This window comes from Streptomyces sp. NPDC041713, from assembly GCF_055591085.1.
Genome location: NZ_JBVIZY010000014.1, coordinates 57,506 through 113,195 on the forward strand (window position 1 = coordinate 57,506; position 55,690 = coordinate 113,195).

General features: G+C 72.6%; 50 protein-coding genes and 1 pseudogene (1 of these 51 only partly in view). 24 read left to right on the forward strand and 27 right to left on the reverse strand.

Annotated features, from left to right (window positions below):
• The first annotated feature begins 111 nt into the window (after positions 1–111).
• From ACZ6CV_RS31675 to ACZ6CV_RS31690, 4 genes are read left to right on the forward strand one after another with little or no spacing between them, the layout of a single operon-like run.
• Positions 112–1,095: a Bug family tripartite tricarboxylate transporter substrate binding protein gene (locus ACZ6CV_RS31675; protein ID WP_469254770.1), complete on the forward strand. Its 984-nt coding sequence runs from the start codon at positions 112–114 to the stop codon at positions 1,093–1,095.
• Positions 1,092–1,625 carry a tripartite tricarboxylate transporter TctB family protein gene (locus tag ACZ6CV_RS31680; protein ID WP_469254583.1) on the forward strand — a complete coding sequence of 178 codons (534 nt, stop codon included), beginning with the start codon at positions 1,092–1,094 and terminating at the stop codon, positions 1,623–1,625. Before ACZ6CV_RS31675 ends, ACZ6CV_RS31680 begins: the two co-directional genes overlap by 4 nt.
• 1 nt (position 1,626) lies before the next feature.
• Positions 1,627–3,135, forward strand: coding sequence for a tripartite tricarboxylate transporter permease (locus ACZ6CV_RS31685; RefSeq protein WP_469254585.1), 1,509 nt, complete (start codon positions 1,627–1,629; stop codon positions 3,133–3,135).
• Positions 3,132–3,605: a GNAT family N-acetyltransferase gene (locus tag ACZ6CV_RS31690; protein WP_469254586.1), complete on the forward strand. Its 474-nt coding sequence runs from the start codon at positions 3,132–3,134 to the stop codon at positions 3,603–3,605. Before ACZ6CV_RS31685 ends, ACZ6CV_RS31690 begins: the two co-directional genes overlap by 4 nt.
• Before the next feature lie 64 nt (positions 3,606–3,669).
• On the opposite strand, the gene ACZ6CV_RS31695 is transcribed toward ACZ6CV_RS31690, so the two are convergent.
• Positions 3,670–3,810, reverse strand: coding sequence for a hypothetical protein (locus ACZ6CV_RS31695; RefSeq protein ID WP_355810029.1), 141 nt, complete (start codon positions 3,808–3,810; stop codon positions 3,670–3,672).
• 123 nt (positions 3,811–3,933) lie between these two features.
• Between ACZ6CV_RS31695 and ACZ6CV_RS31700 the strand changes: the two genes are divergently transcribed.
• Complete coding sequence (locus ACZ6CV_RS31700) at positions 3,934–5,469, forward strand: methyltransferase domain-containing protein (protein ID WP_469254587.1); 1,536 nt, start codon at positions 3,934–3,936, stop codon at positions 5,467–5,469.
• A gap of 2 nt (positions 5,470–5,471) precedes the next feature.
• On the opposite strand, the gene ACZ6CV_RS31705 is transcribed toward ACZ6CV_RS31700, so the two are convergent.
• Together ACZ6CV_RS31705 and ACZ6CV_RS31710 are read right to left on the reverse strand one after the other, a co-directional pair.
• Positions 5,472–6,023, reverse strand: a complete 552-nt coding sequence (locus tag ACZ6CV_RS31705; RefSeq protein WP_469254589.1) for a ribonuclease FAU-1 family protein — start codon at positions 6,021–6,023, stop codon at positions 5,472–5,474.
• Positions 6,004–6,996 (reverse strand): GNAT family N-acetyltransferase, encoded by a 993-nt coding sequence (locus ACZ6CV_RS31710; protein ID WP_469254591.1) that lies wholly within the window; start codon positions 6,994–6,996, stop codon positions 6,004–6,006. Before ACZ6CV_RS31710 ends, ACZ6CV_RS31705 begins: the two co-directional genes overlap by 20 nt.
• 98 nt (positions 6,997–7,094) lie before the next feature.
• Between ACZ6CV_RS31710 and ACZ6CV_RS31715 the strand changes: the two genes are divergently transcribed.
• Positions 7,095–7,475 (forward strand): GntR family transcriptional regulator, encoded by a 381-nt coding sequence (locus ACZ6CV_RS31715; protein ID WP_362370996.1) that lies wholly within the window; start codon positions 7,095–7,097, stop codon positions 7,473–7,475.
• 427 nt (positions 7,476–7,902) lie between these two features.
• Here the strand turns inward: ACZ6CV_RS31715 and ACZ6CV_RS31720 are convergent, their stop codons facing one another.
• Positions 7,903–8,997 (reverse strand): DUF5925 domain-containing protein, encoded by a 1,095-nt coding sequence (locus tag ACZ6CV_RS31720; RefSeq protein ID WP_469254593.1) that lies wholly within the window; start codon positions 8,995–8,997, stop codon positions 7,903–7,905.
• A 144-nt stretch (positions 8,998–9,141) separates the two neighbouring features.
• Here ACZ6CV_RS31720 and ACZ6CV_RS31725 point away from each other — a divergent pair, with 144 nt between their 5' ends.
• Positions 9,142–10,575, forward strand: coding sequence for a GH39 family glycosyl hydrolase (locus ACZ6CV_RS31725; protein WP_469254595.1), 1,434 nt, complete (start codon positions 9,142–9,144; stop codon positions 10,573–10,575).
• A gap of 78 nt (positions 10,576–10,653) precedes the next feature.
• Here the strand turns inward: ACZ6CV_RS31725 and ACZ6CV_RS31730 are convergent, their stop codons facing one another.
• From ACZ6CV_RS31730 to ACZ6CV_RS31755, 6 genes are all read right to left on the reverse strand, one after another.
• Positions 10,654–14,112 (reverse strand): lipopolysaccharide biosynthesis protein, encoded by a 3,459-nt coding sequence (locus tag ACZ6CV_RS31730; RefSeq protein WP_469254597.1) that lies wholly within the window; start codon positions 14,110–14,112, stop codon positions 10,654–10,656.
• Positions 14,105–14,908, reverse strand: coding sequence for a polysaccharide deacetylase family protein (locus ACZ6CV_RS31735; protein WP_469254598.1), 804 nt, complete (start codon positions 14,906–14,908; stop codon positions 14,105–14,107). The genes ACZ6CV_RS31730 and ACZ6CV_RS31735 overlap by 8 nt, the downstream gene beginning before the upstream one ends.
• Entirely contained in the window at positions 14,905–15,987 is a 1,083-nt protein-coding gene (locus ACZ6CV_RS31740) for a glycosyltransferase family 2 protein (protein ID WP_469254600.1), read from the reverse strand. The genes ACZ6CV_RS31735 and ACZ6CV_RS31740 overlap by 4 nt, the downstream gene beginning before the upstream one ends.
• The gene (locus ACZ6CV_RS31745) at positions 15,984–16,820 is read right to left on the reverse strand and encodes a glycosyltransferase family 2 protein (RefSeq protein ID WP_362371009.1); all 837 of its coding nucleotides are present in this window, start codon (positions 16,818–16,820) and stop codon (positions 15,984–15,986) included. The genes ACZ6CV_RS31740 and ACZ6CV_RS31745 overlap by 4 nt, the downstream gene beginning before the upstream one ends.
• Positions 16,821–17,027: 207 nt before the next feature.
• Positions 17,028–18,152, reverse strand: a complete 1,125-nt coding sequence (locus ACZ6CV_RS31750; RefSeq protein WP_469254602.1) for a GNAT family N-acetyltransferase — start codon at positions 18,150–18,152, stop codon at positions 17,028–17,030.
• Position 18,153: 1 nt separating this feature from the next.
• The gene (locus ACZ6CV_RS31755; RefSeq protein ID WP_469254603.1) at positions 18,154–18,594 is read right to left on the reverse strand and encodes a hypothetical protein; all 441 of its coding nucleotides are present in this window, start codon (positions 18,592–18,594) and stop codon (positions 18,154–18,156) included.
• A gap of 246 nt (positions 18,595–18,840) precedes the next feature.
• Between ACZ6CV_RS31755 and ACZ6CV_RS31760 the strand changes: the two genes are divergently transcribed.
• Positions 18,841–19,662 (forward strand): SGNH/GDSL hydrolase family protein, encoded by an 822-nt coding sequence (locus ACZ6CV_RS31760; protein ID WP_469254605.1) that lies wholly within the window; start codon positions 18,841–18,843, stop codon positions 19,660–19,662.
• A 14-nt stretch (positions 19,663–19,676) separates the two neighbouring features.
• Here ACZ6CV_RS31760 and ACZ6CV_RS31765 read toward each other — a convergent pair whose 3' ends face one another.
• Positions 19,677–21,344, reverse strand: coding sequence for a serine/threonine-protein kinase (locus tag ACZ6CV_RS31765; RefSeq protein ID WP_469254607.1), 1,668 nt, complete (start codon positions 21,342–21,344; stop codon positions 19,677–19,679).
• A 188-nt stretch (positions 21,345–21,532) separates the two neighbouring features.
• Between ACZ6CV_RS31765 and ACZ6CV_RS31770 the strand changes: the two genes are divergently transcribed.
• Together ACZ6CV_RS31770 and ACZ6CV_RS31775 are read left to right on the forward strand one after the other, a co-directional pair.
• A complete protein-coding gene (locus ACZ6CV_RS31770; protein ID WP_469254609.1) occupies positions 21,533–22,657 on the forward strand; it encodes a TolB family protein in 1,125 nt (374 codons plus the stop codon).
• Between the two features lie 234 nt (positions 22,658–22,891).
• Positions 22,892–23,161, forward strand: a complete 270-nt coding sequence (locus ACZ6CV_RS31775; protein WP_355810071.1) for a hypothetical protein — start codon at positions 22,892–22,894, stop codon at positions 23,159–23,161.
• 243 nt (positions 23,162–23,404) lie between these two features.
• Here ACZ6CV_RS31775 and ACZ6CV_RS31780 read toward each other — a convergent pair whose 3' ends face one another.
• Entirely contained in the window at positions 23,405–24,181 is a 777-nt protein-coding gene (locus tag ACZ6CV_RS31780; protein WP_469254611.1) for an ABC transporter permease, read from the reverse strand.
• Between the two features lie 91 nt (positions 24,182–24,272).
• On the reverse strand, positions 24,273–25,205 hold the full coding sequence (locus ACZ6CV_RS31785) for an ATP-binding cassette domain-containing protein (protein ID WP_469254613.1): 933 nt from the start codon (positions 25,203–25,205) through the stop codon (positions 24,273–24,275).
• 63 nt (positions 25,206–25,268) lie between these two features.
• Between ACZ6CV_RS31785 and ACZ6CV_RS31790 the strand changes: the two genes are divergently transcribed.
• Positions 25,269–26,000, forward strand: coding sequence for a TetR/AcrR family transcriptional regulator (locus tag ACZ6CV_RS31790; RefSeq protein ID WP_469254615.1), 732 nt, complete (start codon positions 25,269–25,271; stop codon positions 25,998–26,000).
• Positions 26,001–26,051: 51 nt separating this feature from the next.
• Here the strand turns inward: ACZ6CV_RS31790 and ACZ6CV_RS31795 are convergent, their stop codons facing one another.
• The 4 genes from ACZ6CV_RS31795 to hmgA form a co-directional block, all read right to left on the reverse strand.
• The gene (locus ACZ6CV_RS31795) at positions 26,052–26,963 is read right to left on the reverse strand and encodes a glutaminase (protein ID WP_469254616.1); all 912 of its coding nucleotides are present in this window, start codon (positions 26,961–26,963) and stop codon (positions 26,052–26,054) included.
• A gap of 151 nt (positions 26,964–27,114) precedes the next feature.
• Complete coding sequence (locus ACZ6CV_RS31800; protein ID WP_469254617.1) at positions 27,115–28,323, reverse strand: type ISP restriction/modification enzyme; 1,209 nt, start codon at positions 28,321–28,323, stop codon at positions 27,115–27,117.
• A gap of 25 nt (positions 28,324–28,348) precedes the next feature.
• The gene (locus ACZ6CV_RS31805) at positions 28,349–29,098 is read right to left on the reverse strand and encodes a GntR family transcriptional regulator (protein ID WP_355810080.1); all 750 of its coding nucleotides are present in this window, start codon (positions 29,096–29,098) and stop codon (positions 28,349–28,351) included.
• A gap of 12 nt (positions 29,099–29,110) precedes the next feature.
• Positions 29,111–30,460, reverse strand: a complete 1,350-nt coding sequence (gene hmgA, locus ACZ6CV_RS31810) for a homogentisate 1,2-dioxygenase (protein WP_469254619.1) — start codon at positions 30,458–30,460, stop codon at positions 29,111–29,113.
• Positions 30,461–30,562: 102 nt separating this feature from the next.
• On the opposite strand from hmgA, the gene ACZ6CV_RS31815 reads away from it, so the two are divergent.
• The 3 genes from ACZ6CV_RS31815 to ACZ6CV_RS31825 all read left to right on the forward strand — a co-directional run bounded on the left by ACZ6CV_RS31815 (position 30,563) and on the right by ACZ6CV_RS31825 (position 34,108).
• The gene (locus ACZ6CV_RS31815) at positions 30,563–31,207 is read left to right on the forward strand and encodes a TetR/AcrR family transcriptional regulator (protein ID WP_469254621.1); all 645 of its coding nucleotides are present in this window, start codon (positions 30,563–30,565) and stop codon (positions 31,205–31,207) included.
• A 139-nt stretch (positions 31,208–31,346) separates the two neighbouring features.
• Positions 31,347–32,813 carry a CitMHS family transporter gene (locus ACZ6CV_RS31820; RefSeq protein ID WP_469254622.1) on the forward strand — a complete coding sequence of 489 codons (1,467 nt, stop codon included), beginning with the start codon at positions 31,347–31,349 and terminating at the stop codon, positions 32,811–32,813.
• Positions 32,813–34,108, forward strand: a complete 1,296-nt coding sequence (locus ACZ6CV_RS31825) for an MFS transporter (protein ID WP_469254624.1) — start codon at positions 32,813–32,815, stop codon at positions 34,106–34,108. The genes ACZ6CV_RS31820 and ACZ6CV_RS31825 overlap by 1 nt, the downstream gene beginning before the upstream one ends.
• 213 nt (positions 34,109–34,321) lie before the next feature.
• Here ACZ6CV_RS31825 and ACZ6CV_RS31830 read toward each other — a convergent pair whose 3' ends face one another.
• Positions 34,322–35,449, reverse strand: a complete 1,128-nt coding sequence (locus ACZ6CV_RS31830; RefSeq protein WP_469254626.1) for a sulfotransferase family protein — start codon at positions 35,447–35,449, stop codon at positions 34,322–34,324.
• Positions 35,450–35,677: 228 nt separating this feature from the next.
• Between ACZ6CV_RS31830 and ACZ6CV_RS31835 the strand changes: the two genes are divergently transcribed.
• The gene (locus ACZ6CV_RS31835; protein WP_469254628.1) at positions 35,678–37,066 is read left to right on the forward strand and encodes an aldehyde dehydrogenase family protein; all 1,389 of its coding nucleotides are present in this window, start codon (positions 35,678–35,680) and stop codon (positions 37,064–37,066) included.
• Positions 37,067–37,134: 68 nt separating this feature from the next.
• Complete coding sequence (locus tag ACZ6CV_RS31840) at positions 37,135–38,214, forward strand: Zn-dependent alcohol dehydrogenase (RefSeq protein WP_469254772.1); 1,080 nt, start codon at positions 37,135–37,137, stop codon at positions 38,212–38,214.
• A gap of 21 nt (positions 38,215–38,235) precedes the next feature.
• Here the strand turns inward: ACZ6CV_RS31840 and ACZ6CV_RS31845 are convergent, their stop codons facing one another.
• Together ACZ6CV_RS31845 and ACZ6CV_RS31850 are read right to left on the reverse strand one after the other, a co-directional pair.
• Positions 38,236–39,177: an urea transporter gene (locus ACZ6CV_RS31845; protein WP_469254629.1), complete on the reverse strand. Its 942-nt coding sequence runs from the start codon at positions 39,175–39,177 to the stop codon at positions 38,236–38,238.
• Between the two features lie 170 nt (positions 39,178–39,347).
• Positions 39,348–40,207: pseudogene (locus ACZ6CV_RS31850) on the reverse strand (DMT family transporter).
• Between the two features lie 283 nt (positions 40,208–40,490).
• Between ACZ6CV_RS31850 and ACZ6CV_RS31855 the strand changes: the two are divergent.
• Positions 40,491–41,066: a TetR/AcrR family transcriptional regulator gene (locus ACZ6CV_RS31855; RefSeq protein WP_469254631.1), complete on the forward strand. Its 576-nt coding sequence runs from the start codon at positions 40,491–40,493 to the stop codon at positions 41,064–41,066.
• A 55-nt stretch (positions 41,067–41,121) separates the two neighbouring features.
• On the opposite strand, the gene ACZ6CV_RS31860 is transcribed toward ACZ6CV_RS31855, so the two are convergent.
• Both ACZ6CV_RS31860 and ACZ6CV_RS31865 read right to left on the reverse strand, forming a co-directional pair.
• A complete protein-coding gene (locus tag ACZ6CV_RS31860; RefSeq protein WP_469254633.1) occupies positions 41,122–41,832 on the reverse strand; it encodes an ArsR/SmtB family transcription factor in 711 nt (236 codons plus the stop codon).
• A 160-nt stretch (positions 41,833–41,992) separates the two neighbouring features.
• Entirely contained in the window at positions 41,993–42,640 is a 648-nt protein-coding gene (locus tag ACZ6CV_RS31865) for a TetR/AcrR family transcriptional regulator (RefSeq protein ID WP_469254635.1), read from the reverse strand.
• Positions 42,641–42,752: 112 nt separating this feature from the next.
• On the opposite strand from ACZ6CV_RS31865, the gene ACZ6CV_RS31870 reads away from it, so the two are divergent.
• The 3 genes from ACZ6CV_RS31870 (at position 42,753) to ACZ6CV_RS31880 (ending at position 45,081) form a co-directional block, all read left to right on the forward strand.
• Positions 42,753–43,904, forward strand: coding sequence for an acyl-CoA dehydrogenase family protein (locus tag ACZ6CV_RS31870; protein ID WP_469254636.1), 1,152 nt, complete (start codon positions 42,753–42,755; stop codon positions 43,902–43,904).
• Positions 43,905–44,054: 150 nt separating this feature from the next.
• Positions 44,055–44,345: a YiaA/YiaB family inner membrane protein gene (locus ACZ6CV_RS31875; protein WP_355810114.1), complete on the forward strand. Its 291-nt coding sequence runs from the start codon at positions 44,055–44,057 to the stop codon at positions 44,343–44,345.
• Between the two features lie 97 nt (positions 44,346–44,442).
• Entirely contained in the window at positions 44,443–45,081 is a 639-nt protein-coding gene (locus ACZ6CV_RS31880; protein WP_469254638.1) for a TetR/AcrR family transcriptional regulator, read from the forward strand.
• 62 nt (positions 45,082–45,143) lie between these two features.
• Here the strand turns inward: ACZ6CV_RS31880 and ACZ6CV_RS31885 are convergent, their stop codons facing one another.
• The gene (locus tag ACZ6CV_RS31885) at positions 45,144–45,608 is read right to left on the reverse strand and encodes a MaoC family dehydratase (protein WP_469254640.1); all 465 of its coding nucleotides are present in this window, start codon (positions 45,606–45,608) and stop codon (positions 45,144–45,146) included.
• A 141-nt stretch (positions 45,609–45,749) separates the two neighbouring features.
• On the opposite strand from ACZ6CV_RS31885, the gene soxR reads away from it, so the two are divergent.
• The gene (gene soxR / locus ACZ6CV_RS31890; protein WP_469254642.1) at positions 45,750–46,220 is read left to right on the forward strand and encodes a redox-sensitive transcriptional activator SoxR; all 471 of its coding nucleotides are present in this window, start codon (positions 45,750–45,752) and stop codon (positions 46,218–46,220) included.
• 51 nt (positions 46,221–46,271) lie between these two features.
• Here soxR and ACZ6CV_RS31895 read toward each other — a convergent pair whose 3' ends face one another.
• Positions 46,272–47,342 (reverse strand): RNA ligase (ATP), encoded by a 1,071-nt coding sequence (locus ACZ6CV_RS31895; RefSeq protein WP_469254643.1) that lies wholly within the window; start codon positions 47,340–47,342, stop codon positions 46,272–46,274.
• A 183-nt stretch (positions 47,343–47,525) separates the two neighbouring features.
• Here ACZ6CV_RS31895 and ACZ6CV_RS31900 point away from each other — a divergent pair, with 183 nt between their 5' ends.
• Complete coding sequence (locus ACZ6CV_RS31900) at positions 47,526–48,059, forward strand: hypothetical protein (RefSeq protein WP_469254645.1); 534 nt, start codon at positions 47,526–47,528, stop codon at positions 48,057–48,059.
• Positions 48,060–48,083: 24 nt separating this feature from the next.
• On the opposite strand, the gene ACZ6CV_RS31905 is transcribed toward ACZ6CV_RS31900, so the two are convergent.
• Complete coding sequence (locus tag ACZ6CV_RS31905) at positions 48,084–48,692, reverse strand: hypothetical protein (protein WP_469254647.1); 609 nt, start codon at positions 48,690–48,692, stop codon at positions 48,084–48,086.
• Between the two features lie 293 nt (positions 48,693–48,985).
• Between ACZ6CV_RS31905 and ACZ6CV_RS31910 the strand changes: the two genes are divergently transcribed.
• Positions 48,986–51,817, forward strand: a complete 2,832-nt coding sequence (locus tag ACZ6CV_RS31910; protein ID WP_469254649.1) for a penicillin acylase family protein — start codon at positions 48,986–48,988, stop codon at positions 51,815–51,817.
• A 25-nt stretch (positions 51,818–51,842) separates the two neighbouring features.
• On the opposite strand, the gene ACZ6CV_RS31915 is transcribed toward ACZ6CV_RS31910, so the two are convergent.
• Positions 51,843–53,108 (reverse strand): serine-threonine protein kinase, encoded by a 1,266-nt coding sequence (locus ACZ6CV_RS31915; protein WP_469254651.1) that lies wholly within the window; start codon positions 53,106–53,108, stop codon positions 51,843–51,845.
• Between the two features lie 271 nt (positions 53,109–53,379).
• On the opposite strand from ACZ6CV_RS31915, the gene ACZ6CV_RS31920 reads away from it, so the two are divergent.
• Positions 53,380–54,399 (forward strand): LysR family transcriptional regulator, encoded by a 1,020-nt coding sequence (locus tag ACZ6CV_RS31920; RefSeq protein ID WP_469254774.1) that lies wholly within the window; start codon positions 53,380–53,382, stop codon positions 54,397–54,399.
• A 43-nt stretch (positions 54,400–54,442) separates the two neighbouring features.
• Here ACZ6CV_RS31920 and ACZ6CV_RS31925 read toward each other — a convergent pair whose 3' ends face one another.
• On the reverse strand, positions 54,443–55,690 hold the 3' portion of the coding sequence (locus ACZ6CV_RS31925) for an MFS transporter (RefSeq protein WP_469254653.1). 72 nt of this gene lie beyond the right edge of the window; 1,248 of the gene's 1,320 nt are visible here — the last part of the coding sequence; its start codon lies off the right edge, out of view; its stop codon occupies positions 54,443–54,445.

Genomic DNA, 55,690 nt, shown 5'->3' on the forward strand with positions numbered 1-55,690 from the left:
ACCACAACGACCACAACGTCCGTTGATTCCGGAAGAGAGACAGGTTGTTAACGCGCGGGCAACATGTGGGCCACCTCACACCCGACTACGTACCGACAGGTGGTGGCACACGTGCGCCTGCGCACACCCCTCGCCCTGTGCGGGGCCGCCCTCCTCGTACTCGTGGCGCCGCCGCTGCTCACCACGGGCGGCGGCGGCGACACCGGCACTCAGATCCCCGGGCTGCGCCTCATGGTCCCCAACACCCCCGGCGGCGGCTACGACATCACCGCGCGCACCGCGGCGAAGAACGCCGAGGACGCCGGACTCACCCACAACATCGAGGTGTTCAACCTGCCCGGCGCCGGCGGCACCGTCGGGCTTTCCCGGCTCGTCGGCGAGCACGGCAACGGCAAGCTCGCCATGTCCATGGGCCTCGGCGTCGTGGGCGCCGCCCGCTCCAACCACTCTCCGAAGACCCTCGGCGACACCACCCCCATCGCCCGGCTCACCGAGGAGCAGGACGTCGTCGTGGTCGCCGAGAACTCCCCGTACAAGACCATCGGGCAACTCGTCGACGCCTGGAAGAAGAACCCGGGCAAGGTCACCGTCGGCGGCGGGTCCTCGCCCGGCGGGCCCGACCACCTCGCCCCGATGCTGATGGCGCGCGCCGCCGGCATCGAGCCGAAGAAGGTCAACTACGTGCCCTTCGACGGCGGCGGCGAACTGCTCGCCTCGATCCTCGGCTCCAAGGTCGCCTTCGGGGTCTCCGGCGTCGGCGAATACCTCGACCAGATCAAGTCGGGCGAGCTGCGGCTGCTCGCCGTCACCGGGCCCGAGCGGGTCAAGGGCCTGGACGGGCCCACCCTCAAGGAGTCCGGCTACGACGTGGACTTCACCAACTGGCGCGGCATCGTCGCCCCGCCCGGACTCAGCGACGCCGAACGCAAGAAGCTCACCGGACTCGTCAGGAAGCTGCACGCCTCGCCCGAGTGGCAGAAGTCCCTCAAGACCAACGGCTGGGACGACGCCTTCCTCACCGGCGACGATTTCGGCGACTTCCTGGCCGCCCAGGACCGGCGCGTCGTCTCCGTACTGAAGGAGCTGGGACTGTGACCACCACCGAACCGACCGGGGGCGAGGCGCGGGACCGCCGCTCCTGGCTGCGCGAACACTCCGAACTCGGCGTCTGCGTCCTGCTGCTCGCCCTCGGCGCCCTCGTCCTCACCGACGCGCTCACCATGGACGTCGACCTCACCCAGCGCGGCCCCATCGGCCCCAGGACCGTGCCGATCGCGGTCGGCTCCGGGCTGCTCGTCGTCGCCGTCCTGCTCGCCGTCGACGTGCTGCGCGGCGGCCGCGGCGAGGCCGAGGGCGGCGAGGACATCGACCTCTCCGAACCCGCCGACTGGCGCACCGTGCTGCTCCTGGCCGGCGTCTTCCTCATGACCGCCGTCCTCATCGAACCCGCCGGCTTCCCGGTCGCCGGGGCGCTGCTCTTCTGGGGCGCCGCCTACGCGCTCGGCAGCCGCCACTTCGACCGCGACCCGCTGATCGCCGCCGTGCTCTCCGTCGTCACCTACGAGGTCTTCGACAACCTGCTCGGCGTGCCCCTGCCGGGCGGCCCCCTGATGGGAGTCCTGTGACATGAACGCCTTCAACTCCCTGATGGACGGCTTCGGCACGGCCCTCACCCCGATCAACCTCCTCTGGGCCGCCGTCGGCGTCCTCCTCGGCACCGCCATCGGCGTCCTGCCCGGCATCGGCCCCGCGATGGCGGTGGCTCTGCTGCTCCCGGTGACGTACGGGCTCGAACCGACCGGCGCCTTCATCATGTTCGCCGGCATCTACTACGGCGCGATGTTCGGCGGCTCGACCACCTCGATCCTGCTCAACACACCGGGCGAGAGCGCGGCCGTCGTCGCCGCCATGGAAGGCCACCCGATGGCCAGGTCCGGGCGCGGGGCGCAAGCCCTCGCGGCCGCCGCCGTCGGCCACTTCGCGGGCGGCATGATCGGCACGACGCTCCTGGTGGTCCTCGCGCCGACGGTCGCCGACCTCGCCGTCGACATCGGCGCGCCCGACTACTTCGCCATCATGGTGCTCGCGTTCATCGCGGTGACCTCCGTGCTCGGCGCGTCCCGCGTCCGCGGCCTCGCCTCGCTCCTCATCGGTCTGACCATCGGCCTCGTGGGCCTGGACCAGATGACCGGCCAGCAGCGCCTCACCTTCGGCTCGCTGCAACTCGCCGACGGCATCGACGTGGTGATCGTCGCGGTCGGCCTCTTCGCCATCGGCGAGGCTCTCTGGGTCGCCGCCCACCTGCGCCGCACCAGCGGCCGGGCGATTCCCGTCGGCCGCCCCTGGCTGGGCAAGGAGGACGTCAAGCGCACCTGGAAGTCCTGGCTGCGCGGCCCGCTCATCGGCTTCCCGTTCGGCGCGATCCCCGCCGGTGGCGCCGAGATCCCCACCTTCCTCTCCTACGTCACCGAGAAGCGGCTGTCCAAGCACAAGGAGGAGTGGGGCAAGGGCGCCATCGAGGGCGTCGCGGGCCCCGAGTCGGCCTCGTCCGCGTCGGCCGCCGGAACCCTCGTCTCCATGCTGACGCTGGGCCTGCCCACGACCGCCGTGGCCGCCGTGATGCTCGCCGCCTTCCAGCAGTACGGCATCCAGCCGGGACCGCTCCTCTTCGAACGCGAGGCGGACCTGGTCTGGGGCCTGATCGCCTCACTGTTCGTCGGCATGGTGCTCCTGCTCGCCCTCAACCTGCCCCTCGCGCCGGTCTGGGCGAAGCTCCTGCGCATCCCGCGGCCCTACCTCTACGCGGGCATCCTCTTCTTCGCGGCCGTCGGCGCCTACGCGGTCGGCGGCGAGTCGCTCGACCTGGTCATCCTGCTCGTCATCGGCCTGCTGGGCTTCGGGATGCGGCGGTACGGGCTGCCGATCCTGCCCGCGGTCATCGGCGTCATCCTCGGCCCCAACGCCGAGCAGCAGCTGCGCCGCGCCCTGCAGATCAGCGACGGCAGCGCCTCCGGCCTCGTCGACACGCCGTTCTCCGTGACCGTCTATGGCCTCATCGTCCTGATCGTGGTGTGGCCGTTGTTGCGCAAGGCGGTGGTGCGGGCGCGGCGACGTGGCGTAGACGTAGAGGCATGACCACGCCCGACGCCTTCGCGGACATCCGCCCCGCCACCGCCGCCGACGTGCCCGCCGTGCGGGCGGTCACGGACGCGGCGTACCACCGCTACATCGAACGCATCGGGCAGGTCCCCGTCCCGATGGAGGCCGACCACGCGGCCGATGTGGCGGCGGGGTTCGTGTACGTCACCGGGGACCCCGTGGTGGGTCTCCTCGTCCTCGTCCCGCGCCCGTACGAGGGGCGGCTCCTGCTGGAGTCGATCGCGGTCCACCCCGACGCCGCGGGGCAGGGGGTGGGCCGGCGGCTGCTCGCCTTCGTGGAGGCACACGCGCGGGCGCTGGGGCTCGTCGAGATCTGCCTCTACACCAACGCGCTGATGTGGGAGAACCAGAAGATCTATCCCCGGTACGGCTACGAGGTCGTCGAGCGGCGCATGGACGGCCCCTACGACCGCGTCCACTACCGCAAGCGGCTCGCGTCCGGCTGACGGGGCATCGCCCCTCTGCTCAACAGGGCATCATCCACCGGCTGAACAGGGCATCGCCCCCGGCTCAGCCGTCCGGCCACCACGTCCGCTGGATGTCCTTGCGGACCTCGGGCCTCTCGCGCGGCCGGACCTCCGCCTCCTGACGCTCCCGCACCCGGCGGCTGACGGACTTGCCCACGGGCTTGTGCGTGGTCACTCGACGCATGGCGGCCTCCCGGCTTCCCGACTCCCTGCCTTACCGATGTCCATTCCAGGCGCTCGGTAGACCTGTTGGGGCCCGCTTTCTGATCGAGGGCGGATTGTCAGTGGCGGCTGCGACGATCGGAACATGACGCGGAACAGGACGACGAGCAGGGTCAACGAGCCGGTCGGGCGGGCCGATCCGGTCGACTGGGACGCCATGGCGGCCACCTTCGACGAGGAGCCGGACCACGGCCTGCGGGACGAGGCGGTGCGGCGCGCCTGGGCGGACCGGCTGCGGGACTGGCTGCCGGAGGCCCGCGGCGACGTCCTCGACCTCGGCTGCGGCACGGGAAGCCTCGCCCTGCTCGTCGCGGGGCGCGGCCACCGGGTCACGGGGGTCGACCTGTCCCCGAAGATGCTGGAGCGGGCCCGCGCGAAACTGGCGTCCCACGACGCGGAGTTCCTGGTGGGCGACGTCCGCGAACCCCCGGTCGGCGGCCGGAAGTTCGACGTGGTGCTGGCACGCCACGTCCTGTGGATGATGCCGGACCCGGAGGCGACACTGCGGGACTGGTGCGCCTTGCTGCGCCCCGGCGGACGGCTGATCCTGATCGAAGGGGTATGGGGCACGGAGTCCCCCGCGGGCCTCCCGATGTCCCGCCTGGTAGCGGCCCTGACGCCCCTCGCCTTCCACGTCCACACCGAACGCCTGTCGGGCGACGCGGAGTTGTGGGGCAGACGGGTCGAGGACGAGCGGTACGCGGTGGTGGGCACGCTGCCCCGGAGGCCGGCGCGGCACGCCGAGATCGTCGACGTCCACCTGATGCTGCGCCACGGCGACGCCGTACTCCTGTCCCGCCGCACCGGCACGGGCTACGCCGACGGCCTGCTGCACCTGCCCTCGGGCCACGTGGAGCCCGGCGAGGACGTCCGGACGGCCATGATCCGTGAGGCCCACGAGGAGCTCGGCCTCGACCTCACCCCGGCGGACCTGCGCGCGGAACTCGTCCTCCAACACCGGGGCCCCGGCGAGACCCCACGCATCGGCTGGTTCTTCTCCGTGCGGTACGGGGCGGGCGGCACCCCGCGCAACACCGAGCCGGACAAGTGCGCGGAACTGTCCTGGCACCCCCTGTCCGCGCTGCCGCACGACATGGTGGCCTACTGCCACGCGGCCCTGACCGCCTGCCACTCGGGCGAACACTTCGCGCTCCACTGGCAGTCGGACGAGGAGGGGGTCGCGTACGACGACGGGGGGACGGGGACGGGGGCGGAGCCGCTGGCGGCCGCGCGCACGGGCGGGATCCACCACGTTGAGCTGTGGGTGCCCGACCTGGAGGCGGCGCAGGCCTCCTGGGGCTGGCTCCTGGAGGAGCTGGGTCACATGCCGTACCAGCGCTGGGCGCACGGCCGCAGCTGGCGACGGGACGGCGCGTATGTGGTTCTGGAGCAGTCGCCCGCCCTGCGGTCCGGCGGCCACGACCGGCACCGCCCCGGTCTGAACCACCTGGCGTTCCACGTGCGGGGGCGGGCCGAGCTCGACCGGCTCGTGGCCGCCGCGCCCGGGCACGGGTGGTCTCTGCTCTACCCGGATCGCCACCCGCATGCGGGTGGCGACGACCAGTACGCGGCCTACTTGGAGGACGCGTGGGGTTACGAAGTGGAGTTGGTCGCCGAATAGTCTCAGGGGAGGGGGCGGCCGTTGGTTCGGGTGAGGGATTCCAGGGTGTTCAGGGACTCCCTCGCTGATCTGGCCGCCTCGGGGTCCGTCGTGTGGAGGGCGCTTGCTTCGAACTCGTCCTCGTCCAGGCGCAGTACCGTGGCGCCGTCCGCCGAGCACCACAGGTCCAGGTCCAGGTCCTCGACCGTGAGGACCGTGTCGTCGCGTACCGCGGGGCGGGTCACGTCGCAGTACCAGCCCTTGAGCGTGCCGTCCGCCCCGTACACCTCCTTGACGGCGTACCAGCGGTCGCGCCAGTAGTGCTCGACGAAGACGTCGCCCGGCTCGAAGCGGACGAAGCCGAAGTCGCGGACGCCGGGCGCCGCCCATGGTGCGCGGACGGTCACGTGGGTGCCGTCGTCGGAGAGGAGCCGTGCGGGGTAGCGGATCTTGGTGCGGCCCGCCTTCGTGAGGACGATCTCCAGCGTGGTCGTGCCCGCTGGCCCGCCCTCCGCCGTGCTCTCCGTTCCGTCCTGCGCCGTTCCCTCCGTCGCGTCAGCCGAGTGTGCGGACATGACGGACCTCCGTTCCGCAGATCTCGTAACCGAACCATTCGTTGATCGCCAGCATCGGCTCGTTCCCGGCGTCGTTGCCGGTGAACGCCTCGGTGCAGCCGGCCGCGCGTGCCCGGTGCAGCGAGTCGTTCTTCGCAAGCTTGGCCAGGCCGCGGCCGCGGTGGCCGCGCGCCGTGCCCGTCATGCCGGAGGAGTAACGCCCCGCGCCGTCCGTGAGTGCCAGGCTGAACGCCGCCGGACGCCCGTCCACCAGCGCAACCGTGGTGAGCTCCCGGCTGGTCAGCGGGTGGTCCCAGGTCTCGGCGCGCCAGTGCTCGTAGTCCGTGAACTCGGCCGCCACGTCGCCCGGTTCGTCGGCCGCGGTCTCCGCGTCCAGCGCGAACAAGGGCCGTGCGTCCTGCGCATACACCGATCCGCTGACCAGCTCCACCCCGGCCGGCGGCTCCTGGCGGGGCGGCAGCGTGCCGTGCGCCAGGTCCAGGCGGAGGAAGTGCGCCGTACGGCGCGCGGCATAACCGTGGCGGGCGGCGAAGGCGAGGTTCGCGGGCTCGTCGAGCACCCACGTGTAGATGGATCGTGCGCCCGCGCTCGCCAAGTGCTCCTCGGCGGTGCGCAGGAGGAGCGTTCCGGCGCCCCTGCCGAGCCGCTCCGGGTGGACGTAGATGTTGGCGTAGCCCTGTCCCGGCTCGGGGCTGTCGTGGGCGATGCCCACCTGCGCCGTCCCGATGACCTCCCCGTCCGCCTCGGCGATCAACTGCCGGTAGGCGGCGTCCGGATGGGCGTGTGTCCGGTCGAAGGCGACCGCGGCGGGTGAGGTGAGCATGGACGGTACGCAGGCGCGGCGCACGGCGGCGAAGCCGGCGTCGCCTGCGGTGGCGGTGGTGGCGGTGGGGGCCGCGGGGGCGGCGGTGACGGTGGTGGCGGGGGTCGTGGTCGGGGCGCCGGTACCGAGGGCTCGGACGATCACAGTCATGGAGCCGCACGGTACGCGCGGGCCGGGCCGGAGTGCCTCCCCTTTTTCGCGGGCGCGGGCGGTCCGCTTCCGTCCCGGGTGTGCGGGACAATCACTCCGTGACGTTGAAGATCGACATCGATGAGGGCGCGGGCGACGCGCCGTACGAGCAGGTGCGGGCCCGGATCGCCGAGCAGGCGAGGTCGGGTGCGCTGCCGGTCGGCTACAAACTGCCCACGGTGCGCGGGCTCGCCGAGTCGCTCGGCCTCGCGGCCAATACGGTCGCCAAGGCCTACCGGGCGCTGGAGGCGGACGGGGTCATCGAGACGCGGGGGCGGAACGGGACGTTCGTCGCGGCGGCGGGGGACGCGGCGGCGCGGGTCGTCGCTACGGAGGCGCGGGCCTTTGCCGAGCGGGCTCGGCGGTTGGGTTTGGCCGAGGCGGATGCGTTGGGGGCGGTGCGGGATGCGGTGCGGGCGGTGTACGGGGGCGGGGGGTAGGCCTCGCCGGCCCACGAGTCCTTCTCGGGTCGCCCGGGGCGGGGGTGTCGGCCTTTGCTCGGTCCATCGCCGGGTGTGGGACCGCGCGAGTTGCGGTGCGCCTGCTGTCCGTTTGTGGGTGCGGGGCCGCGGGGGTATGTGCGTACTCGCCATCCACTGTTCGCCACGCCTCGCGGACAACGGGGCTACATTGCGCTCGATGCTCCGTGCGCACATACCCCCACGTCCCCTCCCGAGCGTTTGCGCCTGCGGCCCAGTGGGGCACTCGCGTGCGCCTGCGGCTCCGGCTGCGGCTGCGGCTCTGGATGCGCTGGCCGCTGTGCGGGGTGTGGTGCGGGTGGTGTACGGGGGGCGCGGGGAGGCCCCCGGCCGTGCTCGCCTGCGCTTGTTGCTCGGCCGTGGCCCCCGGCGGTCACGATCGCGTGCCCTAGAGATACAACCCCGCATCCGCTCCCTCCCGCTGGTCCGGTACCGAGGTCGGGGTCGTTCCGCGGCGTAGGGCGAAGAGTTCTGCGAGGGTCGCGCCCTCGCGGCCCACACCCTCGTCCGTGCCCAGCCACTCCATCGACTCGGTGCGGGTCAGGGGGCCGACCTCGATGCGGGCCAGACAGCGGCCGGGGCGGACCACCGCCGGGTGCAGGCGTTCCAGGTCCTCGTTGGTGGTGACGCCCACCAGCACGTTCCGTCCCTGGCCGAGCAGGCCGTCCGTGAGATTGAGCAGGCGCGAGAGCGCCTGACCCGCCGTGTGCTTCGCCTCGCCGCGGATCAGTTCGTCGCAGTCCTCGAGGAGCAGCAGCCGCCACCGCCCCTTCGCCGTCCCGTCGTCCTCGCCGATCGCGATGTCCATCAGATAGCCGACATCACTGAACAGCCGCTCCGGATCGAGGACGCAGTCCACCTGGCACCAGTCCCGCCACGAGCGCGCCAGCGTCCGCAGCGCCGACGTCTTGCCCGTGCCCGGCGGGCCGTGGAGCAGGAGCAGCCGGCCCGCGATGTCCTCGGGCGTGGTCTTCATCAGGGAGTCCATGGCGTCGGCGACCGGCGCCGTGTAGTTGGACCGCACCTCGTCCCACGTACCGGCCGAGATCTGCCGGGTGGTGCGGTGCGGGCCGCGCCGCGGGGAGACGTACCAGAAGCCCATGGTCACGTTCTCCGGGACGGGTTCGGGCTCGTCCTGCGCGCCGTCCGTGGCCTGGTCGAGGACCTTCTCGGCGAGCTCCGCGGTGGTCGCCGTCACCGTGACGTCCGCGCCGCGGTTCCAGCGGGAGACCAGCAGCGTCCACCCCTCGCCCTCGGCGAGCGTCGCGCTGCGGTCGTCGTCGCGGGCCGCGCGCAGCACCTTCGCCCCGGAGGGCAGCAGCGTGCAGCCCGACTTCACGCGGTCGATGTTCGCGCTGTGCGAGAACGGCTGCTCGCCGGTGGCGAAGCGGCCGAGGAAGAGCGCGTCCACGACATCCGCCGGGGAGTCGCTGTCGTCGACGTTGAGCCGGATCGGCAGGGCGTCCTGTGGGTTCGCAGACATGCCGACATGATCCGGCACGCGCACGCCGTCGTGCACCAGGTTTCCCCAGTGCGCCCCCAGAACCTGCCCCACGCCTGCCGCACACCCGTCCCACACCCGCCGCACCTGTCCCGCCCCCGACAGGCGCCGATACGCTTGTCCCTGATGGCACGTCATGGGTGGAATGCGAACGTACGGTGGTGGCGTCTCGTCGCCCTGCTCGGCGTCGGCCTGGTCCTGCTGGCCCTGGTGCTCACCCTCGTGGACACGGGGCCCGGGGACGGGGGCAAGAACGGCATCGGCGGCACCAGCCCCGACGGCGACAAGGTGCACGGCAACCCCGTCGTCCCACCCGGCGCCCCCGCCCCGCAGGTCGGCTGGGGCTTCACCCACACCCAGTACAGCGCCGACGACGGCGAGGACGCGGCCGTCGAACGCGTCCGCGCCGAACTCGCCGGCCAGGGCAGGCCCGTCCCGCAGATCCAGCACCTCATGGGCTGGGGCGCCGGCAACCCGGAACCGGTCAAGGGCCGGTACGCCTTCGCCGCGATGGACGACAGGATCGACTTCGTCCGGGCGAGCAAGGGCACCCCCGTCGTCACGCTGTGCTGCGCCCCCGACTGGATGAAGGGCGGCCGGCCCGGCGCGGACCACACCGACTGGAGCCAGGCCTCCCTGGAGAAGGCCCCGGAGCGCGCCCACTACGCGGACTTCGCGAGGCTCGCCGCGACCGTCGCCAAGCGCTATCCCGACGTACGGCACTTCCTCGTCTGGAACGAGTTCAAGGGCTTCTGGAACGACGCGGAGGCCCGCTGGGACTACGAGGGCTACACGGAGCTGTACAACCTCGTCTACAAGGAGCTCAAGAAGGTCGACGCGGACATCCAGGTCGGCGGCCCCTACCTGCCGATGAGCAGCCTGGACCCGCGCAGGACCGACGGCGCCTCGAAGGAGCTGACGGGCCCCTGGGGCAGCCTGGACCAGCGCGTCCTCGACGCCTTCGCGTACTGGAACCGGCACAAGGCGGGCGCCGACTTCGTGGTCGTCGACGGCGCCAGCTACACCGAGGACGACGCGATGCTCCCCGACGAGTTCCGGGCCACGGACAAGTTCACGGCCGTCGGCCGGTGGCTGCGCGAGCGGACCGGCGACCTGCCGCTGTGGTGGGCCGAGTACTACGTGGAACCGGGCGACAGCGAGGACGACCGCGACGGCTGGACCGAGCCGCACCGCGTCGCCGTCCACGCCGCCGGACTGATGGCGATGGCCGAGGGCGGCGCCACCAGCGGCTTCTACTGGAACCCGCAGAAGAAGGACGGCGACGCGTGCGCGGGCTGCCTGTGGACGTCCACGCGGCGCCCCGACGGCGGCGCCGCGCTGCCGATGCTGCGGCTCGTCGAACGCTTCGGCAAGGAGTTCGGCCCCGGCACGCGGTACGAGTCGGTGCCGGTGGACGCGGGCGCCCGGGACGACGTCCGGGTGCTCGCCGACGACGACGCGGTCCTGGTGGTCAACACCCGCGACCGGCACGTCGACGCGAAGATCGACGGGCGCCGGGTCGGCCTGCCGGCGTACGGCGTGCAGTGGCTGGAGCGCTGAGCCGGCCGACCGCCGACGCCACCGTCACGCGCCGTCCCGCGCACGCCACCCCGGCCAGGCACCTCACCCGCCCCCCCCTCACGCCATCGTCACGAACCGTTGGACCAGCGAGGCGAGGAACAGTGCCAGCAGCGGCAGCGCGAACCAGAAACTGCCCTGCAGCCACCGCTGTTGACGCATGCTCGGCGCCGCACCGACCCGTACCACCTCGCGCGCCCCGAGGATCAGGACGAGCAGGACGGCGGCGAGTCCGCCCGCCACCGACCAGGGCGTCCAGGTCACCTTCGGCCCGACGGGGCCCGGATCGGGCTCGGCGACGGGGCCGTCCGGGCGCTCGCGCAGCGTGTAGAGCGTCGCGTCGTCGTTGCCGAGCACCTTCGTCAGGTCCCCGCGCTCGTCGAGACGGCCGAGGAGCCGTGACGCCCACCCCGGCGGGTAGCCCGCGTCCAGCCGCAGATAGGTCGTCTGGCCCCGGTTGACCATCAGGTACGAGCGGGGGCCCGCGTCCTTGAGCGCCTTCACCAGGCCGGACACCAGCTCGGGGTCGGTTGGCGCGAGCGTGGGGACGTACTCCACCTTCTCCATGTCGCGGGCGCCCCACGGCATCGCGGGCGTCACGTCGTCGACCGGGTCGGCGGTCATCCAGAGCAGCCGCACCGTCGGGTCGTCGTGTGCGTACACGTACTCCATGGCCGCGACCTCGCCGGGACGGATCTGCTCGAAGGGCTCGTTGCCCCAACGGGCCACCAGGAAACCGCCCATCAGGACGAGCCCGGCGAGCAGCGCGGCCCACGGCGTGAGCCCCGCACGGTCCCGGCCGCGCTCGCGCGGCACGACGCGCTCCCGCGGCGTGACGCCCGCGCGCGGGAACAGCGCGAGGCCCGCGAGCAGCGCCGCGCCCGGCAGCGCGAACATGAAGACGCGCAATGCCATCTCGCCGCCGTACGACTGCATGCCGAAGCCGAGGAACGGCACGAACGTCAGGACGATCAGCGCACGTTCGCCGTACCCGTTGCGGCGCCGACGCCACCAGCCCCAGCAGGCCAGCGCCATGACGGCGCCGGCCATCGTGACGCGCGCGGACAGCACGAGCCGGTGGGCCGAACTGCCGCCCGCCATACGGCCGGTGACCGACGACGACACGTTGCCGCCCACCCCGCCGACCCCGCCGAACAGGTCGTCGAAATGACCCGACCAGTACGGCTCGGCGAGGAAGCCCAGCCACCCGACCACCAGCAGACCGCAGAGGAGCGGCAGGCCGCGCAGCTCACACCGGCCGGCCATGACCAGGACCGTGAGGACGCCGAGCATCATGAACGGCGTCAGCTGGTGCGCGGGAACCGTCGCCGCGAAGAGCCCGGTCAGGACGAGCAGGAGCACCACACGCTCCCGGCGGCCGACCGCTTCGACCTCCGCCTCACCGGGGCGCCGCCCGGCCCACAGCACGCGCGGCGCCCGGAACCACACCAGCAGGACCGCGACGAAGGCGAGGTACAGCAGATACGTGAAGCCCTGCGGGGAGAAGTAGTCCTGGCCGACCCAGCCGCTCAGGACGAAGACCCACAGCCCCGCCCACTTGGCGCGCCAGGACGCCCTCAGGGAGCGCACGAGCAGCAACATCGGTGCCAGGTAGAGGACTTGGACGGCCGTCGGCCACCAGCGGATCACCTCGGTCGGATCCGAGACGCCGCACGCCCGCGCGACGAAGGTGGCCACGGCGAAGAACCCCGGCCAGCTCCAGCGCGCGTCCAGGTCGGGCACCGCGGAGCCCGTCCGGTCGATGTACTCCAGGAAGCCCAGGTGCTGCCAGGCCGTCGCGAACCGCGGCTCGGTCTCGACGACCGCGGGCAGGGCGTGCAGCGACACCGCGGTGGCCAGCAGAGTCAGGAGCAGGAGGCCCCGGACCGGCCGGTCCATCCCGAGCAGCGCCGCGAACACGACGACGAGAAGGGCCGCGCCGAGCAGCGTGAGCGGCGGCAGGACGGAGACCAGGCCGAGCCCGCCCATGGCGTCGAGGTCCCGCTCGCCGAGACCGAGGACGGGCAGCCAGTACAGGGCGAGAGCGGTGGCCAAGAGCAGCGCCATGACCAGGATGTGGCGGCGGCGAGCAGACGGGGATGGGCCTGGCTTCTCGCGCACGGGCTCCCCGCCGGACGGTACGCCCAGGTCCGCCAGGTCCCCGTCCCGCGCCACCCTCTCTTCCCGTGTCATCCCGGCCGCCGGCTTCCCGGGCACGCCCCGCACCACCCCGTACAGCTTCGGCGCCGCGATGGCCACGATCACAGCGAGGCTGCAGACCTCCGCGACGCCCGCCCCGGCCAGCCCCATCCGCGGCAGCAGGAGCAGCGTCAGGCCGAGCACCAGGACGCACAACAGGCCCTGCAGCCAGGCGATCCCGGACGTTCTGTTCTGTGCGCGCCGCACCGCGAAGTACGTCTCCATGACGACCCGCAGCAGCGCCCCCACCGCGAACCAGCGCAGCAACGGCGTGGCCGCGTCCGCGTAGCCCCGCCCGAACAGGCGCAGGATCAGCGGCGCCGCGAGGAAGAGCACCCCGCACACCGGTAGCATGAGCAGCGCCATCCGGCGCAGCGCCGAGCGGGTGTTGGCGGCGAGCAGCGCCGGGTCGTGCGCACCCTCGACGGTCAGCGACGCGCCCATGTTGATGGCGAGCAGATTGACGGTGCCGCCGATGGTGGCGGCGATGTAGAAGTACGCGTTGTCGACCGAGCCGACCTGGGAGGCGACCAGCACCGGGACCAGGTAGACCACGGCGAGCGAGAAGAGCGAGCCGGTGTAGTCGCCGGCCAGGAAACGGCCGACCTCGCGCGCCGTCGGCGGCCGTGCCGTGCCGCCGGTGGCCCGCACGTGCCGGGGCACCAGACGCCGGAAGACCAGCCAGCCGAGCGGGACCACCGACACGAGGATGGCGGCGACCCAGGAGACGAAGACGCCGGCGGTGGGGACCGCCGCGGCCATCGCGATGAGCAGCCCGAGCTTGGCGACCGAGAAGACGGTGTTGCCGACGGGCACCCAGAGCGCGTTGCGCAGCCCCGTCAGCACACCGTCCTGGAGGGTCAGCACCGACCAGGCGACGACGGCGAGGACGAACCCGGTGCCGTGCGCCGGCCCGTGCAGGAAGCGGTACGAGGGTCCCCAGAAGCCGAGCGTGAGCAGGAAGGCGCAGGCGGCGAGCGCCACCGCCACCGAACTGGCCGCATACGTACGGAAGATGAGCCGGCCCACGCCGCGCCCGGCGACGGGGATGAACCGGGCGAGCGCACCGGTCAGCGTCAGCGCGGTGAGCCCGGCGAGGAGCTTCATGGCGGCGATCGCCGCGGACCCCTGGCCGACGGCCGGCTCCGAGTAGTAGCGGGCCGCGGCCAGCCAGTAGCCCACGCCGAGGACGCCGGAGATCCCGGTGTTGAGCATGAGCGCGTAGGCGTTGCGGAAGAGCGGGCTGGGGCCGCCGCCCCGGCCGGGCGGCGGTGTTCCGGGCCCGGTGACGCCGGTCTGGGCCGTGGTCGTGTCAGACACGTGAAGGGATGGCCTTCCGACGGACCTGTCGTGCTCTGCGGACCACGGCGTACCCCTTGGTCAGGGCGCGGTCCCCGGCGAAGGTGCGGACGAGCGACCGGCCCGTGACGAGCCGCTCGAACTCCTCGGGCCCGGTGGAGCGGCGCACGGTCACGCGCCGGAGCGCGTACGGGCCCTGGGCGCGCCGGGCCAGGTCGTTGCCGACGGCGAGCGCCTGGTCGAAGCCCGTCTCGCGCACGCGTGTGCGCACCCGGCGGCTGGAGTAGCCGTACGGGTACGCGAACGACACCGGCCGGGTGCCGACCTGGTCGGTGACGATGTCGCGGCAGCGCCGCAGCTCGAACGCGAGCGCGTCGTCGTCCAGCTGGTCGAGTTCGGGGTGGGTGTGGCTGTGCCCCCCGATCTCCGCGCCCGCGGCGGCGAGTTCGCGCACCTGGTCCCAGTCGAGCATGCGGTCCGGGCCGCCCCCGGTGTCGTGCTCGCCGCGCAGCCAGCCGGTGGAGACGAACACGGTGGACGCGAAGCCGAGCCGGGCGAGGACGGGAAGCGCGTACCGGTGCACGCCTTCGTAGCCGTCGTCGAAGGTGATCAGGATCGGCCTTTCGGGGAGGCGGCCGCCGGACGTGCGCCAGACGGCGGCCAGTTGGGCGGTGGTGAGCGGGGTGAACCCGCGCTCGCCGAGCATCTCCATCTGGCGCGTGAAGGCGTCCGGCGCGACGGACAGGTCGTGCGTCGCCACGTTCGGCGCGGGGGCCACGGAGTGATACATCAGTATCGGCACCGCTTGCGTGCTCATGCCGCAGCTCCCTCCCCGCCCGCGGTCTCCCCGGTCTCCCCGGTCTCCCCGGTCTCCCCGATCTCCTCGTTCTCCTCGATCTCCTCGTTCTCCTCGATCTCCGAGATCTCTGCGATCTCCGCGACGGAGAACCCGGCGCCGCCCCTGCGCGCCCGGAGGCTGCCGAGCGCGTACCCGCCGGCCGCACTGAGCACCCCCGCCACGATGGCCCCGGCGCGGCCCGCGCCGCCGGGTCTGCCGAGGGCCGCGTCGCGCAGGCCCCGGCCGATGCCGGCGGGCAGGACCCGGGTGGTGTAGCGCCGCTCCGACGCCAGGCCCTGGCCGGCGCCGACGCTCCGGGACACCAGCGCCTTGGAGAGCCCCTCCGCGTAGGTCCTGGTACGGAAGTAACGGAACCGCTCCCGTGCGGCCGGCACCCGGTGGTGGATCACCGCGCGGTCGTCGATGAGCAGGACGGCGTCGGGTCTCGCGCGGGTGAGGCGGATGCAGAACTCCGTCTCCTCGCAGCCCAGCGGGCGTTTGCCGCCGTCCCGTCCGATGCCCGTGGCGAAGCCGCCCGCGGCGTCGAAGGCGGTGCGCCGGAACGCGGCGTTGCCGCCGAGGACGTTGCGCACCCGCACCCGCCCCGGCGGCAGCCCGCGGTAGGTGCAGCCGACGACCCAGTCGAACTCCTCGGGGAACCAGCCGGGCCGCCGCCCGGAGTCCCAGGCCGGCAGGGTGCGGCCGCCGACGGCGAGCACCCGCGGATCCGCGAACCCCTCGGCGAGGTGCCGCAGCCAGTCCCGCTCGGCGACGGCGTCGTCGTCGAGGAAGGCGACGAACTCACCGCGACAGGCGGCGATCCCGGTGTTGCGGCCGGCCGACAGGCCGCGGGGGCCCGCGTTCGCGAGCACCCGCACCCCCTCCGTCCCCCGGTACTCCCGGGCCAGCCGGCGCAGGAGCGCGGCGTTGTGGTCCACCACGAGAAGGGTCTCCAGGGCCGTGAGCGACTGGGCGCGCACCGAGGCGACGGCGGCGCGGATGTCCGCCCAGCGGTCCTCGGTGTACACGCAGACGACGACGGAGATCCGCGCGGTCACGACACCTCTCCCTGTCTCGGGCCGTAGGGGAGCACCCGAGCGCTCCTGCCGGCCCGCCGGGCCCACCGGGACCGGTGGGATCGCTCGCCGAGGATCACCTTGAGGACGCGGATGCCGTCCCGGACGGCCCTGAGATTGCTGACGCCGTGGATCCGCAGGTACTCGTGGCTCGGGATCTCCTGCACCTTGAGCCCTGCCTTGACGACTCGGATGTTCATCAGGGTCTCGACCTCGAAGCCGGTGCAGTCGAGCTCGATCTTGTCCAGGCAGTGCCGCCAGAAGGCGTTGTAGCCGTAGCAGAGGTCCGTGTAGCGGGCGCCGAACTTGGTGTTCACGACGGAGCACAGGACGTGGTTGCCGAGCTTGCGGATGGGCGTCATGTCGTCCGTGCCGCCGCCGTTGGCGAACCGCGAGCCCTTGGCGAAGTCCGCGCCGGAGACGAGGGCGGAGACGTAGGAGACGATCTCGTGGCCGTCGGCCGAGCCGTCGGCGTCGATCATCACGATGATGTCGCCGGTGCACGCGGCGAAGCCGGCGATCAGCGCGTCGCCCTTGCCCTTGCCGCGCTGGCGGACGACCTTCACGCCGGGCCACAGCTCACGGGCGACGGCCACCGTGTCGTCGGTGGAATTGCCGTCCACGAGAACGACTTCGTGGATCCATGCGGGCAGTGTCTTGAACACGTACGGCAGATTCTCCGCTTCGTTCATGGCGGGTATGACGACGCTGACCGGAGGCGCGATCGCCAGGTGCGTGGAGATCGGGCGGTAATTCCTGGCGCTCTGGTCCAGCGGGTCCTGGCCGGCGTCGGCCGGGCGTACGGAAGAAGACATTGAGTGCGGTGATCCCTCTCGTCCGGGGGCGGCCCAACCCGGGCCATCCGGTAATGGATCCATTGCGAACAATGGATCCGGTGCGAAAGGGGGGTGCTCATGCGGGCATGACGAAGAGAACTCCGTGCATGCCGAGTGAGCCGAAGATCGCGCGGGACGTGACCCGGCCGTCGAGCCGAGGCCGGTCACGACACCCCCCTGCCGCGCCTATTGCATCGACGTGAAATCGCTTTCCGCGCGTTTTCCGGACCGCATCCTGCCTATGGTCTTGAGCAGTCTGTCGGCCGGTTCGAACAATTCCGGTCTGGATTGCACGGTGTTCCGTATCGCCCGGACCGGAGCACGCCGCGCCCGGTGTCCGAGCGCGACCGGGTGGCGCAGCGCCACCCACCCCTCGGACACGGTGAGTTCGCGTGTCTTGAGGGAATCCTTGTAGGCCTTCTGACCGCGCCCCATGTCCAGGTACGCGATTCCGTCGGCGGCGGCCGCCTCGGCCATGCGCAGATGCAGCACGAGTCCGGGCGAGTACTTCGCGTACGCCGGGTCGTACGCGGGGAACCAGCAGGCGAGGATCCGCTCCGAACGCAGCCCGAAGTGCGCGGCGACCGGCACGTCCGCCACGTACAGGACCGACAGGATCCCGGCGAACGAGGCGGAGCGGGTGTGGAAGAGCCGGCGCACCAGGCCGGTGATCCACGGGCGCGCGAACCGGTCGCCGCGCCCCGTCCTGCGGTACTGCGCCGACTTCCACGCCATCAGCCGGGCGAGGACGGCGGGGTCGCGCTCGTCGTGCACGTAGCGCACCGCGCCGTGGTCCCGGCCGAGCCTGCGCTCCTTGGCCAGCGTCGTTCGGGTGAACTTCGGCGACCGCTCCCGGAGGCCGCCGAGATACTCGGCGTAGCCGCCGTCGACGTCGATCACCGGGGACGCGAAGGTGCCGGAAGCGCCCGCCGCGAACGACGGCTGACCGCCCACCAGGTGATCGAACTCCCACACCGCGAGCCCGCAGCCCCGCACCAGTTCCCGGGCGTCCCAGGTGAAGCCCGGCCGGTGCACGAGCCCCTGGCAGTCGGAGACGCCGATGCCGACGGCCCGGCCGACGCCCGCCACGGACCGCTGGAACGGCAGGAACGCCGCAGGGCCGTTCTCCTCGCGTACGACGGCGATCCGCACCCCGCGTCGTTGGTGCCCGGTGGCGACCGCGAACTCGGGGGAGAGGAAGGGGTTGGCGAGCTCGGGCGCTCCGTCGAGATGGGCCTTGGACTGCCAAGCGGTCCACGCCGCCCGGTCGGCGGAGGTGAGTTCGCCGGGGCGGTGCACGGTGATGTTCACGTCAGGAGGTCCACCTTCGTGCGGTGCGTCGGTGCGGTGCCTTCGTACGGTGCGTTCGTGCGGTCCCTTCGCACGGTGCGAGGGCGCGCCGCCGTACCACTGACGGCAGCAGGATGAGCGAGCTGAGCACGGCGACCGCGACGACACCGCCGCGCACCGACCACAGGTGCAGCGCCAACATCCCCTGCGCCACCAGCATGTCGAGCGCGACGGCCCCGGAGACGGAGGCGACGGCGCGCCCCCACGGCGTCAGTCCCCGCAGCGCCGCGCCGAGCGCGGCGGCCGGCGCGGCGAGGAGGAAGAAGAGGGTGAGGGGCCCGCGCAGCGGCGACTCCAGATCGGCGAGCGCCAGCGTCGCGCCCGCCCCGGCGACGGTGACGCCTGCCCCGGTGAGCAGCGGCGACAGGTCCGTCGTCGGAAGTTTGTTCCCTATGGACTGCATTGGCGACTTTGCCCCCCAGCGCGCCGGATGCCGGGCTTCAATGTCGCGCAGCCGAGATCGGCGCGTCAAGGTGCGGAGGGGGCGTGCAGATGTTCCCCGTCATCACCCGTGAGTGTTGGTGAACTCCCCATGTGGGCAAGTCAGTTGATGAGTGACTCATCGAGGAACTTATTGACATGGACACTATCGGCGACCCGTGCCGCGTGCTACCACGGTCGAGGCAGAAACCCTGCTAAGGGAGGTTCCATGAAATTGTCCCGCATCACGGCATACATGTCCTCGCTCCTCCTCGCGATCGCCTTCGCCCTCACCGGGGCGGCGGCGGCCCACGCGGACCAGTCGGCCGGTCAACGGGCCGCGGCCGGCGGCTATGTGGCCCTCGGCGACTCCTACTCCTCGGGCGTCGGCGCCGGCAACTACGACAGCGGAAGCGGCAACTGCAAGCGCAGCACCCGCGCCTACCCCGCCCTGTGGGCGGCGGCCCATTCACCCGCAAGCTTTAACTTCACCGCCTGCTCGGGTGCTCGTACGGGTGATGTTCTGGCGAACCAGCTCGGCCCGCTCGGCTCCGGCACCGGACTCGTCTCGATCTCCATCGGCGGCAACGACGCGGGATTCGCCGACGTCATGACGACCTGTGTGCTGCAGTCCGAGAGCAACTGCCTGGCGCGCATCGACACGGCCCGCAAGTACGTCGACTCCACCCTCCCCGGCAACCTCGACCGGGTCTACGACGCGATCAGCGCCAAGGCCCCCTCCGCCCACGTCGTCGTCCTCGGCTACCCCCGCTTCTACAAGCTGAGCGGCAGCTGTCTCGCGGGCCTCTCCGAGCGGGAGCGGTCCGCCATCAACAGCGCGTCCGACTACCTCAACGCCGCCACCGAGAAGCGCGCGGCCGACCACGGCTTCACCTTCGGCGACGTCACGTCCGCCTTCTCCGGCCACGAGATCTGTTCGAGCAACTCCTGGCTGCACAGCGTCAACTGGCTGAACATCAGCGAGTCCTACCACCCCACCGCCTCCGGCCAGTCCGGTGGCTACCTGCCCGTCTTCACCTCGGCCGCCTGACCCCCGCCCCCGCCTCACGGCGAGTAGGAGGCTCCGCCCGTCGGGGTCTCCTGCTCGCAGGCCACCGCGTACGCGACCGAGTTCGAGGTGGTCTGCACCGGGCGGCGCACCTGGACGCTGATCGCGTTCTCGTACGTGCCGCCGTCCGGGTCGTACGCCGTCTCGACGTGGTTGACCTGCCGCGTCCTGGCGCCCCCCGAGGGGAACGCGAGCGTCTTCCAGCCGGGATCGGCGGGCTCGCCGGACCGGGTGACCCAGCGGTACTCGACGGTGGCGGGGACGCGCCCCACCGTGAACGTCGCGGTGAACGAGGGCGCCTGACCGGGTGCCGGCGGGCACACCCCCGTATAGCGCGTGTGGGCGCCGGAGACGTACACCTTCACCGTCTGTGCGGGCGGCTTGGTGGTGCCGCTGTGCCCGCCGTTGTTGCCGCTGCCGTTGCCGCCGTTGTGCGTGGAGCCGCCGCCGTTCCCGTCCGAGTCGCCGGTCTTACCGCCCCCGTCCGAGCCGCCGCCCGCACTCGGCGACGCGCTGCTGTCCCCGCCCTGACCGCCCGTGGGCCGGTCGCCGCCGACCTGGGCACCGCCGTTGTCACTCCCGTCGTCGCCGTCGTCCCGGTCGACCAGGGCGTACGTGAGACCGCCCAGGGCGAGCGCCAGAGCGACCACCCCCGCGATCAGGGCCGCCCTCGCGCGACGGGACCGCCGGGGTTCTGCGCCCCCGGTGACGGTGGTGGTGGGCGGGTGCGGGGGAGGGGTGACGGGCAGGGGCGCGGGCGGGGTCGGTTCGTACGGGTGCTGCCCGGCGGTGGCCGTCGGCAGATAGGGGCCCGGGGCCTCCGCGCGCAGCGTGCCGCCCGAGGCGACGGTCCGCAGATCGCGCTCGGCGTCGGCGGCGGACATCCGCTCGTCGGGGTCCTTGCGCAGCAGCCCCTCGATGACCGGGGCGAGCGGCCCGGCGGCGCGGGCGGGCGGCAGCGGTTCGTCCACGACCGCGCGCAGTGTGCTCAGCGGGGTGTCCTGACGGAACGGTGAGCTGCCCTCCACCGCCGCGTACAGCAGGACGCCGAGCGACCACAGGTCCGAGGCGGGTCCTGGCCGGTGCCCCAACGCCCGCTCCGGGGCGAGGAATTCGGGCGACCCGACGACCTCGCCGGTCATCGTCAGCGCCGAACTGCCCTCCACCAGGGCGATGCCGAAGTCGCTGAGGACGACGCGGCCGTCGTTGGCGATCAGTACGTTGCCGGGCTTGACGTCGCGGTGCAGGACCCCGGCGCCGTGAGCGGCGCGCAGGGCGGCGAGGACCTCGGCGCCGATGTGGGCGGCCCGCAGCGGGGGCAGCGCGCCCTCGGCGTCCAGCACGTCGGAGAGCGAGAGGCCGCGCACCATCTCCATGACGATCCACGGGCGGCCGCTGTCGGTGGCGACGTCGTAGACCGTGACCACGTTGCGGTGCGGGATGCGGGCGGCGGCCCAGGCCTCGCGCTCCAGCCGGGCGTACAGCCGGTCGACGTCCCCCGCCGGAAGCCCCGCGGGGGCGCGCACCTCCTTGACGGCCACCTCGCGGCCGAGCACCTCGTCACGGGCCCGCCACACGGTGCCCATGCCGCCCTCGCCCAAGGGGGACAGGAGACGGTAGCGCCCGGCGATCACGCGCTCTGACTGGCTCACGGGTGCCCCCATCCGCAGCAGTGCGATTCTCCACAAAAGTAGCTCAACCGAGCGCGGTTGCGGCCCCCTTGGACATCAATCCACGCAGGCCGGATTCCCGCGTTGACCCCACCACGCCTCCGCGATTGCATGCAGGTGGCCGCTCGCGGGGAACGGGGGGCCTCCGCGAGCTCTCGCGCACCACTGGGGGGAACACGACCATGACCAAGCGCATGACCGGGCGCACGACCAGATCCGCGACGGTGGCCGTCGTGGCCTGTGCGGTCGTGGCGGTGTGGCCGGGCGCCACCGCCACCGCCACCGCCACCGCCTCGGCCGGACCCGCAGCTGGCGCCACCGGCCTCGGTGCCGGTGCCGGTGTCGAGCGGATCAGCGTCGCCACCGACGGCACGCAGGCCGACGACGCCTCCGCCGGCGCCTCGATCACGCCCGACGGACGTCACGTCGTCTTCGCGTCGTCGGCGAAGAACCTCACGTCCGACACGTCGACGGGCGGCGACAAGGTGTTCGTCCGCGACCGGCGGACCGGGCAGACGGGCCGGATCGGCTATCTGACCACGCTGCAGCCCCCGGTGATCAGCGGCGACGGGGAACACGTCGCGTACCCGGTGCAGTGGATGAACGACGTACGCATCCGTCAGTACCAGGTGAGCACCGGGCGGACGATTTCCGCCGACTGTTCCGCGCACAGCTGCAGCCAGCCCTCGCTCGGCGCGGACGGCCGCCACATCGCCCTCGCCATCCGCTTCAAGGCGCCGCTGTCCGGCCAGCGCGTCGAGGTGCAGGACTGGAACACCGGCGCCAAGCAGACCGTCGCCGACCTCTCCCACACCCTCCCGGCCCGGCCCTCCCTCAGCGGTGACGCCCGCCGCCTCGCCTACCAGGACGCTCAGGCGAAGGACGTGTTCGTGTGGGACCGGACCGGCGGCACCGCCTCCGGCCCGATCGAGGGCCCGGCCAAGGCGGCGTCGCTCGTGCAGCTCAGCGACGACGGCGGCAAGGTCGTCTACCTCTCCGGCCCCGACACCTACGTCCACGACATGAGTTCGGGCACCGCCCAGCAGGTGCCGGACGCGCGGGGCGTGGCCATCGACCCCACCGGCCGTTATCTGCTGTACGCCCCGCAGGCCGCGGGCGGGCCCTCGCTGGTCCTGCGCGACCTGCGGACCGGCACCGACGAGACGATCTCGGACCGGCCGGCCACCGCCGGGACCGACGCGGTCAGCGCCGACGGGCGCGACGTGGTCTTCCAGTCCGCGGCCGACGACATCGTGCCCGGCGACACCAACGGCACGTCGGACGTCTTCGTCCGCCACCTCTACTGACGGTACGTGAGATACCCCACGTCACAGCGCCGCCCCGGCGCCCGGAGGGGGGCGATACCGCCCCCCTCTCGCGCCGTATGTCCAACTCGCCCTGGAATCACTCGTATTCGGAGAGTAACCGTCAACCTCCTTGTGGGGAAGGTGAATCCTGCGACCGGGATACACGTGTGTCATGAGGGAGCGATAGGGTTAACCTGCCCTGGGCCGGGTGCCCTCGTACGGGTGGGGAGTGACATGGAACAGATAACGGTGCGCAGCAGGGCGCGTGTCCCTGCGATCACTTGTGGCAGCAGCGCGAGCAGTTCGCGTCTCGACCGTCATCTCTCGGTGCTGGGCGGCCCCGCCGTCCCGCAGCGCGAGTCGCACGAGGCGACGCTGCTGATGCGTGAGCTGACCTCACGTGACGCCGCGCACGCCCGCAGCAGCAGGGGTGTCCGAGTGAGCCGAGTCTCGCTCTTCGCGCCACTGCGCAGGCTGCGGCGCTCGCTGTTCGGCGGACGCTGACCGCGGGTGGTCCCCGGGACGGAACCGCCGCTCCGCGGCGGATCTTTCCCACCCACCCCGCTCCACCCCGTCACCTGTCACCACCAAACCCACAACCCCCCTGCCCCAAAGCTCCGTTGAAACCATCGGGTTTCAGCCACGCCGCAACCGACCGCCGGGCCCCTCGGCCCACACTCCCCCGAGAGGCCCGCGGTCGAGCCGACGCGACCGGAGTGACCGGCGGCCCGGCCGCCCCTCTCAGCGCTAGCCCCGGGCGTACCGGCGGACGGCGAGCGGCACACACAGCGCGAGCAGCGCGAGCGACCACATGACCGATCCCGCCACGGGGTGTGCGACCGGCCAGGCCGCGTCTGCCGGCACCGATGCGTTGCCGAACAGATCGCGGAGCGCCGTCGCCACCGCGCTGATCGGATTCCACTCCGCGACGAGGCGCAGCCAGGACGGCAGCCCGTCGGTCGGGAGGTACGCGCTCGACAGCAGCGGCAGCATGAACGTGGCGCTGCCCAGCTGACCCGCCGCCTCCTCGCTCCGCGAGACGAGCCCGAGCAGGATCCCGATCCAGGTCGTCGCGAACCGGAAGAGCGCCAGCAGCCCGAACGCACCGGCCGCGGCGACCGGCCCGCCCTCGATCCGCCATCCCATCGCGAGCCCCACGAGCACCAGCGGCACCAGCCCGGCCGTCGTGATCAGCAGATCGGCCAGCGCCTGCCCGAGCGGCACCGCCGCCCGGCTCATCGGCAGCGTCCGCAACCGGTCCGTCACCCCGCGGTGGGTGTCCTGGGCGGCGGTGAACATGCCGGTCATGACGCCATTGGCGGCGGTCGCGACGAGCATCCCGGGGACGAGGAACGCCCGGTAGTCGGCGCCGGGCATCGCCAGGGCGCCGCCGAGCACGTAGCCGAAGAAGAGCAGGAACACGACGGGCATCGTCTGCGTCATGATGGCGATCGCGGGCGCGTGCCGGGTGCGCCGCAGATGCCGCCCGAGCACGGCGGTGCCGTCGTACAGGATGGCGCTCATGGGTGGGACCTCCGGGAGTGAAGGGGGGATGAGGGAGTGGCCGGGGTGAGGGAGCGGGCGCCGGCGGGCCGGGCGGCCCGGGGCGTGCGGCTCAGGCGGTGAGCCGCAGGAAGACGTCGTCCAGTGAGGGCCGTCGCAGGCTCGCGTCCACGACGGGGACGCCCGCCGCGTCCAGTTCGCGGACGAGCCGGGGGAGCGTGAGGCCCGGATCGCGGGCGAGCACGCCGACGGTGCGGGCCGCCGCGTCGAGCACCGGCTCCGCCCCCGTCAGCCGGTCCAGCACCGCGGCGGCGGCGGACAGCGCAGCGTCCGGGGCGACGACGACCTCCGCGTAGTTCCCGATCTGCGCCTTCAGCTCGGCGGGCGTGCCCCGATGCGCCGCCCGGCCCTCGTCGATCAGCACGATGTCGTCGGCCAGTTGGTCGGCCTCCTCCAGGTACTGGGTGGTCAGGAGGACGGTCGTCCCCTCGGACGCGAGCTCGCGCACGGCTTCCCAGATACCGTTCCTGCTGTGCGGGTCGAGCCCGGTGGTGGGCTCGTCGAGGAAGAGCACGGCGGGCCGGGTGATCAGGCTCGCCGCGAGATCGAGCCGGCGCCGCATCCCGCCCGAGTACGTGCGGGCCGGGCGCCCGGCGGCCCCGGTGAGGCCGAACCGCTCCAGGAGCTCGTCGGCGCGCCCGCGCGGCGCGCGCAGGAGCCGGCCGAAGAGCCGCAGGTTCTCCCGGCCCGTCAGATCGCCGTCGACCGACGCGTACTGCCCGGTGACGCCGATGCTCCGGCGCACCGCCGCCGGCTCCCGCACCACGTCGTGCCCGGCGACCCGTGCGGTCCCCGCGTCCGGTGTCCGCAGGGTGGCGAGCACCCGGACCGCGGTGGTCTTGCCTGCGCCGTTCGGTCCGAGCAGCCCGCACACGGTGCCCTCGGCGACGGCGAGATCCAGGCCCCGCAACGCGTGCACGGGCGTCCGGCCCGAACCGAAGCGGCACTCCAGACCCTCACTAAGTACGGCGTACGTAAAAGTCATGGCCGCACGGTACCTCACTACGTACGCCGTACGTAACTAACATGGTGGGCGAGGTGATGATCCATGGCGGGCCGAGCGGCCACCCCCGAAGTGATCTGGGCGCGCCCCGAGCGTGCGGGCCGCGGCCCCAAGCCCGCGTACAGCAGGGCCGACATCGCGAAGGCGGCGGTCCGTATCGCCGACGCGGACGGCATCGACGCGGTCTCGATGCGGCGCGTGGCGGATGAGCTGGGCTGCGGGACCATGTCGCTGTACAACTACGTGCCGCGCAAGGAAGACCTCTACGAGCTGATGGTCGACGCGGTCAGCGGTGAGTACGACCTGTCGGACGAGGCCGTGGGCGGCGACTGGCACGCGGAGATGTTCGCCCTCGGACGCCAGACCCGGGGGCTCCTGCACCGTCACCCGTGGATGGTGCGCGTCATGTCCACCGTCCACGGCTTCAGCCCGAACGCGCTGCGCTACCTGGAGCATTGCCTCGGGATCCTGGAGGGCCTCGACGTGCCCTACGGCACGAAGATGGAGCTCATCGCGATGGTCAACGGCACGGCGCTGACGTCCGTGGCGAACGAGATCGCCGTCGCCGAGCGCACCCGGGGTCTGCCGTGGACGGCGGAGGAGGAGCGGGAGGTGCGATACGCCTATCTGGCCGGGCAGTTGGCGGACGGGACGTATCCGCGGCTTTCCGCGATGCTGACGGAGGGGCCGCCGCCCGGCGACGCGGCGGACAGCTTCGAGCGGGCGCTCGGCCGGCTGCTGGACTCGTACCGCCCGACCGGTTCACGGCCCGCCTGATCCCAGCAGAAGGGCCTCTGCCGAGAAGGCCCCTGATCCGGACAGCGGGCTCTAGAACACCGACCAGCCCGTCACCGTAGTGAAGTGGTCGAGTGCCGCCACGCCCGCTACGGAGTTGCCGTACGAGTCCAGGCTCGGGCTCCACACGCACAGGGTGCAGCGGCCCGGGATCACCGCGACGATGCCGCCGCCGACGCCGCTCTTGCCGGGGAGGCCGACCCGGTAGGCGAAGCTGCCCGCCGCGTCGTACGTCCCGCAGGTGAGCATCACCGCGTTGACCTGCTTCGCCTCGCGCGGGGGCAGCAGGCGCGTGCCGTTGCCGCGCAGCCCGTGCCGGGCCAGGAAGGCGGCCGCGAGGGCGAGGTCGCGGCAGCTCATCCGGATCGCGCACTGCCGGAAGTAGTGTTCGAGCACCGTGGCCACGGGGTTGTCGAGGTTGCCGTAGCTCGCCATGAAGTGTGCGAGGGCGGCGTTGCGGTCGCCGTGCTCGGCCTCGGACGCGGCCACCACCGGATCGAAGGCGAGGTCCGGGTTGCCGCTCTCGGCGCGCAGGAACTCCAGCATCGTGGTGCCGGCGTCCCCGGTGAGCGTCTGCAGCCGGTCCGTGACGACCAGCGCGCCGGCGTTGATGAAGGGATTGCGCGGGATGCCGTTCTCGTACTCGAGCTGGACGAGCGAGTTGAAGGGGTTGCCGGACGGTTCCGTGCCGACCCGGTCCCAGATCCGGTCGCCGCCCTCCGCGAGGACGAGCGCGAGGCTGAAGGCCTTGGAGATGGACTGCACGGAGAACGGCTCCTGCCAGTCCCCGACGCCGTACACCTCACCGTCGACGTCGGCGACCGCGATGCCGAAGCGCTCCGCGTCCACGTCCGCGAGCGCCGGGATGTACTGGGCCACCTGGCCGCGGCCCACCAGCGGCCGGGCGAAGGCGGCGACTTCTTCGAGTACGGCCTGGTAGTCCACAACCTGAGCTTCCTGTTCGTCCCACGCGGCCGTTGCGTCCCGAAAAGACGCTGGTCAGGGGATATGTCGCCGGCCGCGGCCACAGAATAACGCCCCGGCCACCCGCCGCCGTCGCACGGCCCGAGCGGGCCGCACGGGCCACCCACGCCCCTCAGAGCAGGGCGAACTGCCCCTCCGGCCCCTCTTCGCGGTGGTCCAGGACCGACGCGGGCCGGCGCGCGCCCTCAGGCACGGGCAGGACACCCGCCCGGCGCAGCCCGCCCTCGGTGAGGGGCGCGCCGAGCGCCGAACGCAGCTCCTCCTGGCGCGGGGCGAGCTCCGCCGCCAGCGCCAACACCGTGATGAGTTCGAGCAGTTCGGACGTCCACGGCTGGGGCCAGGTCGCCGGCCGGATCGCCTCCAGGGTGCCCGCGTCGGCCGCCTCGGTGCGCAGGGCGAACCACCGCTCGACGATCCGCACGCCGCTCACCTCGTACTCCCAGGCCTCCCTCGGCACCGGCGAGATGACGCCCTCGTCCCCGACCAGGAGCACCTCCTCGTCGGCGTCGTACGCGAGGGTGCGCGGACGGGCGGGGAGCGGCGAACGGACGTACGGCCTGCGTCCGCCCGGCAGTTTCGGCCGGTCGCCACTGCCGTTGCCGCGCAGCTGCAGCCGGAGCAGTTGCCGCCCGAGCTGCACGCCCCGCGCCCAGACGTCGGTGTCGTAGGTGAGCGGCACGCGGCAGCCGGCCGGTGAGCCGGTCCCGGCCGCCAGCACCCAGGCGAGCAGTGCGGGCGCCGTCACGTCCTGCCCGAGCGTGTCCGAGAGGTGCGCGAGCAGCCCGGGCGTCACATTGGGCTCAAGCCCACCGGGGCGGCGGAACAGCGGCCTGATGCGGCCCGGCCGCCCGGCCGGTGAGCGGCCGTCCGGCAGCACCGCGCAGGCGAGGACGGCGGGCCCCGCGGCGCCCGGGACATGGCCCTGTTCGACGGCGAAGAGCTGGCCCTCGCCCGCGACCCGCCACAGCTCGGGACGGGCGACGTCGAGGAGCCGGTGGTCGGGGATCAGCCACTGTTCGTCGTACGGGCCGTGCAGTACGCGCACGGGTTCGGGGCAGGGGCCGCTCTCGCGGGCCAGCCGGCCGGTGCCGCCGGGGTGGCCGGGGAGCTGGGCGACCGCGGTGTGCAGGGTGCGGGCGCGGGTGGGGCGGAACAGGGTCTCGCGGTCCTGGCCCGCCGCGCGCACGAGTGCGTCCCAACGGGCCTTCAGGGATGCGGAGTCCGGGCCCATCGGCCACCCGCGGCCCGGCCGGAGCGGTGCGACGGACCACGGCATGAGGTCCGCCAACAGCGGCGCTTCGTCGTGCGTCACGTCCGGCATCGTACGACGGGAGCGGCCGGCCCCGTCACGTCGCGTCGAGCGTGACCGAGAAGGAGAAGCGGTCGCCGCGGTAGTGGATGCGGGCCACGTCCAGGGTCCTGCCGTGCTCGTCGTAGGTGACGCCCGTGTAGTGCAGGATCGGGCTGAGCAGCGGCACTTCGAGCAGCCGTGCGGTCTCCGGGTCGGCGAGGGTGGCCTCGACGGTGTCGGTGATCCGGCTGATGCGGACGCCCACCACGTCGCGCAGCACCTTCGTCATCGGCCAGCGCACCAGGTCCTCGCCCTCGATGCGGGCGGCCAGTTCGGGACGGATGTAGTTGCGCGCGTGGTTGGTCGGCTCGCCCGTCTTCTCGTCGCGGCGCAGCCGGTGGTACGTCGCCACCTCCGCCGAGTCCGGGAAGTGCTCGGCGAGTTCGGCGGGGAGCGGGACCGTGCCGTGGTCGAGGAGCCGGGTGGTCATGCCCGACTGCTGGGCCACGATCGCGTCGACCGAGCCCAGCAGCCGGACCGGGGTGCCGCGCCGGGCGCTCGGCTCGATGAAGGTGCCGCGCCGCCGGTGCCGGGTGATCAGCCCCTCGTCCTCCAGCTCCTTGAGCGCCTGCCGCATGGTCAGCACGCTCACCCCGTAGTGCCCCGCCAACTGCTCCTCGGTGGGCAGCCGGAGCGGGGCGTCGGGGGAGCGCCCCAGTATCGAGGCGCGCAACGACTGCGACACCTGATACCAGAGCGGCAGCTTCCGATTCAGGACGATCGAGTCCGGGGCGAATGCGGTCACGGTCTCTCCGAGTCAGTCACGGAAGTGGCGCTCCAGACCCTGCCACACGTCGTCGTAGTCGCGCTGCAGGTGGGACGCGGTCGCCGCCTGCTCGGTCGCCGTCACCGGCCAGCGCGTCTCGAACATGAAGGCGAGGCCGTCGTCGATCTTCTGCGGGCGCAGCTCGGCCGCGGACGCCTTCTCGAAGGTCTCGCGGTCGGGGCCGTGCGCGGACATCATGTTGTGCAGCGAACCGCCGCCGGGCACGAAGCCCTCTGCCTTCGCGTCGTACGCGCCCTCGATCAGGCCCATGTACTCGCTCATCACGTTCCGGTGGAAGTACGGCGGCCGGAAGGTGTCCTCGCCCACCAGCCAGCGCGGCGCGAAGACGACGAAGTCGACGCCGGCGAGGCCGGGGGTGTCGGACGGCGAGGTGAGCACCGTGAAGATCGACGGGTCCGGGTGGTCGTAGCTGATCGAGCCGATGACGTTGAAGCGGTGCAAATCGTAGACGTACGGGACGTGGTTGCCGTGCCAGGCGACCACGTCGAGCGGCGAGTGGTCGTACGTCGCCCGCCAGAGGTTGCCGCAGAACTTGTTCACCACCTCCACCGGTTCCTCGACGTCCTCGTACGCGGCGACCGGCGCCCGGAAGTCCCGGGCGTTCGCCAGGCCGTTGGCGCCGATCGGGCCCAGGTCGGGGAGCTGGAAAGGCGCCCCGTAGTTCTCGCACACGTATCCCCGGGCGCTCGCGTCGAGGAGCTCCACGCGGAAGCGCACGCCGCGCGGGATCAGCGCGACCTCTCCGGGCTCCGCGTGCAGCAGGCCGAACTCGGTGCGCAGGAGCAGTCCGCCGTGCTCGGGCACGACGAGCAGTTCGCCGTCCGCGTCGCTGAACACCCGGCCCGTCATCGAGGAGTTGGCGTGGTAGAGGTGAATGCCCATGCCGGTGCGCTGGGTCGCGTCGCCGTTGCCGCCGAGCGTCCACAGGCCCGCGAGGAAGTCCGTGCCGGGGGCGGGCTCGGGGAGCGGGTTCCAGCGCAGCCGGTTGGGGTCGGGCACCGACTCGGCGAAGGGGGCGGTGCGCAGCGCGCCGTTGTCGACGCGCGTGAACCGGGGGTGCGCGGCCGAGGGGCGGATGCGGTAGAGCCAGGAGCGCCGGTTGTGCGCGCGGGGCTCGGTGAACGCCGAGCCGCTCAGCTGCTCGGCGTAGAGCCCGAGGGGGGCGCGCTGGGGGGAGTTGCGGCCGTGCGGCAGGGCGCCGGGCACGGCTTCGGAGCTGTGTTCGTTGCCGAAGCCGGAGAGGTAGGCCAGCCCCTCGGCGCTCTTGCGTGCGTCGCTCGCGTCCGCTCGGTCCGCGTTGCCTGCGTGGTCCCCGGTCATCGCACCGCTCCCTCATCAGTGATTCCTATGGGACACCGTAGGATTGACTTTTTCCTTCCGCAAGAGGAAGCGGGAAGGTGAGCGATGCTCTACTGTCCCGGAATGCCCCACCCGAACCCGCCCGAGGACCCGCGACCCGGCCCGCCGTCCCCGGCCTCCATGCGCCGCGTCCCCGTACAGGAACGCAGCGCCGAACGGCTGACCCGGATCCTCGACGCCTGCGCCGCCGTCCTGGACGAGGTCGGCTACGAGGGCCTCACCACCCGCGCCGTCGCCCGGCGCGCCGGCGTCCCGATCGGCTCGGTCTACCGCTTCTTCGGCAACAAGCGCGCCCTCGTCGACGCCCTCGCCCACCGCAACCTCGACGCCTACGCGCAGCGCGTGACCGAGCGCGTCGCCGCCGTCGGGCGCGGCGACTGGCGCGGCGCCGTCGACGCGGCCTTCGACGAGTACCTGGCGATGATGCGCACGGTCCCCGGCTTCGGCCTCGTCGACTTCGGCGTCCCCTGCGCGCCCGAGGCGATGCCCGACGCCAACGTCCAGGTCGCCGAACGGGTGGCGGCGCTGCTCGCCGTCCACCTGGACCGCCCGCTCGACGCGGAGTTGCGCCGCACGATGCTGGTCGGCGTCGAGGCGGTCGACGCGGTCCTCCAGCTGGCCTTCCGCGCCGCACCGTCGGGCGACGCGGCCCTCGTCGACGAGGCGCGGAAGCTGCTGCACGCGTACTTGGGGCGGTCCCTGGACTGAGTGGGCACCCGGCCGTGACCAGGAGTTTTGCGCTTATTGCTCGCGCGTCAACATCTTGTTAACGCCGGAGAGCGGGTCCTAACGTCGTCCGGACCGCCAGACCTGGTGGGAGTTCGATGGTGAACGTGAGGTAGCCCCCATGCTGACAATCCTCGGATTCGTCATGATCGCCACCTTCCTGGTGCTGATCATGATGAAGAAGATGTCGCCGATCGCGGCCCTGGTGCTGATCCCCGCACTCTTCTGCGTGTTCGTCGGGAAGGGGGCCCACCTCGGGGACTACGTCCTCGACGGCGTCGGCAATCTGGCGCCCACCGCGGCCATGCTCATGTTCGCCATCGTGTACTTCGGCGTCATGATCGACGTCGGCCTGTTCGACCCGATCGTCCGGGGCATCCTGCGCTTCTGCAAGGCCGACCCGGTGCGCATCGTGATCGGCACCGCCGTGCTCGCCGCGATCGTCTCGCTCGACGGCGACGGCTCGACCACCTTCATGATCACGGTGTCGGCGATGTATCCGCTCTACCGGCGCCTGAAGATGAGCCTCGTCGTGATGACCGGCGTCGCCGCGACCGCCAACGGCGTCATGAACACGCTGCCCTGGGGCGGCCCCACGGCCCGCGCCGCGACCGCGCTCAAGGTCGACGCGACCGACATCTTCGTCCCCATGATCCCGGCGCTCGCCGTGGGCCTGGTCGCGGTCTTCGTCCTCGCGTACGCCTTGGGTCTGCGCGAGCGCAGGCGGCTCGGCGTCCTGTCGCTCGACGAGGTCCTGGAGAAGGAGACCGCCGACGAGACGGTGCTGGTCGGCGCGGGCACCGCGGGCGGCGGCGAGGGGCGTACGTCGCTCACGAAGAAGCCCGCCGGGCTCGCCACGAAGCCCGCCACCGGCTCGGGCTCCGGCTCCGGCACCGACGCGGACGCCCCCGAGGGCCGGCCGGGCGCCGAGGACGGCGACGACGGGTTCCAGGGACTCGACCCGCACCGCGCCACGCTGCGCCCCAAGCTCTACTGGTTCAACGCCGCCCTCACCGTCCTGCTGCTCACCGCCATGATCATGGAGTGGCTGCCGATCCCGGTCCTCTTCCTGCTCGGCGCCGCGCTCGCCCTCACCGTCAACTACCCGCACATGCCCGACCAGAAGGCCCGGGTCGCCGCCCACGCGGAGAACGTCCTCAACGTCACCGGCATGGTCTTCGCCGCCGCCGTCTTCACCGGAGTGCTCACCGGCACCGGCATGGTCGACCACATGGCCGACTGGCTCGTCGGCGCCATCCCCGAGGGCATGGGCCCGCAGATGGGCCTGGTGACCGGCCTGCTCTCCATCCCGCTCACCTACTTCATGTCCAACGACGGCTTCTACTTCGGCGTCCTGCCGGTCCTCGCCGAGGCGGGCCAGGCCCACGGCGTCTCCACCCTGGAGATCGCCCGCGCCTCCATCGCCGGACAGGCGCTGCACATGTCGAGCCCGCTGGTGCCCGCCGTGTACGTCCTCGTCGGCATGGCCAAGGTCGAGTTCGGCGACCACACCAAGTTCACCGTCAAATGGGCCGTGCTCACCTCGCTGGTGGTCCTCGGCGCCGGAATCCTCTTCGGCATCATCTGATGCCGACCGCGTCATCCGGACCGGCTCCAGGCTCAGGGTCGGGGTCGGGGTCGGGGTCCGGGCCCGGTGCCAGGGGCTGGCTGCTGCGCCTCGTCATCGCCTTCGGCTTCGCGCAGGGGGCGGTGTCGATGGCGCGGCCCGCCGTCTCCTACCGGGCGCTCGCGCTGGGCGCCGACGAGCGGGCCGTCGGCGTCATCGCGGGCGTCTACGCCCTGCTGCCGCTCTTCGCCGCCGTACCGCTCGGCCGCCGGACGGACCACGGGCGGTGCGCGCCGCTGCTGCCGCTCGGCGTCGTCCTGATCGCCGGCGGCTGCGCCCTGAGCGGTACGGCGGGTTCGCTCGCCGCGATGGCCGCCTGGAGCGGCGTGATGGGCCTCGGTCACCTCTGCTTCGTGATCGGCGCCCAGTCGATCGTGGCCCGGCAGTCCGCGCCGGCCGAACAGGACCGCAACTTCGGCCACTTCACCATCGGCGCCTCCCTCGGCCAGCTGATCGGGCCGATCGCCGCGGGCGCCCTGATCGGTGCCGACACCGGCCGTACGAGCGCCCTCGCACTGGTCGTCGCGGCGGGGGTCGCGGCCGTCTCGCTCACCTCGCTGTGGCGCATCGAGCGGCGGCGGACGGGGCCCGCGCCGGAGCGGGCGGTGCGCGTCCCGGTCCTCGGCATCCTGCGCACCCGGGGCGTGCCCGCGGGCATCTTCATCAGCCTCGCCGTGCTCTCCGCCACGGACATCCTCACCGCCTACCTCCCGGTGGTCGGCGAACACCGCGGCATCGCCCCCGCCACGGTCGGCCTGCTGCTCTCGTTGCGGGCCGCCGCCACGATCGCCTGCCGGCTCGTGATGACGCCGATGATCCGCCGCCTCGGCCGCGGCGCACTGCTTGCCGGCACCTGTCTGCTCGGCGGGCTGCTGTGCGCGGCCATGGCGCTGCCCGTCCCGGTCTGGGGCCTGGCTGTGATGCTCGCCGCGCTCGGCTTCTGCCTCGGCGTCGGCCAGCCGCTCTCCATGACGACCGTCGTCCAGGCGGCCCCCGACGGCGCCCGCTCGACGGCCCTGGCCCTGCGCCTCACCGGCAACCGCCTCGGCCAGGTCGCGGCCCCCGCGTCGGCGGGCCTGGTGGCGGGGGTCGCCGGAGTGGCGGCACCGTTCGTGATGCTGGGCGGGCTGCTGCTGGTGGGGGCAGGGCTGGGTCTGCGCGGGCTTCCCGGGGGCGGGGGCGGTCCGCCGGGGGCGGGGGAGGACGGGGCCGGCCGAACGGGTCACCGAGACAAGCGAGTTGTCGGGCGTTCCTGAGTCGTGGGAGGCCAGTACGGACGCGGTTCGAGCCCGGTACGGCCCCGGTTCGAGCCCAGTACGGGCCCAGTACGGGCCCGGTTCGAGCCCGGTACGGGTCCACTACGAGCCCACTACGGGCCCGGTACGGGCCCACCACGGGCCTACCACGGGCCCAGTACGGACGCGGTTCGACCCGGTACGACCCGGTACGGAACCGATCGGCGCGCGGCATCACCCCCGCCCGGCCGCCGCCCCCGACCCCGACCCCGACCCTGACTCCGCCCCCGACTCTGACTCCGACCCCGACCCCGCCCCCGGCCCTGACTCCGCCCCCGACCCCGCCAGCGCCCGGGCGCCCGCCGCGCAGCCCTCCCGTACGTCCGCCAGTTCCGCGGCCGTCAGCTGCCTGCGCGCCGAGCCGCGGCGGCTGCCGTCGAGGTGGGCGCAGGCGCTGTCCAGCCACGAGGGGACCGGCTCGACCCCGACGAACGCCGCGAGGCGGGTCAGCTCCTCGCGTGGGGCGTCGAGCAGATCCTCGTAGGCGAGCGACATGCCCTGTCCGGCGGGCAGCCCGTCGAGGAAGTGGACGCCATCCCCGACCAGTTCGGACCAGAGGTCGGCGAAGCGGCGCAGGGGCAGATCGCGGTCGCGTACGAGGGCCGCGTCGAACCGCTCACCGAGCAGGGGTGCCAGATCCGGCGGCAGGGACCGCACCTGCTCGGCCGTCAGATCCGCCAGGTGCTCCACCCCCGTCCGCTCCGCGATCTCCCGCATCAGTGTGATCACGCGGTACCCGGGGTGGCGGCTCATGGACAGGGCGCAGTCCGGCCCGTCCCGGTGCAGGTGCACGAACCGCGCGTACGGGAAGGCGGCGCGCAGCCCCGGCGCCCAGCCCGTCGAGTACCCCGAGCGCTCCACCGTGACCGTGCGGCCGAACCGTTCGCCGAGCAGCGCGAAGAGCGCCTCGTGATGGCGCGGGGCGGTACGGACGGGCCACTCGACGACCGCCGCGCGGAGCTCGTCGAGGAGGGCGTCGGGATCGTCGGTGAGGTGGGGCAGCACCATCAGGGAGAGCGCGGGGATGCCGGTGGTCCCGGCCGCGTACCGCCCTGGCCTGCGGGTGTAGAGGAACTCCGGCATCAGCACCCCGCTGCGGAGCATGCCCGCGAAGTACGGGGTGGGCCGGAAGAGCGTCTCCCAGAACTCCGCGCCGGACAGCCGCCCCTCGGGGAAGGCCGCGTCGCCGACCGAGGCCATGTACTCGTTGAGGCTGAGCACGTCGGGGTGGGTGCTGAGGATGCGGGAGAGGGCGGTGGAGCCGCTGCGGCCCGTGCCGATGACGAAGGTCAAGCTGCGCACGATCACCCTCCGGGGCGGTGTCGCGGGTTTTGCGGGACGCTGTGCACCTCAGCACACGGGCGCGGGGGCGCACCAGATGGCACGGTACGCGGGCGTGGGGGCGCACCGGATGGCACGGAACATGGGCGTGAGGGAGCGCCGGATGGCACCGGCCGGCGCGGACCCCCCTGGTGTCCGAAAACTATCAGCGCTAGTTTGGGGGCGCCGACGACTAACTGGAGGAACGCGATGAAGGCCCACGAGGGGATGTACATCGACGGTGCCTGGCGCCCGGCCGCGGGCACCGACACCATCACGGTCCTGAACCCGGCCGACGAAGAGCCCGTGGGCCAGGTCCCGGCGGGCACCGCGGAGGACGTCGACGCCGCGGTGCGGGCCGCCCGCGCCGCCCTGCCCGGCTGGGCCGCCACGCCGCCCGCCGAGCGCGCCGCCCTGATCGGCGCCCTCCGGGACCGTCTGGTCGCCCGCAAGTACGAGATCGCCGAGACCGTCACCGCCGAGCTGGGCGCGCCCCTCGCCTTCTCCGAGGCCGTGCACGCCGGCGTGCCGATCCTGGTCTCCGGCTCGTACGCCGAGCTCGCCGCGACCCACCCCTTCCAGGAGCAGGTGGGCAACTCCACCGTCTATCTGGAGCCGGTCGGCGTGGTCGGCGCGATCACGCCCTGGAACTACCCGCTGCACCAGATCGTCAACAAGGTGGCGCCCGCCCTCGCCGCGGGCTGCACGGTGGTGCTCAAGCCCGCCGAGGACACCCCGCTCACCGCCCAGCTCTTCGCCGAGGCGGTGCACGAGGCGGGCGTGCCCGCGGGCGTCTTCAACCTGGTCACCGGGCTCGGTCCGGTCGCGGGCCAGGCGCTCGCGGAACACGAGGGCGTCGACCTCGTCTCGTTCACCGGCTCCACCGCCGTCGGCCGGCAGATCGGCGCCACCGCGGGCGCGGCCGTCAAGCGCGTCGCGCTGGAGCTCGGCGGCAAGTCCGCCAACGTCATCCTGCCGAGCGCCGACCTCGCCAAGGCCGTGAACGTCGGCGTCGCCAACGTCATGTCCAACTCCGGCCAGACGTGCAGCGCCTGGACCCGCATGCTGGTCCACACCGACCGCTACGAGGAGGCGGTCGAGCTCGCCGCCGCCGCGGCCGCCAAGTACGGCCCGCGCATCGGCCCCGTCGTCAACGCCAAGCAGCAGGCGCGCGTGCGCGGTTACATCGAGAAGGGCGTCGAGGAGGGCGCCCGGATCGTGGCCGGCGGCCCCGAAGCCCCGCAGGACAAGGGCTACTTCGTCCAGCCGACCGTCTTCGCCGACGTCACGCCCGAGATGACCATCGCCCAGGAGGAGATCTTCGGCCCGGTCGTCTCGATCATCCGGTACGAGGACGAGGACGACGCCCTGCGCATCGCCAACGGCACCGTGTACGGGCTCGCGGGCGCCGTGTGGGCGGCCGACGACGCGGAGGCCGTCGCCTTCGCGCGCCGCATGGACACCGGTCAGGTCGACATCAACGGCGGCAGCTTCAACCCCCTGGCCCCCTTCGGCGGTTACAAGCAGTCGGGCGTCGGCCGCGAACTGGGCGCGCACGGTCTGACCGAGTACCTGCAGACGAAGTCCCTGCAGTTCTGACCCGCACGACCGCACCTGGGTCCTGAGCCCCGCCCCAGCCCGCCAACTTCCCCAAGGAGTACGTGAACGTGGTCCGCGCCGCCATCCTCCCCGCCGTCGGCTCCCCGCTGGAGATCGCCGAGATCGACCTGCCGGAGCCGGGTCCCGGCCAGGTCCGGGTGCGCCTCGCCGCAGCCGGGGTCTGCCACTCCGACCTGTCCCTGACCAACGGCACGATGCGGGTCCCGGTGCCCGCCGTCCTCGGCCACGAGGGCGCCGGCACCGTGGTCTCCGTCGGGGAGGGCGTCACCCATGTCGCCCCCGGCGACGGCGTCGTCCTGAACTGGGCGCCGTCCTGCGGCAGTTGTCACGCCTGCACGCTCGGCGAGGTGTGGCTCTGCGGCAACGCGCTCGCGGGCGCCGCGGACGTCTACGCCCGGCGCTCCGACGGCACCGACCTCCACCCCGGCCTGAACGTCGCCGCGTTCGCCGAGGAGACGGTGGTCGCGGCGGGCTGCGTCCTGCCGGTGCCGGACGGCGTCCCGCTCACCGACGCGGCCCTGCTCGGCTGCGCCGTCCTGACCGGGTACGGCGCCGTGCACCACGCGGCGCGGGTCAGGGCGGGCGAGAGCGTGGCGGTCTTCGGCGTCGGCGGGGTGGGCCTCGCCACGCTGCAGGCGGCGCGGATCGCGGGGGCGGGGCCGATCGTCGCGGTCGACGTCTCCCCGGAGAAGGAGGAGCTGGCCCGCGCTGCGGGCGCCACGGAGTACGTGGTGGCCTCGGAGACGACGGCCAAGGACATCCGCAGGCTCACCGGCGGCCAGGGCGTCGACGTGGCCGTGGAGTGCGTGGGCCGTGCGGTGACGATCCGTACGGCCTGGGAGTCGACCCGGCGTGGCGGCCGCACCACCGTGGTCGGCATCGGCGGCAAGGAGCAGCAGGTCACCTTCAACGCCCTGGAGCTCTTCCACTGGGGCAGGACGCTCTCCGGCTGCGTGTACGGCAACTGCGACCCGGCGGTCGACCTGCCGATCCTCGCCGAACACGTCCGCGCGGGCCGGCTCGACCTCGGCGCCCTGGTGACCGACCGGATCGCTCTCGACGACATCCCGGCCGCCTTCGACAACATGGTCGCGGGCAAGGGCGGCCGGGCGCTGGTCGTCTTCTGACCGGATCTAGCCGGCCGGCGGTCAGCCCTCCGCCGCCGGCACGGTGAGCCGGGGGAAGGACCTGGCCGCCGCCAGGAACACGAGGGTCGTCAGCACGAACGGCCACGTGAAGGCGTGGCCGCCGGACGGCGCGGCGAACGCCGCCACCGCGGGGCCGAGCGCCGTCGCGGTGGCGGCGCCCACGAGCGCGTACGTGAGCGTCGCCGGCCGCGCGGGCAGGAAGACCCCGCACAAGGCGAGGGTCACGAGGACGGCGTTGTATCCCGACGTGCCGTCGGCGATCCGCGCCGCGGGCGCGCCCAGCGCCCAGCCCGTGGCGATGCCGACGGCGCTGCCCAGGCTCGCCACGGCGGCCACGCGGGGTCCTGCGACGAGGAAGCCGAGCAGCAGCAGGGCGCCCACGTACCACTGGGACATGAAGAAGATCTGGCCGAAGCCGGCGAGGAACCCCCGGCCGAGGTCGTCCGGTTGGAGGGAGGCCGGCCCCGACGCGGGCGCCGCGAGCGCGGCCAGGCCCTCGCCGTGGTGCCACACCCGCCGGAAACCGGGCGCCGCGACCGTGGTCGCGGAGGCGACCAGGCAGAACGGCAGGGTGAGCGAGGGCAGCCCCCAGACCCCGAACAGCCGCACCACGGCCGCCGTCACGACGGTGACGACCACACAGCCCGCGACCGCGAGCAGCGCGGTCGAGAGGTGCTCCGCGCCGAGGAAGACGGCGCAACCGAGCGCCGTCAGGCAGGCGTTGAAGCCTTCGAGGCCGACCGCGACGCGGTCGTGGTCCACGCCCAGGAGCCGTGCCGTGGCCGTGCCGACGGCGGCGCCGCCCAGGCCGTAGAGCCCGTACTCCCAGCCCGCCGCGAAGAGCGCGAGACAGAAGAGGGTGCCCGCCGCGGCGCTCGGCAGGAAGGTGACCTGCGCGTACCCGCGCAACACCTGCGCGGCGAAGGCGCGGGCATGCGGCATCCCGGCCACCCGTCCCGTGCCACCGGTCGAGCCCCCGGCGTCCAGCGCATCCGTAGCGTGCCCCACGGCCACCCCCGCGTTCTGTACTTGTATCCCCTACATCCGGCGTCCGGTATTAACGCATGCGGCCTCCGCGGCCCGGCATCCGACGGGACGGATGCAGGGTACATCTACCTGCTGGGGGTGGAGGCCTCCGGAACGTCGCCGGACCGGGCGCGGGGGCGGGATCGAGCCACCGCGACCCCCGCGAGGCAGAGCGCCCCGCCGCCCAGGGTGACCGCCCCCGGCACCTCGTCGAGCGCCAGCCACGACATCAGGACGACCAGGGCGGGCACGGCGTACGTCGTCGCGCCCATCCGGCTCGCGGTCGTCCTGGCCAGTGCGTACGCCCACGTGGTGAAGGCGAGCGCGGTGGGAAAGACGCCCAGATAGACCATGTTGAGGGTCGCGGAGGCCGGCGCGTGGCGCAGGTCGGTCACCAACTGCCCCGCGAACGGCAGACACAGGACCGCACCCGTCAGGCAGCCGAAAGTCGTCACCTGCAGCGCGCTCGCGCTGCCCAGCCCGGCTTCTGCGCGACGACGCCGGCGGCGTACCCCACGGCCGCCGTCAGGCAGAGCGCCACGCCGAGGAGTGAGGCGCGCCCCTCGCCGGACATCGAGAAGCCGACGGCGGCCGCGCCCGCGAACGAGACGGCCATGCCCGCGAGCAGCCGCGGCGGCAGCGGGTCGCCGAGCAGCCGCGAGCCGAGCAGGGCGACGAGGAGGGGGCCGATGTTCACGAGCAGCGCGGCGGTGCCCGCGTCGACCTGCTGCTCACCCCAGTTGAGGACGACCATGTACACCCCGAACCACAGGAGCCCGGAGACGGCGATCCCCGGCCAGGCGGCCCGTGGCGGCAGCCCCTCCCTGCGCACCGCCCAGACGGCCACCAACGTCACCGCCCCGGCGACGAGCCGCCCGAGCGCCAGCGCGCCGGGGGAGTACGCGGAGCCCGCACTGCGGATCGACACGAAGGCGGAGGCCCACATGACGACGGTGACCGTGGCGGCGACGGCGGCGAGGAGCTGGGGGCGCGGCGGCGGACGACGGGAGGGGGAGCCGGATGTCGCGCGGGCGGAATCCGGGGGACGGGCGGCGGGGACCGGACGGGAGAAAGCCATGCGCAGAGAACCCGAACGTTTCGGCACTCACCGCATGATTCCCGTCGACCCTTGTCCCTGTCTGCGGCTCATCGCGCGGCTGCGATTCACCCCTCCTGTAGTACTGCTACCGTAGTGGTCCCAACGTAGTACTGCAGATGGAGTGGTGGCAATGGTGCGCAGGAACGACGGTCGGCGGGCTGCCCTGGTCGACGCCGCCATCGAGGTGCTGGCCCGGGAGGGTGCCCGGGGGCTGACCTTCCGGGCCGTGGACGCCGAGGCCGCCGTGCCCACCGGCACCGCGTCCAACTACTTCGGCAACCGGGACGACCTGCTGACCCAGGCGGGTGCCCGGGTGTACGAGCGGCTCACGCCGGGCGCCGCCGAGATCGAGCGGCAGCGCACCGCCACGCCGGACAAGGAGACCTACGCCGAGCTGATGCGCGAGGTCGTCGGCCGGGTCAGCGGCTTCCGTACGGGATATCTGGCCCTGCTCGAACTCCGCCTGGAGGCGACCCGGCGCCCCGAACTGCGCGCCGTCCTCACCGAGCGCGTCCGCGCCGACCTCGACGCCAACCTCGCGTACCACGAGGCCTCCGGCCTTCCGGGCGACGCGATGGCGGTCAAGTTGCTGTACCTCACGTTCAATTGGCTGATCGTCGAGCAGCTCACCCTGCCGGACGTGCTCTCGGAGGCCGAGCGCGACGCGATCGTCGCGGCGGCGGTGGACCGCGTCATCACGGGCTGACACCTTCCGGTGGGGTCTGTGGGGTCTGTGGGTCGGTGCGATGGGCGACCCCGCCCTACAAGCCCTTGATCCCGAGGTGCGCCGCGAAGGCCCGCGTCCCGGACGGCGTGACCCGTACGGCGCGCTCCGAGCCGATCCGCTCGCACCAGCCCTCGGCCAGCGCGTGCCGGCACAGCGCGGCCCCGGCGAGCCCGGCCAGGTGCGGCCTGCGCTCCGTCCAGTCCAGGCAGGACCGGGCCAGCGGCCGCCGGCCGCCGGACGCGAGCGCGATGCCCAGCTCCCCGAACCAGGCCACGCCCCGGTCGGTCAGGGCGAACCCGGTGTCCTGCCGCAGCAGCCCGCGGTCCGTCATGGCGCCGGTGATCGTGGTGCCGAGGCGCCCCGCCAGGTGGTCGTAGCAGGTGCGGCCCCGCGCCATCGCGCCGGCCGCGCCCGCCTCGCGCAGCGTGCGGGGCGCGGTCCGCGCGCCCGGCGCCGCGTGGGCGGCGAGATCCTCGACGAGCTGGGCGACCCGCTCGTCGGCCAGCCGCAGATAGCGGTGCCGCCCCTGCCGCTCCTCGGCGAGCAGGCCACCGGCGACCAGCCGGCCCAGGTGCTCGCTGGCCGTCGACGGGGCGACGCCCGCGTGCCGGGCCAGCTCACCGGCCGTCCAGGCCCGCCCGTCGAGCAGCGCGAGCAGGCAGGCGGCCCGCGTCTCGTCCGCGAACAGGACGGCGAGGGAGGCGAGGACGGGGGCGACGGCGTTCTTCGAGGGGCCGGATCTCATACGTCCAGGATGGCGCAGGAACACTTCGGCCCACACCGAACGGTGACCCACGGACGGGGGCGGGGGACGGGGGATGGGGTCTGATCGGGCCCCCGCACCGAACGGTGACCCGCACCGAGCGGTGACCCGCACCGAACCGTGCCCCACGGACGGGACCCCGTCAGGCCCGCACCCGCACCTGCTCGTACTGCAGCGCGAGCCCGTCGAGCAGCGCCCGCAGGCCCGCCTCGAAGGCCCGCTCGTCGATGACCTGTTGGCGGTCGGCGAGGAGATGGGCCTGGCCCAGGTGCGGGTAATCGGCGGGGTCGTACGCCGCCTCGTCGTCCACGAAGCCCCCGGCGAACGAGCCGAGCGCGGAGCCCATGATGAAGTACCGCATCAGTGCGCCGATGGACGTGGCCTGCGCGGCGGGCCAGCCCGCGTCGACCATCGCCCCGAACACCGCGTCGGCGAGCCGCAGTCCGGCGGGCCGCCGCCCCGGCCCGCTCGCCAGCACCGGAACGATGTTCGGGTGCAGCGTGAGCGCGGCCCGGTAGGAGACCGCCCAGTCGTGCAGCGCCGTACGCCAGTCGCGTCCGTCGGACGGCTCGAACATCGACAGGTCGACCTGCGCGCTCACCGAGTCGGCGACCGCCTCGAGGATCTGGTCCTTGGTGCTGAAGTGGTTGTAGAGCGAGGGCCCGCTGACGCCGAGCTCGGCGGCGAGGCGGCGCGTGGAGACGGCCGCGAGTCCCTCGGAGTCCACGAGAGCGCGGGCCGTGTCGACGATGCGTTCGCGGCTGAGGAGGGGCTTGCGCGGTCGGGCCATGCGGCACATAGTAGGGCTGCCGCCACAAACTAGCAGTGCTAATTTAAAACTCGACGTCCGCGCGACGTCCGTTCGAGTAACCCGCCGTAACCCGACGTGAGAGGTGTCCGCCATGAACCTGGAGCTCAGCGACGAGCAGGCCGCCGTCCGCCGGCTTGCCGAGGATTTCGTGGCCCGCGAGATCACTCCGCACGTCGTGGAGTGGGACCGCGCCGAGAGCGTCGACCGGTCCCTCGTGAAGAAGCTCGGCGAGGTCGGCTTCCTGGGGCTCACCATCGACGAGGAGTACGGCGGCTCGGGCGGCGACCACCTCGCGTACTGCCTGGTCACCGAGGAGCTGGGGCGCGGCGACTCCTCGGTGCGCGGCATCGTCTCGGTCTCGCTCGGCCTGGTCGCCAAGACCGTCGCGCACTGGGGCAGCGAGGAGCAGAAGCGGCAGTGGCTGCCGGGGCTCACCTCCGGTGCGTACGTGGGGTGCTTCGGGCTCACCGAGCCGGGCACCGGCTCCGACGCGGGCAGCCTGACGACGAAGGCCGTGCGCGACGGCGACTCCTACGTCGTCAACGGCACCAAGATGTTCATCACCAACGGCACCTGGGCCGACGTCGTCCTGCTCTTCGCCCGCACCGGCGACGCCCCGGGCCACAAGGGCGTCACCGCCTTCCTGGTGCCCACCGACACGCCCGGCCTGACCCGCCGCACCCTGCACGGCAAGCTCGGCCTGCGCGGCCAGGCCACCGCCGAACTCGTCCTGGAGGACGTCCGCGTGCCGGCCTCGGCGATGCTGGCGCCCGAGGGCAAGGGCTTCTCCGTCGCCATGTCGGCCCTCGCCAAGGGGCGCATGTCGGTCGCCGCGGGCTGCGTGGGCATCGCGCAGGCCGCGCTCGACGCCGCGGTCCGCTACGCCGGTGAGCGCGAGCAGTTCGGCAAGAGCATCGCCCACCACCAGCTGGTCCAGGAGCTGCTCAGCGACATCGCGGTGGACGTGGACGCCGCGCGCCTGCTGACCTGGCGGGTCGCCGACCTCATCGACCGGGGCCTGCCCTTCGCCACGGAGTCCTCCAAGGCCAAGCTGTTCGCCTCGGAGGCCGCCGTGCGCGCCGCCAACAACGCCCTGCAGGTCTTCGGCGGCTACGGCTACATCGACGAGTACCCGGCGGGCAAACTGCTGCGTGACGCACGCGTGATGACCCTCTACGAAGGCACCAGCCAGATCCAGAAGCTCGTCATCGGCCGCGCGCTAACGGGGGTCTCCGCCTTCTGACGGCGGCAAGGCGCACGGGAGTCGGACGCGTGAGGTGCGCGCGTGAAGTGAGTGCTACAGCTGAGTACGTGAAGTGAGTACGACAGCTGAGTACGTGAGGTGAGTACGGCGACGGATGTGGCGCCGCCGCCGCCCGTACAGGCTGTGCCCATGAGCGAAACTCCGGTCAAGCAGCAGAACACCGCCGCCTACTACGGCCAGGCGATCGCGTCGTTCGCCTTCGCGCTCGCCGCGACGGCGATCGGCATCTACAGCCTCGACGTCAGCGGCTGGATCCGCGCCTTCCTCGCCGTCTCCGTCCTGTACCTGACGACCTCCGCGTTCACCCTGGCCAAGGTGGTCAGGGACCGGCAGGAGGCCGACCAGATCGTGAGCCGGGTCGACCAGGCCCGCCTGGAGAAGATCCTCGCCGACCACGACCCCTTCAAGCCCGTCGCCTGACCCGCTCCCCGCGCCCCCGCTCCCTAAGCGCTTGCTCACCCTGCGGGGTAAGGTGTCCATCCCGGGCAGACCGGGGTCAGGCACGAAGGAGTGGGCGATGAGCGCGGCGGAGGAGACCGGCGGCGAGGAGCAGCCGTGGGGCGAGGTGAGCCCCGACGCGGCCAGGCGGCTGCTGGTCGCCGCCGTCGAGGCCTTCGCCGAGCGCGGCTATCACGCGACGACCACCCGGGACATCGCGGGCCGCGCCGGCATGAGCCCCGCCGCGCTCTACATCCACTACAAGACGAAGGAAGAGCTGCTCCACCGCATCAGCCGGATCGGCCACGACAAGGCGCTGGCCATCCTGCGCACCGCGGCGGACGGCGAGGGCGACGCCGCCGGGCGGCTCGCGGCGGCGGTGCGGTCCTTCGTCGGCTGGCACGCCGCGCACCACATGACCGCGCGGGTCGTGCAGTACGAGCTGGACGCGCTCGGCGAGGAGCACCGCACGGAGATCGTCGCGCTGCGCCGCGAGTCGGACGCGGCCGTGCGCGAGATCATCAACGACGGTGTGCGGGCGGGGGAGTTCGACGTCCCCGACGTGCCGGGCACCACGCTGGCGGTGCTCTCGCTCTGCATCGACGTCGCCCGCTGGTTCAACGTGGCGGGCCACCGGACGCCCGACGAGGTCGGCGCGCTCTACGCCGACCTCGTGCTGCGGATGGTGGGCGCACGGCCCGCGGAGCCCCGGGCGTAGGACCGCCGGGCCCGCCGGGCCAGACCCCCCAGACCCCAGAGCCCTCAGACCCCTCAGACCCCTCAGAAGTAGTAGCGCGACACCGACTCGGCCACGCACGCCGGCTTGTCGGAGCCCTCGCGCTCCACGGTGACCTTCGCCGTCACCTGGACGCCGCCGTCCTTGGTCGGCGTGACGTCGGTGAGCTCCGCGGTCGCGCGCAGCCGCGAGCCGACCGGCACCGGAGAGGGGAAACGGACCTTGCCGGTGCCGTAGTTGATGCCCATCTTCATGTTCTCGACGCGCATGATCTGCGGCACCAGGCTCGGCAGCAGCGACAGGGTCAGATAGCCGTGCGCGATGGTCGTCCCGAAGGGGCCCTGCGCCGCCTTCTCCGCGTCCACGTGGATCCACTGGTGGTCGCCGGTGGCCTCGGCGAAGAGGTCGATCCGCTTCTGGTCGATCTCCAGCCAGTCGCTGTACCCGAGCTGCCCGCCGACCCCCGCGCGCAGTTCCTCGGCCGACGTGAAGATCTTCGGCTCCGCCATGTCCCTGGCCTCCTAGACGTATGCAGATGCTCATGCGGTCACGCATGCGGAAACGTACGCAGAGCCTACGCAGACTAAGCGCTTGCTCAGCATGCGGTGCGGGCCGACGCGTGTCAACGGACCAGCCAGTAGGTTTGGGGCGTGCCCCAGATCCCCGAGAAGGTCCACGAACTCACCGTCGGCCGGCTTGCCGACCGCAGCGGCGTCGCCGTCTCCGCCCTGCACTTCTACGAGTCCAAGGGCCTCATCACCAGCCGTCGCACCTCCGGCAACCAGCGCCGCTACCACCGGGACACGCTGCGCCGCGTCGCCTTCATCCGCGCCTCCCAGCGCGTGGGCATCCCGCTCGCCACGATCCGTGCGGCCCTCGACTCGCTGCCCGAGGAGCGCACGCCCACCCGCGAGGACTGGGCGCGCCTCTCGGAGGGCTGGCGCTCGGAGCTGGACAAGCGGATCAAGCAGCTGGGCCGGCTGCGCGACCACCTCACCGACTGCATCGGCTGCGGCTGCCTCTCCCTGGACACCTGCGTGCTCTCCAACCCCGACGACGTCTTCGGCGAGCGGCACAGCGGCTCCCGGCTCCTTGTGGAGCGCCGCCCCCGCAGCGGCTGACGCCGACCGGGGGCGGGACGGGGGCGGACACGGCGCGGGCGCCGGGGCGGATCACTCGTACTCCGTGCCGCCCTTGCGGGTCAGATAGGCCGGGCTGACCGCCTTCGCTATGGCCCGGCCGCCGGTCACCGGGCTGTACCGCTCCACGGCGGGCCGGATCACCACGCCCTCGCGCAGGTGCAGCTCCTGCCCGGAGACGGTCTCGCGGCCCGTCGCGAGCTCCAGGACGCGCGCGGTGTCGTAGGGGCCCTCGTACAGCCGGGGCACCAGGGGCAGTTCACCGTCGAGCAGCTCGTGGGCGTCGAGCCAGCGGACCTGGCCGCCGTCGATCTCCGCGCTGACGTCGAACACCGCGTACCCGAGCGTGTCGCGCCGGCCGTCCGCGCCGTAGCCGAGGTCCTGCACCCCCGCGCCGTACACCTCGCCGAAGACACCGACCCGGCGCGCCCCGAGCCGCTCCGCGAGCTTCGCCGCCACGGCCGCGACGCCGTGACCGTGGACCGCCCGCCAGTACAGGTTGCGCGGGTCCTCCTGCAGGGCGAGCGACTTGGCGCCGTGGCCCTTCGAGGAGACGTACACGCTCTCGCTCCCGGCGACGTAGGTGACCAGGCAGGCCGAGCCGTGCAGCTTCTCGGTGACGACGACCGGCTCGCCGGGCTCGAAGACGTCCGGGTAGCGCTGGATGTTCTCGATGTCGACCCACGGCAGCAGGTCCGGCGCCGCCACCACCTCGCCGTTCATTGTCGGCGGCACCGGCGGCACCCACTTGGTGATCCCGAGGAGCTCCGCGAAGTCCGTGCCCTCGGCCGCCGCCCGCGCCAGGTCGACGTCGGCCAGCGCGGCCGGCCGGCACACGATGCCCTGGGACAGCTCACCGCGCAGCCGCACCGCCTTGACCCGGTCGTGGTTGCCGCCCGCAAGGCGCCCCGTGAGCCCGAGCTCCGCGATGAGTTCGGCAGGCAGCACCGACTGCTCGGGGATGTACACCGCGCTCTCACCGGTGCGGTAGACGCCCTTGGCGACGACCGCGCGGTACAGGCCCACCTGGGCCAGTTCGAGGGCGTCGGCGCCCGGATGCTCGTGGATCGTCAGTACCTCGGCGGTGACGCGCAGCGTCGACATGGACCGTTCTCCTCAGGGTTTCGCGGTGTCCGTCATCGCCGCACACTCTCGCCTGCCGCGAAATGGCATGACCACCGGATTTTCCCTGTGCTACGTCTAGCCGCGACCGTGGTCCGGGCCTCAACGTGTCCTGTAGGCAAGGGAGTTCGCGGAGCACGCCGACGCCGATCGGGGGAGAGGCCGATGTCCGTTGTCATCTGCTCGCTGCTGTGGGACGCCGCACGCCACGGCCGGCAGGCCGTCAAGTACGACAGCGACGGCTACCACCTGGTGCGCTTTCCGTACGGCGCGGGAGACGAGTCCTACGACCCGTGGCACATGCACGACCCGTCCCAGGGCGGCACCGCACAGGGCACCACCACGCCCTCCGCGTTCCCCGACGCCCGCTCGGGGCTGATCTGGCCCAGCCACGAGGGCTGGGGGCTGCTCTCGGCGATGGTCTTCTGGGAGCCGGACGCCAAGGCGACGGAGTTCCGCGCGCGCTACGTCAGGGACCCGCTGAACCTGTCCACCGGGTACGACTCGACCGCCACGACCGACGCGACACCGACCAGAGGTGGGCAGTACCGCACCTACCTCTGGCAGATGTTCGTGCACCCGGGCACGCCGCTCGGCCTGAAGGTCTCGGCACGCGGCGCGGGAGACGTGAAGCGTCCCACGCCGCTGATGCACGCCCAGTTCAAGCTGTCGATCCACACGGACGTGAAAACCCCCTGACCTCGATCGACGCCACGCCCCACCTCACGCCGACACCAGCGGCCGCAGCCGCCGCGCCTGGGCCTGCGCCACCGCGTCCGGGGTGAGGACGGGGGCGGGCACGACGATGCCGCAGCCCGTGCAGACCGCGCCCGAGGACGGCTCGTGCGCCAGGCCGTGCCGCCAGACCAGGTCGGTGTCCGCGCAGACCGGGCAGGCCGCGCCCGGCGCCCGCTCCAGCGCCGCGATGAGCCGGCGCAGGACCTCGGCGAGGGGCTGGTGCGGATGGATGTCGGGGTCGTCGCACCAGGCGATGCCGAACCCGCCCCAGGTGCAGCGGTGCCAGTCGTCGACACTGCCCGGCCGCCTGAGCCCGTCGTGCTTCTCCTTGCGGCGGCGCTCCGCGAAGCCCGCCTCGTAGGCGAGCCACACCGCCCGCGCCGCCTCCAGTTCGGTCAGCGCCGCCACGAGGCGCGCCGGGTCCGGGGACCTGTCCTGCGGCCCGAACCCCGCCCGGGTGCACAAGTGGTCCCAGGTGGCCCGGTGGCCATAGGGGGCGAACCTCTCCAGGCACTTGCGCAGCGAGTAGCGCCGCAGCGCCAGATCGCTCTGCGGATCACGCACCTGTCTCGCGAGACTCCGGAATCCGGCCATCGCCCTGCACCTCCGTCACACGTACTTCCGTACTGGTACCCGTGTTCCGCATTCGCCGGCGTCGATGTCGACCGATTCGAAACGACGTCGCCGAGTAGACGTATCGACACGCGATTCGGCTCCCTCATCGCGCGACTCTTTTTCGCCTGCCCTGGTGAGCTGGTGTGATGCCCACACAACGGGGGCGCGTTGTGGTGATTCGGAAAAGGCGACGTATGTTCATCTTTCCGCGCCGCCAACTCGCCAGTAGCCTCCGCCGCATCGGTCTTCCGCTGGATCCGTCAGGAGCACCCATGCGACGAGGCAACGTCAGGCTCAGAACTCTCACGGCGGGGGCGGTGCTCGCGCTCGGCGCCGCGCTCCTCGCGCCGCTGCCGGGGGCCGCCGCGGCACCGCGGGACCCGGCCCCGCGGGAGGAGGTCACCGACTACTGCGGGGGCCGGTGCGCGGACATCCTGCCGCCCGGCGCCAACGGCAACGCGACGCTCGCCGAGATCCTCGCCCACCGGCTCCTCGGCACCCAACCCGCGCACGCCGACGACCAGTTGGGCCCCTACGACGCGCTGTCCTCCGGCTATCCGTCGCTCAGCGACGACAAGCTGAGCGACTTCTTCGACGACGCGTCCTTCGGGGTCGGCGAGGGTCAGGCCGCCTCCGTGACCAGGCCGCGCGACGACGTGACGATCACCCGGGACAAGCAGCACGGCATCCCCCACATCAAGGGCACCACGCGCTACGGCACCGAGTTCGGCGCGGGCTTCGCCGCGGGCCAGGACCGGCTCTGGCTCATCGACCTGTTCCGGCACATCGGCCGCGGTCAGCTGACCTCGTTCGCGGGCGGCGCCCTCGCCAACCAGGGCCTGGAGCAGCAGTTCTGGCCGCAGGCCCCGTACACCGAGGAGGACCTGGAGAAGCAGGTCGAGTACATCAGGACGACCCAGGGCGAGCGCGGCAAGCAGGCCATGGAGGACGCGCAGGCCTACATCGACGGGCTCAACGCCTACCGGGTGAAGTCCAAGAACGGCCGCTACTTCCCCGGCGAGTACGTCCTCACCGGCAAGATCGACGCCATCACCAACGCCGGCGAGATCGAGCCCTTCAAGATCACCGACATGATCGCGCTGGCCTCCGTGGTCGGCGGGCTCTTCGGCAACGGCGGCGGCGGAGAGGTAGAGTCCGCGCTCTCCCTGCTGAAGTCCCAGCAGAAGTACGGCGTCGAGCAGGGCACGAAGGTCTGGGAGTCCTTCCGCGCCCGCAACGACCCCGAGGCCGTCCAGACCATCCACGACGGCACGAGCTTCCCGTACGCGGGCAAGCCCGAGAAGGCGCGCGGCACCGCCCTGCCCGACCCGGGCTCGGTCGAGCGCGAGCAGCTCGTGTACGACCGTACGGGCGGCGCGAAGAGCGGCGCCAAGGACCCGGTCACCGCCCCGAAGAAGCTGAAGCCGCTGCAGGGCATGTACGACAAGGGCGTCCTGCCGCCCGATCTCTTCCGGGCCGACGGCCACAAGAAGGGCATGTCGAACGCCCTGCTGGTCTCCGGCAAGCACACGGCAAGCGGCAACCCCGTCGCCGTCTTCGGGCCGCAGACCGGCTACTTCGCGCCGCAGCTCCTGATGCAGCAGGAGCTCCAGGGCCCCGGCATCAGCGCGCGCGGCGTCTCCTTCGCGGGCGTCGGCATGTACGTCCAGCTGGGCCGCGGCCAGGACTACGCCTGGTCGGCCACCTCCGCGGGCCAGGACATCACCGACACCTACGCCGTCGAACTGTGCGAGCCCGGCGGGGGCACCCCCACCAAGCAGTCGGCCGGCTACCTCTACCGGGGCACCTGCACCCCCATGGAGAAGATGGAGCGCAAGAACGCCTGGAAGCCGACGCTCGCCGACTCCACTGCCGCCGGCTCCTACCGCATGCAGGTCTTCCGCACGAAGTACGGCGTCGTCACGCACCGCGCGCACGTCGACGGCAAGCCCGTCGCCTACGTCTCGCTGCGCTCCACCTACCGCCACGAGGCCGACTCGATCATCGGCTTCCAGATGCTGAACGACCCGACGTACGTCAAGGACGCCGACACGTTCATGAAGGCGGCCCAGCACATCAGCTACGCGTTCAACTGGTTCTACGCCGACTCGCGCGACATCGCGTACTACAACAGCGGCGCCAACCCGCAGCGCGCGGACGGCATCGACCCAGCCCTGCCGGTCAGGGCCGGGCAGGAGTACGAGTGGCGTGACTTCGACCCGAAGGACAACACCTCGGCGCAGACCCCGCCCGCCGAACACCCGCACTCCGTCGACCAGGACTACTACATCTCCTGGAACAACAAGCAGGCCAAGGACTTCAGCACCGCGGGCTTCGGGGTGAGCGCCGTGCACCGCGGCGACCTGCTCGACGGCCGGGTCAAGAAGCTCACCGAGAAGGGCGGCGTCACCCGCGCCTCCCTCACCCGGGCCATGTCGGAGGCGGCCGTCACCGACCTGCGCGGCGAGCAGGTGCTGCCCGAACTCCTGCAGGTGCTCCGCAGCAAACCGGTGACCGACCCGCAACTGTCCCAGGCCATCGAGCAGTTGGACGCCTGGCGGAAGGCGGGTGCCCAGCGCAACCAGACCGCGGCGGGCTCGAAGGTCTACGCCCACCCCGACGCCGTACGGATCATGGATGCGTGGTGGCCCCGGCTCGTCGAGGCCGAGTTCAAGCCGGGCCTCGGCACGGAGCTCTACGAGGCGCTCACGTCCCAGCTGGCCACCGACGAGGCGCCGTCCGCGGGCCACGGCCCGACCGGGGCGCACGCCGGATCGGCCTTCCAGTATGGCTGGTGGGGGTACGCGGACAAGGATCTGCGCACGGTCCTCGGACAGCCGGTGAAGGGGCCGCTGGCCGAGACGTACTGCGGTGGCGGCAAGCTCGACGCCTGCCGCGACAGCCTGCTCGCCACCCTGGGAGAGGCCGTCGCGAAGCCCGCCACCGAGGTCTATCCCGGCGACGACGCCTGCAAGGCGGGCGACCAGTGGTGCGCGGACTCGGTCATCCACCGGGCGCTGGGCGGCATCACGCACAAGCCGATCCAGTGGCAGAACCGGCCCACGTACCAGCAGGTCGTCGAATTCCCCCGGCACCGCCCGTAGTTAGGGACAGTGCGAACCGGAGGTGTCAGGCGAGGGCGATCCGTCCCGCGGCGAACACGACACGCGCCAGCTCCTCGTGGCAGATGTCGCTGTGCGCGCCGGCGGGCGGGCCGCCCCGCCGCACCACCGAGGCCACGTCGATGCTCACGCACCCCTTGGCGGGCACCTGTTGGCCGAGCTCGATGCGCCGGGTGCCCGGCACGGCCCGGACGCCGTTGTAGCCGATGGCGCCCCAGCGCTCCCACAGGTTCAAGAAGCTCGTGGAGTCGCCGGCCAGCTTCGACGCCAGCGGATACAGCCGCCCCAGCGCGTCGTCGAAGTGCGAGTGACAGGCGACCAGCGGGCCGTCGACGCGGTGCTGCATGCCGTGCAGGGCGCCGCCGCGGAACTTGTCGTGCGGCAGCCGCTCGGCGAACGTGTAGTGCGAGAAAGCGCCTTGGAGCAGCGTCACCGACTTCACCGCACGCACGTCCGCCGGCATGCCGCGCAGCGCGTACGCGACGAGACGGGCGCCGAAGCTGTGCCCGATGAGGTGCACGCGGATGCCCGGCACATCCGCGGCGAGCAGCCCGATGGCCGGTCCGAGCCCCAACTGGCCCACCGCGCCCGCCCGTCGCTTCATCGCGTAGTACGTGCCCTGCCGCAGCAGTTCGTGGGCGCCGTCCCACAGCCGCTCCCGCAGCTCACCGAGGAGCGCGGGCTCCCCGGTGTCCAGGCGTGCGGCGGCGAACACCTCGCAGACCTGCACCGCGTCGTCGGTGAGCATGGCGGGCTCGCCCGCGCCGGTGTCCTGGCCGAAGTGCCGGGCCGGGTGCGTCTCGCGCAGGGACACCAGCTCGCGCACCCGCCGCCCGAACTCGTAGACGCGGGACGGCACCCGGGAGCGCTCGGCGAGCAGCTCGGCGATCCGGTCCAGCGTCGCGCCGTGGTCGGGGAAGGCGCGGTCGAGCGCCCGCCGGGTCGCCGGATCGAGGACCGGCTCGCCCGGCGGGGTGGCGGCGGCCGGGGCGGCCGACGGGTCGAAGTCGGGGATCGGTTCGTCGGGGAAGCGGATGGCCGGCCACAGCACCCCGACGTACCCGAGGCGCACCCCGGGCCCGCACAGGTCGTGGCAGGGTGACAGGAAGCGCCGGTACAGCCCCCGCGCGTCCTCCTGCTGGTTGTTCCAGCCGTGCGCGAAGACCAGCAGATCGGTGACGTGTTCACGTTCCGCGCCGGACAGCAGCCGCGCGCGCTGCTCGGTGTCGGCGTCGCCGTCGGCGTCGAAGGTCAATTCCCAGTAGGGCTCCACGCCCGGAGTGTCCTGCGCCCCGGGCCACCTGGCCAGATGCCGTGCACGACCTGCTGCCGGGGCCGGTTCCCACCCCCGCGGGAAACCGGCCCCGGCGCGGGCCGGGCACGAGTGGGAGTGGACCCGACCATTCCATGGGTACCGACAACACATCCAGTATTTTCCGGAAGAAATCCGTGGATAATCTGTGCTGAACTCCGGATCAGTTTCCCCCTGTGGTTATGCTGCATGGCCGCGCATGCGGAGGGATGCGGAGAGCGAGAGCGCGCACATGGAGTTATCAGGTCCGCTGCGATACCCCACGGATCTCCTCGACACCACGATGGACCAGCTGCGCACGCTGCTCGCGGTGCACGAGAGCGGCACGGCGCTCGCCGCGGCCCGGCTGCTCGGCCGCGAGCAGTCGAGCGTGCAGAAGCAACTGGACACGCTGAACCGCACGTTCGGGGCGCTGTGCGGCGAGGCGCTGGTCCTCAAGCGCGGCCGGGGCAAGGACGTCCTGTTCACGGCCACCGGCCAGGCCCTGGTCGACCTCGCGCGGCGCACCCTCGACCAGTGGACGGAGGGCATCCACGACGCGGGCCGCCGGCTCGGCAGGACCCTCTCGGTCGGCTCGACCCGCTACACGCTGGGCTTCCTCCTCGACGCCGTGGAGCGCGTCGGCGAGGCGTACGAACGGCGGGGCGTGGACCTGAAGGTGACCCATGTCCGCACCGGCGACCTCTTCGCCAAGCTGCAGGCCAAGGAGTTGGACCTGGTCTGCGGCAGCATCGTGGTCACCGAGGGCCAGGAGGCGGAGCTCGATCCGTACGAGATCATCGAGTGGCGCCGCAGCGGTCTCGCGCTGCTCACCAATCTGCCCGAGGACCGGCTGCCGGGCCCGTCCGTCACCGCGGGCCGGCTCCCCGGCCTGCCCCTGGTGATCTCCACGGGCGGCCTCATCGGCCGCTGCCTCACCGCCTGGTACGGCGCCGACTACCGTCAACAGCTGTCCGTGGCCGCCGAGATAGAGGCCGCGCACTACGGCTTCGAGCTGCTGCGCTCCGGGGTGGTCAGCGGGGCGATGCTGGTCACCCGGGGCATCGGGGACGCCGCGGAGAACGGCGGGCTTCCCGAGGCGGCCGGGCTGCGCCGCCTCGACGTCATCGGCGACGTCGGGCCGCGGACCGACGTGCTGGTGGGTGTCTTCGTCCGGCGCGGCGACCGGGCCGCGTACGGGCCGGGACATCCCCTGAATCTCCTGTGGGACGCCTTGTCCGGCGAGAATCAACGCTGGTGGCTCAACCGCTGAATTCCCCCACCGGAAATGCGGCGGGGGAATTCGGGGATGCCGCTCAGGCCAGTTCCCGGTCCCGGGTCTCGGGCAGCGCGAGGACGCAGAGGAGCGACACGACCGCCATCGCGCTGACGTACCAGCCCACCGACGAGGAGCCGAACGCCGACTGCAGCCGCGTCGCCACCAGCGGCGAGACCGCGCCGCCGAGGACCCCGCCCAGGTTGTAGGAGAGCGAGGCACCGGAGTAGCGCACGTTCGTGGCGAACAGCTCGGGCAGATAGGCGCCCATCGGGCCGTAGATCACCCCCATGCAGAACAGCGCCCCGCCGATCCCGAGGGCGATGAGCACGGGCTGCTCGGTGTCGAGGAGCGGGAAGAGCACGAGCCCCCACACCGCCGCGAGCCCCGTACCCGCGAGGACGAGGCGGCGCCGCCCCGCCCCGTCGGAGCGGGTGGCGGCGAGCCAGGTGCCGGCGGCGAGGAAGAGGCAGGCCACCAGGGAGAGGCCCAGCATGGTGTTGCGGGAGATGTGCAGGGTGCCGGTGGCGTAGGAGAGGCAGTAGGTCGTGGCGGTGTAGAAGAGGCCGTACGCGACGATCATCGCGCCCGCGCCGAGCAGGAGTTCGCGCGGATGGCGGCGGAGCACGTCGAGCGCGGGCGCCTTGCTCGCCTCGTGCGCCGCCATGGCCTTGGCGAAGACCGGCGTCTCGCTGATCCGCAGCCGTACGAACAGGCCGACGCCGACCAGCAGGAAGGAGAGCAGGAACGGCACCCGCCAGCCCCACGAGCGGAACGCCTCGTCGGAGAGGGCCGCCGAGAGCAGCCAGAAGACGCCGGTGGCCGCGAAGAACCCGACGGACGGGCCGAGTTGGGGGAAGGCCGCGTACAGCCCGCGTTTCTTGCGGGGCGCGTGTTCCACCGCGAGCAGCGCCGCGCCGCCCCACTCGCCGCCGAGCCCGATGCCCTGGAGGAACCGGAGCAGGATCAGCAGCAGCGGGGCCCAGATGCCCCACGTGCCGTAGCCCGGCAGCAGGCCGACCAGCGCGGTGGAGAGCCCCATCAGGAGCAGCGAGGCGACCAGGACGGACTTGCGGCCCACCCGGTCGCCGAAGTGCCCGAAGATCACCGAGCCGACGGGCCGCGCCGCGAACGCCACCGCGTACGTGGAGAACGACGCGAGCGTGGCGTTGACCGGGTCGAGGGTCGGGAAGAACGCCTCGTTCAGGACGAGGGCGGCCGCGGTGCCGTAGATGTAGAAGTCGTAGAACTCGATGGCCGTCCCGATGAAGGAGGCCACGGCCACCCG

What these genes read in the sequence shown, in the direction of transcription:
- ACZ6CV_RS31685 (WP_469254585.1), top strand. Translation starts at nt 1,627, where the DNA reads ATGAACGCCTTCAACTCCCTGATGGACGGCTTCGGCACGGCCCTCACC.
- ACZ6CV_RS31690 (WP_469254586.1), top strand. Translation starts at nt 3,132, where the DNA reads ATGACCACGCCCGACGCCTTCGCGGACATCCGCCCCGCCACCGCCGCC.
- ACZ6CV_RS31695 (WP_355810029.1), bottom strand. Translation starts at nt 3,810, where the DNA reads ATGCGTCGAGTGACCACGCACAAGCCCGTGGGCAAGTCCGTCAGCCGC.
- ACZ6CV_RS31700 (WP_469254587.1), top strand. Translation starts at nt 3,934, where the DNA reads ATGACGCGGAACAGGACGACGAGCAGGGTCAACGAGCCGGTCGGGCGG.
- ACZ6CV_RS31705 (WP_469254589.1), bottom strand. Translation starts at nt 6,023, where the DNA reads ATGTCCGCACACTCGGCTGACGCGACGGAGGGAACGGCGCAGGACGGA.
- ACZ6CV_RS31710 (WP_469254591.1), bottom strand. Translation starts at nt 6,996, where the DNA reads ATGACTGTGATCGTCCGAGCCCTCGGTACCGGCGCCCCGACCACGACC.
- ACZ6CV_RS31720 (WP_469254593.1), bottom strand. Translation starts at nt 8,997, where the DNA reads ATGTCTGCGAACCCACAGGACGCCCTGCCGATCCGGCTCAACGTCGAC.
- ACZ6CV_RS31725 (WP_469254595.1), top strand. Translation starts at nt 9,142, where the DNA reads ATGGCACGTCATGGGTGGAATGCGAACGTACGGTGGTGGCGTCTCGTC.
- ACZ6CV_RS31735 (WP_469254598.1), bottom strand. Translation starts at nt 14,908, where the DNA reads ATGAGCACGCAAGCGGTGCCGATACTGATGTATCACTCCGTGGCCCCC.
- ACZ6CV_RS31745 (WP_362371009.1), bottom strand. Translation starts at nt 16,820, where the DNA reads ATGTCTTCTTCCGTACGCCCGGCCGACGCCGGCCAGGACCCGCTGGAC.
- ACZ6CV_RS31755 (WP_469254603.1), bottom strand. Translation starts at nt 18,594, where the DNA reads ATGCAGTCCATAGGGAACAAACTTCCGACGACGGACCTGTCGCCGCTG.
- ACZ6CV_RS31760 (WP_469254605.1), top strand. Translation starts at nt 18,841, where the DNA reads ATGAAATTGTCCCGCATCACGGCATACATGTCCTCGCTCCTCCTCGCG.
- ACZ6CV_RS31765 (WP_469254607.1), bottom strand. Translation starts at nt 21,344, where the DNA reads ATGGGGGCACCCGTGAGCCAGTCAGAGCGCGTGATCGCCGGGCGCTAC.
- ACZ6CV_RS31770 (WP_469254609.1), top strand. Translation starts at nt 21,533, where the DNA reads ATGACCAAGCGCATGACCGGGCGCACGACCAGATCCGCGACGGTGGCC.
- ACZ6CV_RS31775 (WP_355810071.1), top strand. Translation starts at nt 22,892, where the DNA reads ATGGAACAGATAACGGTGCGCAGCAGGGCGCGTGTCCCTGCGATCACT.
- ACZ6CV_RS31780 (WP_469254611.1), bottom strand. Translation starts at nt 24,181, where the DNA reads ATGAGCGCCATCCTGTACGACGGCACCGCCGTGCTCGGGCGGCATCTG.
- ACZ6CV_RS31785 (WP_469254613.1), bottom strand. Translation starts at nt 25,205, where the DNA reads ATGACTTTTACGTACGCCGTACTTAGTGAGGGTCTGGAGTGCCGCTTC.
- ACZ6CV_RS31790 (WP_469254615.1), top strand. Translation starts at nt 25,269, where the DNA reads ATGGCGGGCCGAGCGGCCACCCCCGAAGTGATCTGGGCGCGCCCCGAG.
- ACZ6CV_RS31800 (WP_469254617.1), bottom strand. Translation starts at nt 28,323, where the DNA reads ATGCCGGACGTGACGCACGACGAAGCGCCGCTGTTGGCGGACCTCATG.
- hmgA (WP_469254619.1), bottom strand. Translation starts at nt 30,460, where the DNA reads ATGACCGGGGACCACGCAGGCAACGCGGACCGAGCGGACGCGAGCGAC.
- ACZ6CV_RS31815 (WP_469254621.1), top strand. Translation starts at nt 30,563, where the DNA reads ATGCCCCACCCGAACCCGCCCGAGGACCCGCGACCCGGCCCGCCGTCC.
- ACZ6CV_RS31820 (WP_469254622.1), top strand. Translation starts at nt 31,347, where the DNA reads ATGCTGACAATCCTCGGATTCGTCATGATCGCCACCTTCCTGGTGCTG.
- ACZ6CV_RS31825 (WP_469254624.1), top strand. Translation starts at nt 32,813, where the DNA reads ATGCCGACCGCGTCATCCGGACCGGCTCCAGGCTCAGGGTCGGGGTCG.
- ACZ6CV_RS31835 (WP_469254628.1), top strand. Translation starts at nt 35,678, where the DNA reads ATGAAGGCCCACGAGGGGATGTACATCGACGGTGCCTGGCGCCCGGCC.
- ACZ6CV_RS31845 (WP_469254629.1), bottom strand. Translation starts at nt 39,177, where the DNA reads ATGCCGCATGCCCGCGCCTTCGCCGCGCAGGTGTTGCGCGGGTACGCG.
- ACZ6CV_RS31855 (WP_469254631.1), top strand. Translation starts at nt 40,491, where the DNA reads ATGGTGCGCAGGAACGACGGTCGGCGGGCTGCCCTGGTCGACGCCGCC.
- ACZ6CV_RS31860 (WP_469254633.1), bottom strand. Translation starts at nt 41,832, where the DNA reads ATGAGATCCGGCCCCTCGAAGAACGCCGTCGCCCCCGTCCTCGCCTCC.
- ACZ6CV_RS31865 (WP_469254635.1), bottom strand. Translation starts at nt 42,640, where the DNA reads ATGGCCCGACCGCGCAAGCCCCTCCTCAGCCGCGAACGCATCGTCGAC.
- ACZ6CV_RS31870 (WP_469254636.1), top strand. Translation starts at nt 42,753, where the DNA reads ATGAACCTGGAGCTCAGCGACGAGCAGGCCGCCGTCCGCCGGCTTGCC.
- ACZ6CV_RS31875 (WP_355810114.1), top strand. Translation starts at nt 44,055, where the DNA reads ATGAGCGAAACTCCGGTCAAGCAGCAGAACACCGCCGCCTACTACGGC.
- ACZ6CV_RS31880 (WP_469254638.1), top strand. Translation starts at nt 44,443, where the DNA reads ATGAGCGCGGCGGAGGAGACCGGCGGCGAGGAGCAGCCGTGGGGCGAG.
- ACZ6CV_RS31885 (WP_469254640.1), bottom strand. Translation starts at nt 45,608, where the DNA reads ATGGCGGAGCCGAAGATCTTCACGTCGGCCGAGGAACTGCGCGCGGGG.
- ACZ6CV_RS31895 (WP_469254643.1), bottom strand. Translation starts at nt 47,342, where the DNA reads ATGTCGACGCTGCGCGTCACCGCCGAGGTACTGACGATCCACGAGCAT.
- ACZ6CV_RS31900 (WP_469254645.1), top strand. Translation starts at nt 47,526, where the DNA reads ATGTCCGTTGTCATCTGCTCGCTGCTGTGGGACGCCGCACGCCACGGC.
- ACZ6CV_RS31905 (WP_469254647.1), bottom strand. Translation starts at nt 48,692, where the DNA reads ATGGCCGGATTCCGGAGTCTCGCGAGACAGGTGCGTGATCCGCAGAGC.
- ACZ6CV_RS31910 (WP_469254649.1), top strand. Translation starts at nt 48,986, where the DNA reads ATGCGACGAGGCAACGTCAGGCTCAGAACTCTCACGGCGGGGGCGGTG.
- ACZ6CV_RS31920 (WP_469254774.1), top strand. Translation starts at nt 53,380, where the DNA reads ATGGAGTTATCAGGTCCGCTGCGATACCCCACGGATCTCCTCGACACC.